Below are 56298 nucleotides of genomic sequence, written 5' to 3'. Positions count from 1 at the left end.
GTCCACGAGGGCCAACCGCTCACCGACGAACTCCAGACCCTCGGTCTCCTCGACGTACTCGGCCAGCAGACCGGTCGTGGCGGTCTTCCGTCCTTCCAGGACAAGGGAGTTCAGTTCGGTCCGCAGGTCATCGGGGGTACCGAGTTCCATCGCGCGCATACCGTTGACACGTGGCCACACTGTCGCATCGCCTCACTTGATCACCCGCGTCGGTCGCGGTCCGCTCCGGGGCGATCATTATGGCCCGGAGCCCGGAGCCCGGAGCCCGGAGCCCGGAGCGACCACCTCACGCCCGGTCCGTCAGCTCCTCCGCGTAGACCTGGGACAGCGGCTGGGGCCCGACGTACTGCTGGCAGTTGCACTCCCCGGCCTCGTAACGCAACGGTTTCTTGTTCTCGTCCCAGGCCGTCGGCACCTCGACGCGCTCGTGGCACCGCCCCTGTTTGTCGTGCTTGGCGAGGTGGTGGGTGCACCCGCACACCGGTTCCGGGGGCCTGTGCGCCGCTTCGACGGCCAGTCGTTCCTGCTTCGCCGCCTCCAGCAGTTCGAGCTTGCGTTCGTGCCGGTTGCGCAGCGCGGTGCGGACGTTGTCGGCGGCCCACGCGAAACCGCCCGTCCAGAAGAGGATGAGTACCCACCAGATCCAGTTCATCAGCCGACTCCCCCTCAATCCGGCGTGCAGCCACCCCGCTGCCTCGGTGCCGGGTCTCCGCCTGGCACCGAAGCCAGAATAGGGGGTGACGTCGAACAGCGCGCCCAGCAGGACCTCTTCCGCCCCGCCGACCGTGGCGATCCGCCCCGCGGCGCCGGACCGGGCGGGTTCCCGGCGCCTCACACGGGAAGCCGCGGCACGCTCTCGAGGAGCCGACGGGTGTACGGGTGCGCGGGGGAGCCCAGCACCTGTGCCGTGTCCCCCTGTTCGACGACCCGTCCGCGCTCCAGGACGGCAGTGCGTTCGCACAGGGACGCCACGACCGACAGGTCGTGGGAGACCATGACCACGGTCAACCCCTGTTCCCGCTGCAGTTCGGCGAGCAGATCGACCACGGCGACGCGCGTCGTGACGTCCAGCGCGCTGACGGGCTCGTCGGCCAGCAGCACCCGCGGGTGGCACACCGTCGCCCGGGCGATCGCGATGCGCTGGCGCTGGCCGCCGGAGAACTCGTGCGGATAGCGTTCGGCCGCGTCCGCCGGCAGCCCCACCCGCTCCAGCGCCTCGGCCACCTTGGGGACCGCCGTGGCCTTCGAGTCGAGGCCCAGGGAGCGCAACGGCTCGGCGACGATGCCGCCGACGCGGCTGCGGGGGTCGAGCGACGAGTACGGGTCCTGGAAGACGCACTGCACGCTGCGCCGGAAGTGCCGCATCTGCCGGCGGTCACGCACGTTCAGCCCGGCGCCGTCGAAGCCGACCGTGCCCCGGGTCGGCCGGGCCAGGCCCAGGAGCAGCCGCAGCAGAGTCGTCTTGCCCGCGCCGGACTCGCCGACGAGCGCGAGGCTGCGGCCGGCCTCGACGGTGAGGGAGACGTCCCGCACGGCGGGCGTGGCGCTTCCCCGGTGGTGCAGCGAGACGTCCTTCAGCTCCAGGACCGGCGACGGTGGCGGTGGTGGCGTCGGTGTCATCGGGTGTCCCCCAGGTTCAGGGCGGACTCCAGCCGCCGGGCACTGCCCACCAGCGCCTTGGTGTAGGGGTGGTTCGGTGAGCGGACGAGGTCGAGGAGGGTTCCCTCCTCGACGGCGCGGCCCCCGCGCATGACCAGGGCACGGTCGGTGATCCTGGCGACCACGGCGAGGTCGTGGCTGACGAAGACGACGGCCATGCCGCGTTCCCGCACGAGGGTGTCGATCAGGTCGAGCATCTCGGCCTGCACGGACACGTCGAGTGCGGTGGTCGGCTCGTCCGCGATGAGCAGCTTCGGTTCGCAGGCCAGTGCCATGGCGAGCGCGACCCGCTGGCGCTGGCCGCCGGACATCTCGTGCGGGAAGGACCGGGCGATACGGTCGGGTTCGGCCAGCCGCACCTGTTCCAGGGCGTCGACGACGGCCTTCTTCAGGGCGGCGCCCTTGAGCCCCCGCCTGCGCAGAGGTTCGGCGACCTGCCTGCCCGCCCGCATCAGCGGGTCCAGGGCGGTGAGCGGCTCCTGGAAGACGACGGCGGCGTCCCGCCCCCGCACGCGCGTGAGGTGCTCCTCACGCGCGCCGACGATCTGGGTTCCGGCGAGCTCGACGCTGCCGGTGGCGGTGATGCCCTCCGGCAGGAGGCCGAGGGCCGCCAGCGCGGTCAGCGACTTGCCGGAGCCCGACTCGCCGATGAGGCCGAGCCGCTCGCCGCGTGCGACGGACAGCGACAGATCGTTGACGAGTGTGGTTCCGTCCGCGGTGCGCAGGGTGAGGCCGCGGATGTCGAGGAGGGTCATGCGCGCCTTCGCCGGGTCGTCGGGTCGAGGGTGTCGCGCAGGCCGTCCGCGACGAGGTTCACGCCCACGACCAGCAGGACGAGCAGAACGCCGGGAGCGAGCGCGCCGGCCGGCGCGGTGGTGAAGGTGGCCTGCGCCTCCTGGAGCATGCGGCCCCACGAGGCGTTGGGCGGCGGTGCGCCCAGGCCCAGGTAGGACAGGCCCGCCTCGGCCAGCACGGCGAGCCCGAACTGGAGGGCCAGGTTGACCGCGAGGGTCGGCCAGATGTTGGGCAGGACGTGCCGGGCCACGGTACGCGGCCAGGACGTGCCGGAGACACGGGCCGCGGTGATGTAGTCCTGGTTCAGGATTCGTTTGGCCAGGATGCGGGTCAGCCGGGCCACGACCGCGCTCTGCGCGAGTCCGATCGCCAGCACGGCCGAACCGAGCGTCGCCGAACGTGCGGCGACGATGAGCATCGCCAGCAGCAGGGTCGGGAAGGCGATCAGGATGTCGAGGAACGCGGAGAGGGTGTCGTCCAGCCAGCCCTGCGCGAAGGCCGCGAGCAGCCCCAGCAGGACTCCGAGGGTCGCCGCGATCAGGACCGAACCCAGCCCGGCCTCGACGGCGATCCGCGATCCGATCATCACCTGGGTGAACAGGTCGCGTCCGAGTTTGTCGGTACCCAGCAGATGGCCGTCCCCGGGAGCGGTGAGCCGGCCGCCGGAGGTGTCGTCGGCGTCGTACGGGGTCCACACCAGCGAGACGAGCGCGAGCAGCGCGATCAGGGCCGCGAGCACGCACCCGGTGAGCAGGGTGTACGAGCGCACCGGGCGGCGCCGTTCGACGGCGGCCCCGGTCATCGGGCACCTCCTGCGAGGCTGCCGCGCAGCCTCGGGTCGATGATCCGCTGGACGAGGTCGGCGGCGAAGCCGATGAGCAGGACGGCCAGGGTGGAGACGAACAGCACGCCCTGGACGACCGGATAGTCGTGCTGGGCGATGCCGGTGACGAGCAGGGAGCCGAGGCCCGGCAGCGCGAACACCGACTCCACGACCACCGCGCCGAGCAGTGTGGACGCCAGCTCGACACCGAGGACGGAGACCACCGGCACGGAGGCGTTGCGCAGCCCGTGCCGCCACATGGCCTGTCCGAACGAGGAGCCCAACGCCCGTGCGGTGCGCAGGTAGTCACTGCCCAGGACGTCCAGGGTGGCCGAGCGGACGTACCGGATCAGCGACGCGCTCATCACCAGCGCGATGGTCACCACGGGCAGCACCAGCGACCGGATCGCCTCGCCGGGCAGCGACCAGCCGTCCGGCGGGAACCCGCCGGCCGGCAGCCAGCCCGCGTTCAGCGCGAACACGGCGATGAGGATCATACCGAGCCAGAACACCGGTACGGCGATGCCCAGTTGCGAGACACCGCTGAGCAGGCCGCCGTACCAGGTGCGCCGCTTGTAGGCGGCCACGAACCCGGCCGGCAGCGCGATCAGGACCGCGAGGACGAACGCGGCCAGTGTCAGCGGGACCGTCACGTCGAGCCGGGCGGCCACCTCGGGCCCGACCGGCAGCGTGCTGACGAACGAGGTTCCCAGATCCCCGCTCGCCAGCTGCCCGAGCCAGTGCGTGAACTGCTCGGGCAGCGGCTTGTCGGACCCGATGGACTGCCGGGCCGCCGCGATCTGCTCGGGGGTCGCGCCCACCGTGGTGAGCGCGTTGGCGGGGTCGCCGGGCAGCAGACGCAGCAGCGCGAACAGCACCACGCTCGCGAGCGCCAGCGACACCAGCAGGAAGACGGAGCGGCGCAGGAGGTACCGCGTCATCAGCTCTTCTTCTTGATGTCGTAGGCGAAGAACTGCGAGTTGAGACCGTTGAGCGGGTAGCCGGACAGCTTGGTGTTCGCCACGACGATCTGCGGGTAGAGGTAGAGCCAGTCGCTGGCCGCGTCCTCGGCGGTCTTGCGGTTGACCTTCTTCAGCAACTCGGTCTGCTCCGCCTCGGTGGCGGCCGCCTCGGCCTCCTCGACCCAGCGGGTGACCTGCTTGTCGTCGTAGCCCCAGTAGAAGTCGGGGTTGCCGTACCAGACCAGGTCGCGGTCGTTGACGTGCTCCTGGAGCGTGGCCGTGAAGTCGCGGTTCTGGTAGACCTTCGTGTACCACTCGTCCGACGTGATCGTGTTGATCTTGACGGTGATGCCGACCTTGGCCAGCTCCGACTTGATGAACGTCGCGGCGGTCGGGTGCGGGTCGTAGTTGGGGGTGTCGAGGGTGAAGCTGAAGCCGTCCGCGTGACCGGCCTCCTTCAGCAGTTTCTTGGCCCGTGCGGGGTCGTGGGTGTCGACGTCGGTGAGGTCCTCGTACCACGGGTCGGTGGGAGGCACCATCGAGCCGATGAGCTTGCCGTAGCCGCCCCAGACGGACTCCAGCAGCTTCTTGTCGTCGATCGCGGCGGAGACGGCCTGCCGCACCTTGACGTCGGTGAAGGGCTCGGCCTTGTCGTTGAAGGCGAGCAGCAGCTTGGTGGTGGAGTTGCCGTCGTTGACCTTGTAGTTCGGGTTCGACGTGAACTGGTCGAGGGCGTCGGGCGACTGCTCGCTGGTGACGATGTCGACGGCGTTCGTCAACAGCGCGTTGTTCAGCGCGGTCGCGTCCTTGTAGTAGTGGAAGACGACCTGCTTGTTGGCCGCCGCCTCACCCCAGTACCCGTCGAACCGGTCCAGGCTCAGGGCCGATCCGCGCGTCCACTTCTTCAGCCGGTACGGCCCCGTGCCGTCCTCGCTCGTCTTCAGGTCCTTCGCCTCGGAGTTGATGATCCAGACGTAGGAGAGGTTGTAGACGAAGGAGATCGACCGCTTCGACAGCGTGACCTTCACCGTCCGGGCGTCGGGGGTGGCGATGTCCTCGATCACTTCGAGGTTGCTCTTGCGGGCGGACTGCGAGTCCTCGGCGAGCACCCGCTCCAGGCTGTACTTGACGTCCTTGCTGCTGAGCTGCTTGCCGCTGTGGAACGTCACACCCTCCTGGAGGGTGAAGGTGTAGGTGAGGCCGTCCTCGCTGACCTTGTGGTCCTCGGCGAGCAGCGGCTCGACCTCGCCGTCGTCGGCGAGCTTGAACAGCCCCTCGTAGACGTTGCCGTTGAGGGCCTCGGTGACGCCCTGGCCGCCGCCCGCGGTGTTGTCCAGGTTCTGCGGCTCGTAGAGGGAGCCGATGTTGACGGTGGCGTCCTTGTCGTACGTGCCGCCCACCGCGCCGCCGCCCCCCGAACCGCCGCCGCACGCGGAGAGGGCCAGGGCGAGCGTGACCGCGGTGGCGGTGCCGTACAGGGAGGACTTCTTGATGCTCATGACAGGGTGTGCCTTCGTGCTGCGAGGAGGGGGGAGGAAAGACGGCGGAGGCGATCAGCGCTGCGCCGGGAAGCCGTCGCGGAAGACGGGAAGCTTCTCGCCGGCCTCGACGGGCAGGTGGAAGCGGTTCTGCCGCGGCGGCATCGGACAGTTGTACTGGTCGGAGAAGCCGCAGGGCGGGACGAAGGCGCGGTTGAAGTCGAGCACGACCCGGCGGTCGTCGTCCGCCGTCCGCCGCACGAACAGGAAACGCCCCGCCCCGTAGGTGGTGGCGCCGTTGGTCGGGTCGCCGAAGACCAGCAGCAGGGTGCCGTCGTCGTCGAAGGCGCTGAGCGTGTACGTGTGTCCGTCCAGCGTGAGCTCGATGTCCCCCGGGACCACCAGGTCACGGGTGCCGCCGTTGTCGCGGATGTGCTCGAAGGGGACACGCCGGGCACCCGGCACCGGTGTGTAGGAGGCCTCCAGGACCCATGCCGGGTCGTGGGGGAAGGCGTCGGTGCCCTCGAAGTGGCGGAGGGCCGGTGCCGCGGAGTCCCAGAACCGGAGCCCGTGCTCGGGCGCGCCGGTGACGCGGTCGGTGCGCTCCAGTGTGGTGACGGTCACCGTGTCCGGCTGCCCCGCCCGGGCCGCCTCGACGTCGGGACGTTCACCGGCCGGCAGCCAGCGGGTCTCGACGAGGGCGAGGTTTCCCGTCGGCGAGGTGAGCGCGCGACGGCGCTCGGCACGCCAGGTGTCCCACTCCGCCGCGGAATCGGCGGCGGGCGGGGCGGGGACGGCGGGGTGGGACACGGTCTGGCTCATTCACGTCGAGGTCGGGGGCGGTCACGCCGCGCGCATCACGCCGCGTGAATAGATGCCCAAAGCATGGACTATATGATCCATAAGTCGACCTAATGTCAAATTCCGGCCAGGGGTGCGCGGGCCGCTCGGCGGCGGTTCGTGCGCGGTGCCGGCGCCGGCGGTGCGGCGGCCGATGGCCGGAGTTGTTCGATCACGTCGTCCAGGCGCGCGGCGGCGGTCCGCTCACCGGGTGGGCCGCACCCCCGCCTGTGCCCGTTCCGGCCCCGGAGGTTCCGTGGTGGCGGGCTCCTCCGCGGTCAGGATGGCGGTCAGCAACCCGGGAAAGCGCTGCTCCAGCTCCGTTTCGCGCAGTTCGCTGTAGCGCGAGGTGCCTTCCTCGAACTGCGAGATGACGCCGCTCTCGCGCAGGACCTTGAAGTGGTACGTCGAGGTCGACTTGGACACCGACAGCCCGAACGCGCTGCAGTTCATGGGGTGGCCGGCCCGCGCGAGGGAGCGTGCGATGCCCAGCCGCAGCGGCTCGCCGAGGGCGCGCAGCACCAGGTCCACCGGGACCTCGCGCAGATCGGGGTGGGGGAGGGCCTTCTTGGCGGGCGCACGCCTTGCATGAGTGGACACATGAGGAGTCTACGCCCCGTGGTACGTTGAATCTCGTAGTACGAAAAAGTTCCGACAAGGTCCGTCGGTGGTCCGCCGGTGATCCGTCGGCGGTCCGTGGTCGTGCGGGCCCGCACGACCACGTGCCGTACGAGCCGGGCCGAGTCGAGAACTTCCGCACAGGACCCCAGGCGTAACGGAGAGATCCTTGACCGACCCCACCCCGCAGCACGGCGCGACCGACGACCTGCTGTACACGCCCATCGACCTCGGCGGAGTCCGCCTGGACAACCGCACCGCCCTGGCCCCCATGACGCGGATCAGCGCCACCGAGGACGGGATGGTCACCGACCGCAACGCGCGCTACTACGCCGGATTCGCCCGTGGCGGTTTCGCGCTGCTCATCACCGAGGGAATCTACCCCGACACGGAGCACAGCCAGGGCTATCTGTACCAGCCGGGGCTCGCGACGGAGGCCCAGGGCGAGGCATGGCGGCCGGTGGTCGAGGCCGTGCACGCGGCGGGCAGCGCCGTGTTCGCCCAGCTCATGCACGCAGGCGCACAGTCCCAGGGGAACAGCCTCCGCCAGGGGACGGTCGGCCCCTCCGCCGTGGCCCCACGCGGCGAGCAGCTCGCCTTCTACCGGGGCAGCGGCCCCTACGCCACGCCGAAGGCCCTGGATGCCCGTGAACTCGCGGACATCCGCCGGGGCTTCGCGGACGCGGCCCGCCGCGCGGCCGCAGCGGGCTTCGACGGCGTGGAGGTGCACGGCGCGAACGGCTACCTGCTCGACCAGTTCCTCACCGACTACCTCAACCGGCGCGAGGACGAATACGGCGGCAGCGTCGAGAACCGCGTGCGCCTGGCGGCCGAGGTCGTGGACGAGGTGCTCCAGGCCGTGGGCTCCGAGATCGCGGTCGGCATCCGCATCTCCCAGTCCAAGGTCAGCGACTTCCACCACCGCTGGGCCGGCGGCGCCGAGGACGCCGAGATCATCTTCACCACCCTGGCCCGTACCGGCGCGCACTTCCTGCACACCACCGAACACAAGGCGCTCGAGCCCGCTTTCTCCACCGGTACGGAGACCCTGGCCGAGCTCGCGAAGAAGTTCAGCGGGCTGCCGGTGATCGCCAACGGCGGTCTGGGAGACCCGGAGGCCGCCCGTGCCGTACTGGGTTCCGGGGCCGCCGACGTCGTCGCGCTCGGCAAGGGCGCCCTCGCGCAGCGGGACTGGCCCCACCGGGTGCGTGACGGCCTCGAGTTCGCGACCGAGATGCGCCCCGACACCCTCGGGCCGCTCGCCGACGTCAAGGACTGGGAACTGGCTCCGTGAACACGCCTGCCTGACCGGCGACGTGGTCGTCGCGGCCCGCCCGTCATGCCGGCACCCGGCTCAGGACCGCCGGTTCCCGCGGGCCGCGTCCCCGACGAGGCGGCGGAGCCACAGATGGGCGGGATCGTCGGTGAGGGTGCCGTGCCAGATCGAGCTGACCGTGTAGGTGGGCATCGGCAGGGGCGGCGGGGAGGTGGTCAGGCCCAGGGCCTCGGCGTAGACGGTGGCCGCATGGGTGGGGAGCGTGACCAGGGCGGGCAGGGCGGGGAGGTGGAGAGCGGCTCCGGCGAAGTGGGTGGTGGAGGCGATCACCCGGCGCTCCAGTCCCCGTGCCTCCAGGATGTCGTCGACGATGCCGCGCCGGCCGTCGTAGGAGATCAGCAGGTGCGGGTGGGTCAGATAGTCGTCCAGGGTGATCGGGGTCCCAAGAGGCAGCAGGCGGTGGTCGAACAGGCAGGTGTAGCCGGAGTCGAACAAGCTGTGGCTGCGGTGATCGGCCCCGTGGGCGGGGGCGGCGGACACCCCGAGGTCGATCTCGCCCCGGTCGATCATGCCGGTGACGGTGTTCCGGTTGGCCTGCCGTACGGCGAGCCGGACGCCCCGCAGTCCGGCGGTTGCGGCCAGCAGCCGGGGCATGAGCGCAGCCTCCAGATCGTCGGACATGCCCAGGGTGAAGACGCGCCGGGCCGTGCGGGGGTCGAAGCGGTCCCGGTCGGTGACCACGCCGTGGATCAGCCCGAGGGCCGGCTCGATACGGCGGGCCAGTGCGACGGCGCGCGGTGTGGGCTCGACACCGCCACCGGTGCGGGTGAACAACTCGTCGTCGAACAGCCCGCGGAGTCGGCCCAGGGCGGCGCTGGTGGCGCTCTGGCTCAGATGCAGGGCGGCGGCGGCCCGGGTGACGCTGCGCTCCCGCATCAGAGCGGAGAAGACGACCAGCAGGTTCAGGTCGGCCTTCCGGAATTCGGTCTCATAGATGTCGATCATCGCAAAGATGAGTTTGCCGGACGAGGGCGAGGGTTCCTACGGTCGACGCATGACTGCTGCCGTCCCCGCCGCGCCTGTTCAGCCCCGTCGCACCGTGACCGTCGCCGTCGTCCAGGCGGCGGCCCCGCTGTTCGACACGCCGACCGCGCTGACCCGGGCGGAGGAACTCATCCGTGAGGCCGCCGGCCGGGGCGCCCGGGTGGTCGTGCTGCCCGAGGCGTACCTCGGCGGCTACCCCAAGGGGCTGGACTTCGGCATCACGGTCGGCAGCCGCACCCCGGCGGGCCGCGACCTCTTCCGCCGCTACCACGCCGCGGCCATCGACGTCCCCGGCCCGGAGGTCGAGACGCTGGCCGCCGTCACCCGGGAACTCGACTGCCACGCTGTGGTCGGCGCCGTCGAGCGCAGCGGCGGCACCCTCTACTGCGTCGCGCTCTTCTTCGGTCCCGACGGCTACCGGGGCCTGCACCGCAAGCTGATGCCCACGGCGGGCGAACGCTACCTGTGGGGGCAGGGAGACGGCTCCACCCTCCCCGTCGTCGACACCGGCACGGCCCGCCTCGGTGCGGCCATCTGCTGGGAGAACTACATGCCGCTCCTGCGTACCGCCATGTACGCCAAGGGCGTCGACCTGTGGTGCGCGCCGACGGTGGACGACCGCGAGGCATGGCAGTCCACCATGCGGCATGTCGCCCTGGAAGGACGCTGCTTCGTCCTCAGCGCCTGCCAGTACCTGCGTCGCGACGCCCTGCCGGCCGACCTCCACCCCGTCCAGGGCGACGCACCGGACACGGTCCTGATCGGTGGCGGCTCGGTCATCGTCTCCCCGCTCGGCGACGTCCTGGCCGGGCCGCTCCGCGACGGCGAGGGCATCCTGACGGCCGAACTCGACCTCGACGACCTCGTCCGGGCGCGCTTCGACTTCGACCCCGTCGGCCACTACGCCCGCCCCGACGTCTTCACGCTCCACGTCGACGAGTCGCCCCGCCCGACCGTGACCGGAAGCTGATCGCGTCCGGCAGCCGCCGGATGAGACCCTCGGCAGCGTCCAAGAGACTCTGATCCATCGCTCCATCGCTCCATCGCTCCATCGCTCCATCGATTCGTCGGTTCGTCGATCCGTCGACCACCGACGGCCGCACCACCTTCGCGCAAGTGACCGAACGGGAGTTCTCGTGACGTACGACATCGACGCCATCCGCGCGCAGTTCCCCGCGCTGGCCGCCGGGATCGCCCACTTCGACGGCCCCGGTGGTTCACAGACCCCCCGACCCGTCATCCGGGCCATCACCGACGCCCTGTCCCTCCCGCTGTCGAACCGCGGCCACCGCGTGGCGGGGGAGCGCAACGCCGAGACCATCGTCACCGAAAGCCGCCGGGCCATGGCCGACCTGCTGGCCGCCGACCCGGCGGGGATCGTCTTCGGGCGCAGCGCCACACAGCTCGCCTACGACTTCTCCCGCGTCCTCGCCAGGACCTGGTCACCGGGGGACGAGGTGGTCGTGACCCGGCTGGACCACGACTCGAACATCCGGCCCTGGGTCCAGGCGGCAGCCCGGGCGGGTGCCACCGTCCGCTGGGCCGACTTCGACCCGGCCACCGGGGAACTGACCCCCGCCGACATCGCGGCCGTCCTGTCGGAGCGTACGCGGCTGGTAGCCGTGACCGCAGCCTCCAACCTGATCGGTACACGTCCCCGGATCGCGGAGATCTCCCGTCTGGCGCACGGCGTCGGTGCGCTGACGTACGTCGACGGCGTGCACCACGCCGCCCATTCCCTGGTCGACGTCGCGCAGTTGGGCGCGGACTTCTTCACCTGCTCGCCCTACAAGTTCCTGGGCCCGCACCACGGCGTTCTCGCCGCCCGCCCCGAACTGCTGGAGACCCTGCGTCCCGACAAGCTCCTGCCCTCCACGGACGCGGTGCCGGAACGCTTCGAACTCGGCACGCTGCCCTATGAGTTCCTCGCCGGCACGCGCGCCGCCGTCGACTTCCTCGCCGGATTCGACACGGACGCCGAGGGAACCCGGCGCGAGCGGCTGGCCGCGGGGTTCGCGGCACTGGAGGAGCACGAGGAAGCCCTGCGGGTCCGGATGGACAAGGCGCTGAGCGCCCTCGACGGCATCACGGTCCACTCCAACGCCGCCGACCGCACCCCCACCCTGCTGCTGACCTTCGACGGCCGCAGCACGACGGACGCCTACGCGTTCCTGGCGGACCGCGGCGTCCACGCGCCGTCCGGCTCCTTCTACGCCCTCGAGGCCTCCCGGTGGCTGGGCCTGGGCGACGCCGGGGGCCTTCGCGTCGGCCTCGCGCCCTACACCCACGCCGGGGACGTCGACAGGCTGGTGGAGGGCCTGGCGGACTTCCTGCGCTCCTGAAGGCCGTCAGCGCCGCATGGCGTCGGCGACGACCTCACCGATGAGGACGGCGGTGGCGGCGGGCCCCCGGTGGGGCGCGTCCGGCAGGATCGGGGTGTCCGCGACACGCAACCCCCTTACGCCGTGGACGCGTCCGAACCGGTCCACGACGGCGTGCTCGGGATCGTCGGCGGGACCCATCGCGACAGTGCCGCAGGTGTGCTGGGCGGTGCCGAGGTGCTCGCGGATCCACTGGTCGAGGGTCCGGTCGTCGTCCAGGACCTCGCGGCCGGGATCGACCAGCCCCGGGTGACGTCGGCGAAGGGCGGACTTTCGAGGAGGGCCGCGGTGACGCGCACGCCCTCCCGGAGGCGGCGGTCGTCGGCGCCGCCGAGGTAGCCGTGGTCGATGCGCAACGGAGCGGCGGGGTCGGCCGAGCGGAGGCGCAGCCGACCGGTGCGACGGGGGCCAGGGCGGACACGAGGAACGACAGGGAGCCACCGGCCACTCCTGCGCCCCCGGTCAGCCGGGACATGGGCACCAGTGACTGCAGGACCTCCAGATCGCCGGGACCGCCCCCGCCGCCCGGTGTCACGGGCCCGCCGCCCGACGAGGTGAGGTGCAGGCACCCACCGAGCCACGAGCCGGACGGCCCGTCCCAAGCCTCGCGAGGAGTCCACTCCAGAACCACCTGCGGGTGGTCGCTGAAGCCGGAGCCCACAGCGGGGGCGTCCCGGACCAGGGGGATGCCGACGTGTTCGAGGTCGGCGCGCGGCCCGATGCCGGGCAGGTGCAGAAGGTGAGGGGCGGCCAGGGCGCCGGTGCAGAGCACCACCGCGCCGGCGTCGAGGACGGAACGACGACCGTCGTGCTCGACGACGACGCCGGTGGCGCGGCCGTTCTCGATCACCACCCGGTGGACCGCGGTGCCGCCCAGGGCGGTGAGGTTGGGGCGATCGAGCACTTCGGGCGGCAGATAACTGAGCCCGGCGTTGTGACGCACCCCGTCGACCACGTTGGCGGGCACCGGCCCGAAGCCGGGTGGCGCTTGGTCGTTCTTGTCGGGGGCATCGGGGAAACCGAGGGCGTGGGCCGCGTCGCGGAACGCGGCGGCCGGGTGGTCCAGGCGACCGCGCCGGACACGCATCGGGCCGCCGTCGCCGTGCACGGGCCCGGCACCGTGGTCGAGGTCGTTCTCCAGTGCGCGCAGGAAGGGCAGCACCCTCTCGTAGGACCACGCGGGATTTCCCGCGGCGGCCCAGCCGGTCGAAGTCCTCGCGCCGGACCCGCACGAAGTAACCGCCGTTGACGGTGGACGAGCCGCCGAGGACGCGTCCGCGGGGGACCAGCCACGGCCGCTCCGGAGTGAGGCGCACCGGGTGTGCGCGGGTGGCAGGGTGGTTCGGCTGCGCGCCCGGAACCAGGCGCGCGTCCAGCAGCGCCGGGCCGAAACCGGCCGCGCCGCGCGGCAGGGGCCCGGCCTCCACCACGAGCACGCGGCGGTCGGGGTCGGATGGCGGCGGCGGGCTGTGGGGTGGGGTCCTCGGTCCCCTGCCGATCCGGTGAAAGCGTTCTCCACCGGCGGGCTCATGGCATCGGAGGACGGTGTTCGGGTGTCTTGGGCAGGGATCATGTCCCGTGACCGCGCCGTTGAGTGACGTTCCGTCGACGGGCCGACGTCCTCCCTCAATGCCGACGTCCTCCCTCAATGACGAACGCTGTGAGGGGGAAAAGGTGGACCGCTCTGTGTGCGCCGTACGGGACCAGGGGAACTTCCCGGGACCAGGAAGCCTTCGGGTCAGCGCGAGGGGGACCGAGCCGGGACGAGCCCTTCCCGGTTCTCCCGGCAGTCGGTGCGCCGGGCGGGGCCGCGGCGCACACGGGGATACCGTCGTCGGCATGGCCGGTGATCGCGCAGGGTGGCGCGCGTGTGTGCTCAGCGGCGTGGTGTTCGCCGTGTGCATGGTCGGTACCACGCTGCCGACCCCCCTGTACGGTCTCTACCGGGCGAAGTTCGGGTTCTCCGAGCTGACCGTCACCGTCGTGTACGCCGTGTACGCTTTCGGCGTCATCGGTGTCCTGCTGCTGGCGGGGAACATCTCGGACGCGGTGGGCAGGCGCCCGGTGCTGTTGTGCGGTCTCGGATTCGCCGCCCTGAGCGCCATCTGCTTCCTCAGCGCTGCCGACCTGGGATGGCTGTACGCGGGGCGGCTGCTGTCAGGACTGTCCGCCGGGCTGTTCACCGGGGCCGCCACGGCGTTCGTGATGGAACTGGCACCGCCCGGCGGCGCCTCTTGCGCCACCTTCGTCGCGACCGCCGCCAACATGGGCGGGCTGGGATGCGGACCGCTGCTCGCGGGAGTCCTGTCGCAGTATGCGGCCAGGCCGCTGTACCTGCCGTTCGCCGTGCACCTGGCCCTGGTGGCCGGCTCGGTCGTCGTCCTGCTGCGGCTTCCGGAGACCGTACGGGAGCGGCAGTCCCTGAGCGCCGTACGGCCGCGACGGCCCGGCCTGCCCCCGCAGGTGCGGGCGGTGTTCGGGCCGGCGGCGATCGCCTCGTTCGTGGGCTTCGCGCTGTTCGGGGTGTTCACGGCGATCAGCCCGGCGTTCCTCACACAGTTCCTGGACGTGCAGAACCGTGCCCTGAGCGGTCTGGTCGTCGCGCTGGCGTTCTTCGCCTCGACCGCCGGGCAACTGGCCGTCGGCCGGGTCGGTGCGACGCGCTCACTGCCATGGGGCTGTGCCGGCCTTCTCGCCGGGCTGGCGCTGCTCGCAGGCGCGCTGCACTGGAACCTGCTCGCGCCGGTGGTGCTGAGCGCGCTCGTCGGCGGTGCCGGCCAGGGGCTGGCGTTCCGCGGGGCGCTGTCCGCGCTGGCCGAGGTGTCTCCGGCGGGCGAGCGGGCGGGGGTGATCTCCATGCTGTTCGTGGTGGCCTATGCGGGCATCTCGGTGCCGGTGATCGGCGTGGGCGTACTGGACGGTCTCATCGGCTTGGAGGACGCGGGGCTGGTGTTCATCGCGTGCATGGCCCTCCTGGTCGTGACCGCGGTGGTCTACCTCCTCCGGCGGCCCGTGCCGTCGGGGGCCTGAGCGCATCACCCGTGCCCGCCCTGCCGCCGGTACCCGCCGTGGCCCGGACCGACTACCGAGACGCGGTCGCCACCATGCGGGCTGTGACACGCCCACTGCGTGTTCGCGCCGAACGGGAACGCGGGGCGCCATGGCAGGTCCTGGGGTGGCCGTTTCGTCATCCCGGAGGACCCACACCGTGGACATCCTGCTGTCGGTCCTGTTCGCGCTGGGCGCCGCGTGCAGCAACGCGCTCGCGACCGTTCTCCAGCGCAAGGCGGCCCTGAGCGTACCCCGGTCCGACAAGCTGAGGGTCGGATTGATGCTCGACCTGCTGCGGCGCCCCGTCCGGCTCGCCGGCATCGTCGCCGTGATCACCACGGCGGTCTGCCGAGCCGTAGCGCTTGTGACGGGGCCGTTGACGACCGTTCAGCCGCTGTTCGTGCCGGAGCTCCCGCTCGCTCTGGCCATCGCCACGGTGGTGCTGCGGGGGCGGCTGCCCCGCACCGGCTGGGTGGCTGCCTTCGCTGTGGTGGCAGCGAGCCGCAGGCGTCTCCTCCCACGGGGACACGGCACAGTGAGGGAGACCCCCCACACCACCGGGGCGGCCCCCGGGCCGGCCCGGGGAACTGCACGCTGTCACGGGCGCCGGAGCATGCCACAACCCTTCCCGGGTATTCGGCGGAGGCTGATTCGCTTCACTGAGGAGACGCCCATGACCATCGCCCATCCCGAGACCGCCGGACGCACGATCACCACCGACGTCCCGGCGCGCCTGGACCGCCTCCCGTGGTCGCGCTGGCACTGGAGCGTCGTCATCGGCCTGGGCACGGTCTGGATCCTCGACGGCATGGAAGTCACGATCGTCGGCAACATCGCCGGCCGCCTGTCGGAGGCCGGCAGCGGCCTGCCCATCACCTCCGGTGAGGTCACCGGTGTCGCCGCCGCCCTCTATGTGGCCGGTGCCTGCTCGGGCGCTCTGTTCTGGGGCCGTCTGACCGACATCCACGGCCGCAAGAAACTCTTCCTGATCACCCTCGCGGTCTATCTCGGCGCCACCGCCCTGACCTCGCTCGCCTTCGACACCTGGTGGTTCTTCCTCTTCCGCTTCCTCACCGGTTTCGGTATCGGCGGCGAGTACGCGGCCATCAACTCCGCGATCGACGAGCTGATCCCGGCGCACTACCGCGGACGCGTCAACCTGGTGATCAACGGCAGCTACTGGCTGGGTGCCGTCGGCGGCGCGCTGCTGTCGATCGTGGCGCTGGACACGTCGGTCTTCCCGGCGAACGTCGGCTGGCGGCTGACCTTCGCCCTGGGCGCCGTCCTCGCCCTGGTGATCCTCCTCGTACGCCGTCACGTCCCCGAAAGCCCCCGCTGGCTGCTGATCCACGGCCGTGACGCGGAGGCCGAGCGGCTCGTGCGCGGCATCGAGCAACGAGTCGAGGCCGAGACCGGCAAGCCGCTGCCCCGCGCGGGGGACGGGATGACCATCCGTCAGCGCAGGCGGACCACCTTCACCGAGATCGCCCGAACGGTCTTCGCCGAGTACCGCAAGCGGTCGGCCCTCGGCTTCTCCCTCTTCATCGGCCAGGCGTTCCTCTACAACGCCATCACCTTCGGCTACGGCGCGATCCTCACCCGGTTCTTCGACGTCCCGTCCGGCAGCACCGGCTACTACTTCGCCGTCATCGCCGTCGGCAACTTCCTGGGCCCGCTGCTGCTCGGCAAACTGTTCGACACCCTCGGCCGCCGCATCATGATCTCCGGGACGTATCTGCTCTCCGGCCTGCTGCTGTTCGGCACGGCCCGGCTGTTCGACCAGGGCTCGCTCAGCGCGACCAGCCTCACGGCCTGCTGGTGCGCGGTCCTGTTCTTCGCCTCGGCCGGCGCCTCCAGCGCCTACCTCACGGTCTCCGAGGTCTTCCCGATGGAGACCCGTGCGATGGCCATCGCCTTCTTCTACGCCATCGGCACCGCCGCCGGAGGCATCACCGGCCCCCTGATCTTCGCCGGCCTCACGAGCAGCGGCAAGGTCGGCGACGCGGTCCTCGCCTTCCAGATCGGCGCCGGCCTGATGTGCGCGGCGGGCATCGTGGCCGTCTTCCTCGCGGTGAACGCGGAACGCCGCTCCCTGGAGGACATCGCCGCCCCGCTCTCCGCCGCGGCTTCCCGCGTACCCCTCGGCGGGCGGGACGCGTAGCGTCCGGCCGTATGGAACCAACGGCTCAGTCACAGCCCGCATGCGGCGCCCGGCACCGGGCCCGTGACCTCGGCATCGTCATCGGACGCGCCGCCACCGGGCCCTTCAACGCGATCACCGATGTGCCGGGCGTCCGCGTCGGTCACACCACCGTCCGCCGACAGCCCGACGTGCACAGCGGAGTCACCGCCGTCGTCCCCGACACCGTCGGCCCCCGCACACCGCTGCCGGCGGGGGTGTTCACCGGCAACGGCTACGGCAAACTCATCGGTACGACCCAGCTCACCGAACTCGGCACGCTGGAGACCCCGGTGCTGCTCACCTCCACCCTGTCGGCCTTCCGCGTCGCCGACGCCCTCGTCGGCTGGATGCTGCGGCGGCCCGGATGCGAAGAGGTGCAGAGCCTCAATCCCGTCGTGGGGGAGTGCAACGACGGCCTCCTGTCCGACATCCGCGCCCGGCCCGTCCACGAGGAGCACGTCCGGGCCGCCCTCGACGAAGCGTCCGGCGGGCCGGTGGCCGAGGGCTGTGTCGGCGCGGGAACCGGCACGGTCGCGCTGGGTTTCAAAGCCGGCATCGGAACCTCCTCACGCACTGTGGTCCTGGAAGACCGGCACTGCACGGCGGGCGTCCTGGTGCAGGCGAACTTCGGCGGCACCCTGCGGGTGCTCGACCGCATCGTCACCCCGCGGTCCACGGGCATCGACGCCGACGGCCCGACGCCGGCCGAGGAGACCGGCTCCTGCATGATCGTGGTGGCCACCGACGCCCCCTCGACGCCCGGCAGTTCACCCGTGTCGCACGACGCGCGGTGTTCGCCCTGGCCCGTACGGGCGCGGCCTACAGCCATGGCAGTGGCGACTACGCCGTGGCGTTCGGTACGCGATCCGGCACCGGCGCCCCGGTGGCGGACGCCGAACTGGGGCCGCTGTTCGAAGCGGTCCTCGACGGGGTCGAGGAGGCGGTGCTCAACTCCCTGCTCGCCGCGACGACGACCACCGGCTTCAACGGCCGGACGGTACCGGCGCTCCCGGCGGACCGCCTGCTCGCCGCCCTCACGGCCCCTGCGCCACCGCGGACGCGCTGACGACGGACAGCGGCCGGGCGGGACGCGGCGCGGGACGGCGGCCCGGGACCTGCCGGGTACGCGCATGAAGGCGTCACGCGGGCCGGCGGTACCGTGCCCGCCGCATGTCCACGCGCCTCCCCCGCATCGGCGTGCCCTCGTCGCCGAGCAGTTCCGGTGCCGCCCCGTCATGGCAGGAGGCGGGTGTCCCGTCCGCGTGGACGACGCGCCACCACGGCACATTCTCGTCGAGCAGGCTCATGGCGCGCCCCACCTGCCGTGGGCCGACCCCGATGCTCCTGCCGATGTCCCCGTAGGAGGCGACGGAGCCGACCGGGATGGCAAGGACCGCCTCCCGGACGTCGTCGACGAAGCTCATGGCGGCCTCAGTCCGTCGGGGGGTAGACCAGGTGCCCGTCACGGACCCGCGCGTGCTCGTTCAGGACGGCCGGCCTCGACGCCGTGCCCGACAGGATGTGCACCACCTCCACGCCGGCGACGATCAGCGCGTCGGAGACCAGCCTGCGGTGGCACCGCCACGGCACCGCCTCGCTGCACATGATGGCCGGCCGTTCGTGTTCAGCCAGCTCGAGCAGTTCGCTCAGGCCTTCCGCGAATTCATCACCGGCCATGTGGTCGGCGTAATCACGGAATGCTTTCACTTGCCATGCACCGTTCTCGCTCGGTACGCCCTTGGGTGTGTGCCGTCGGCCGCCGAGCCCGGCGATCCAGCGGTACGCGATGTCGGACGGCAGAGCGTCGACGATCGCCGCCTGATTCCACTGCGGGTACTTCCTCGAGGACGGGTACGAGCGAACATCGACCAAGCAGGTGACGCCGCTGTCACGCAGCATCTTCAGCACTTCGTCGAAGTCGCGTGTCGAGTGCCCGACCGTATGGATGCGGTTCGTCATCTCGAAATCTCACCCGGATCGCACAATTCTCCGATCGTTCCGCTGACTGCAGTGCGCCTCGAAGGCGCGAACACCACTCCCTACCGCTTCGTCAGGGCTCCCCCCTTGTGCATGGCGACGTGGCCGGTTTTGTCGCTCTTGATCTCGTATTGCGGTTCGTCTTCCGAGCAATGGCGCGTATGCCCCTTGTACTCCACGTCGTGCGTGTGTTTCTTGACGATGACGCCTTCCACGTGCCCTGCTTCCGAGTTCCACCGCACATGGTCTCCGACGTCGAACTGCTCGGCCATTCCGGTTCCCTTCGCTTCGTTCCTCTCCCCGCCGTCGGCGTCGACCCCCTCATTCCGTGGGGGAAGTCGTCCGGGAACTCCTCCCGGGCGCCGCGCGTGGGGTCCTCCACCGAGGCGTCCAGCTGGACGGATCCGGGGGCGGCCCGGTTCGGGGCGGCGGGGCTGTACGGGGACTGCGGCGGCGGTGACGGTCGGCTGTCGCCGGGCGCGCCCGCACCGGCCGGAGGCAGCCGCAGGGCGAGCAGGGCGACGTCGTCGCCGCTCGGGTCGATGCGGGCCAGCAGCTCGTCGCAGAAGCCGTCCACGGTGCGCCCGGTCAGCATGGAGGCGTGGTGGCGGAGCTTGGCCATGCCGAGATCGATCGGGCGGCCCCTGCTCTCCACGAGGCCGTCGGTGTAGAGCAGCAGTGTGGAGCCCGGGGGAAGAGCCGCATACGCGTCCGGCCACTTCAGCCCCAGGTGCAGGGCGGCGCTCATGCCGATCAGCGGTCCGTGGCTGGTCAGGAAGCGAGTGTCTCCCTCATCGGTGACCAGCAGCGGAGGTGGATGCCCCGCGTTGGCCCAGTGCAGTTGCCAGGGGCCGCCCTCCGGGCCTTCGACACGGGCGAAGACGAGCGTGGCCATGGGCGCGTCGCTGGTGTTCGTCACTGCCTCGTCCAGGTTCTGCACGACCACGCTGGGCGGCTCCTGGTGGCTCCAGGCCAGGGCGCGCAGCATGTTGCGGACCTCGGCCATGTGGGAGGCCGCCTCGAGGTCGTGGCCGACCACGTCCCCGATCACCAGCGCCACGACGCCGTCGGAGAGCAGGAGGGCGTCGTACCAGTCGCCGCCGACCTCCATGGCGCGCTGCGCCGGCAGATAACGGGCGGCCATGCGCAGGTGGTCGACCTGGGGGAGCGGGGCGAGCAGTTGGCGCTGCATGGTCTCGGCGACGTTCCGCTGCTCGTGGTAGAGGCGGGCGTTGTCCAGCACCAGGGCCAGGCGCCGCCCGATGTCGGTGAGCAGCAGGATCTCGTTGTCCGTGAGGTCGGGGGAGTCCCCGGCGCGGGCCACGGTCAGCATTCCGTAGTGGCGCCGCCGGGCACGGAGTGGCACCACGAGAGCCGAGTGGCCCCCGAGCCGGTCGAACAGCGGTCGGTGGGTGGCGGCGAGCGGGGCGTCCGGGTCGCCGAGCAACTCGGCGGCGCTCAGCAGCACGGGATCGTCACCGCCCGTGGCACGTGCCCCTGCCGTACGGGACCCGGACGGCAGGGGCGGCAGGGGACCCTCCAATCGCCGCGCCCGCCGAGGATGGGTGTGACTGCGCACGGCGACCCGCTCCAGCGCCCCGGTGGCTCTGTCCCGCTCGGAGCGCAGATCCACCGCGGCCCAGTCACCGAACGCGGGAACCAGCAACCGCAGCAACTGGGCGATCCGGTTGGAAGCCGCCATGGTGGACATCAACACCGACGAGACGTCCGCCACCAGGTTCAGCCGGGTGGTCAGGGCCTCCAGAGCCGCGGTGTGCGCCGCCGCCTGTTCCTCCGCGGCGCGATGCAGGCTGAAGTCCTTGAAGACGACCACCAGCCCGGCCCGGCGGCCCGCCAGCACCAAGGGAGTGGCCGCCCAGATGATCGGCACGGTCGTGCCGTCGCCCCGCAGGAAGTACTCCTCGCTGCCCTCCTCGGCGGATTGGTCACTGCCCAGAAGGGCCATGATCGAGCACTGCTCGCGCGGCACCGGGCCGCCGTCGGGACGGCGGTGCAGCAGATCGTGCGCGTCCTGGCCGGTCATCTGGGCCGCAGGCCGGTCCAGCAGCCGCTCGGTCCACGGGTTGACGAACGTGATGTGCCCCGAGGTGTCGACGGTGAAGACGCCGGTGCCCAGGGCCTGCAGGACCGCGTGCGGGAAGCCCGGCCCCAGAGCCTCATCGGGCGTGCTCATGACCTCTCCCTCGTCGTCCGGGCAGGTGTCCGAGGTGCGTCCACGGCGATCACCATTCCCCAAGCCGTCCCACACCTGGGTACCCCGTCATCCGGAACCGTGCGCTCTGAGCGGTTCCGGATGACGGGGAGCACGCGCCGTCGCAGCTCCGCGCCGACTCCCCACCGGCATGACCCATACGGTGACGCCGTGGCCAGTCGTTCGCACCTGTGCAGAACGCGCGTGCGGCAGACACCGCCCGAAACCTCTCCCCAGGGCATGGCCGTTAGGTGAGCCATGCAGCCCGAATTCCACATCAGCCGCCGTGAAGAGGACGACTGGACCGTCGTGGAGATCCACGGCGAGCTCGACGTCCCCACGGTGCCGCGCATCGGGGACTACGGGGTCCACCGCCTTGAGGCAGGCCGCCGACGCCTCATCGTCGACCTGGCCGGGGTGACGTTCATGGACTCGGCGGACCTTGGACCACTCGTCGGAATCCGGGAACGGATCCGGGGCTCAGCGGAATCCGTGATGACGGAGCGACATGAGAGGTGACCGGCACAGACGCCCGGAACCCGTCCCCCCGCCCCTGGCTGCCCCCTGGCTGAACAGCTCTGACACCGACTGCCCGTGGTGCCGGCAACTCCTCGTGGCGGTCCCTGACCGCACCGCGCACGACACGCACACCCCGGTGCCGAGCAAAATCGATTCCTCATGCCGATGGTGCCGGACGGCGTCCTGGCTCGACCGGATTCGCGTGGTGATGGTGCCGGTGGCGGCGGTGGTCGCGGTGGTGGCCGCAGTCGTGACCGTGTGCTCGACCTGATCTGGTCCCCGGCGCGCGAACGAGCGGCGACACGGCCTCTGCGTCCCTCCCTTCCGCGGGCCGCGTCACGCAACGCGCCTGCCGCTTTGCTCGGGTGCCTCCTCCTCGTCCGGCAGCCGTACGTCGTCGACGGCGATGTTGACTTCCACGACCTCCAGACCGGTCATGCGTTCAATCGCGGTGATGACGTTGGTACGCACGTCTGCGGCGGTGTCTGCGATGGCTGCGCCGTAATGGACGACGAGGTCCAGGTCCACGGCGGCCTGGCGCTCACCGACCTCCACCTTCACGCCCTGGGTGCTGCTGCTGCTCCCGCCGGGCACGCGTTCACGCACCGCTCCGAATGCCCGGGCCATACCCGCGCCGAGGTTGTAGACCTCGGGCACCTCCCGGGCGGCCATGCTCGCGATCTTCGCCACGACGGTGTCCGCGATGGTGGTGCTGCCGCGGTTCTCCGCGGGGACGTCGGTGCCCCTGCGGCCTTGCCGGGTTGTCTTCTCCTGCTCGTCCGGTGTGGCAGCGGTGCTGTGCTGTGTGCTGACTGACATGACCGTCACCTCGATCAGTGCGGGACTCGGCGAGCTGCCTCACATCCAACGTAGAGCAATGAGGCCAATGGGGTGAAATGAAACGAATGGGGTGAAGGCCTGTGATCGATCGGCCGACAAGATCACCACTGGTCGGCCGACTCACGCGCCCACCGGGATGCGGCAGGGGGGTACCTCGCCGCGCTCACCGGGCCCGTGGCAGTCAGGGGTGCGCTGGTCAGGATGTGGACCACGCAGTCGAGCGCCCGCCGGGAGGCGCAGCCTGACCGTGCTCCTGTGGACTCCGGTGACGGATCAGCCGGCTGGGGCTCCGTCGCTGCTCGCCCCGGGGCCGGGACCCACCGGTCCGAGGACCCGGCCGGCCCGGATGTTCTCCACCGACGCATCAAGCCAGCGAACATCGGGTGATTCGTCGGACACCGCAACGGGACGCGGCACTGCCGGAGAGTCTTCCTGACGAGCCGCCACCGCGAAGAGGACCTGCGGTGCGCTCGCGGCGGTCGGCGCGCCGACCGCTCCCGCCGTCTTCTGCACCACCGTGCGACCCGTCAGATCGAACGACCTGATCGGAGCAGGTGAGTTCACCGCGTCGAAGCCTGCTTCCGGAGCGCCGTCCTTCAGTGCCGGCCAACCCGGAGGTCTTTCCTCCAAGGCCAGTGCCTCATCCTCCGGCGCGGCCAGGACGACTCTCTCGGTGCCACGCGAGAAGGCCCGAGCGGCCACGGTGAAGGCGCGCATCACGTCGACGACTGCAACACGTGGAACGCCGGTCAGTTCCGGAACGCCGACGAAGCGATTGCTCATCTGGCCCTTCTTGCTGAGGCTCGCAACGCTCATGCCAAGGCAAGGAACGATCCCACAGCCGGCACGGGTTCCTGGGACGGGATCGTGCCGTCATGCCGTGAAGTGGCGGCGACTCACAGGGGTGTTCCCGTGTCGGTGGCGCTGAAGCGGCACATACCCCTCATGGGTGAAGTCGTCGGCCGCCTCGTCCGAGCACCTGAGCCTGCTGCGTCGCGGCGGACCGGTCCTCTCCCGCAGGGAGGGCAAGCAGGTCTTCGGAGATGAACGTCAACCGACGACTCGTGATCGTCGAGCACGGCTGTGCGGTGGGGAGCACGAAGCGTGCAGCGATCCTCGGCGACCGCAGGATCACCGGGCCGCCGGTCGAGTTGGCTGCTGAAGTCGTGGCTGAGACAGGCTCGTTGTGGAACGAACGGCACCAAGCCGGGCTTGTGTCCCGCCCACGGTGCTGCGCGGTATCGCCTGTGACCGTCAGAAGCCCCTGGGCGCGCTCCTCGAGCGACTGGACATGACCGTGCACGCCCTTCCCCCGGCTCGACGGTTTCCTGTCTCTACTGCGGACCCAACCGACCCGAGGGACAGGCGAAAGGGGTGCTGCTTCGCCGCGGGACACCTGCCGCTCCTGTCGATCAGCCCGGAGGGTGACACCCGTTTCATCGGAGACGACCGCGGCGTTCGCGATCGGGCCCTTACCTCCGCTGCCGCCGTCCTGCTGCACACCGACGGGCTGATCGAACGCCGCGGGGCGAACGGTGGGTGCCTCGTCCGAGGACCCGCAGTACCGGGTTCGCAGCGAAAGTACGAAAGGGTGCGTGCGGCTCGGCAGCGCGGGTCAGCGCTGTGGACACAGAACTCGCGGCGGCGGGCGCTGCCCCCGGTCGGGTGACCGGGCTGTCGCGACCCTCTTCGGGGCATGACCTGAGCCGTCCCGAGCACTGGACGGCACGTACCGGTCGGAGGTCCGTCTACAGGCGGATGACGATCAAGGCGACGTCGTCGCATCCGCCGTGGGCTACGCCGAGACGGGTGAGCAGGGCGTCGGCCAGCCGGTCAGGGCTCAGATGGGCGTGGCGGGCGAGGGCGTCGGTGAGGCGGTGCAGCCCGGCGTCGATGTCCTCGCCGCGACGTTCGGTGAGTCCGTCGGTGTAGAGGACGAGGGTGTCGCCCGGGGTGTAGGGAACCGTGGCCTGGGCGCGCGGGTTCTGGCCGACCGGGATCCCCAACGGTGGTTCGGTGGCCTGGTCGAGCAGGACGATCGTGCCGTCCGTACGGGAGAGGACGGGCGGGGGGTGGCCGGCGCTGGTGTAGGTGATGTGCTGTTGGCGGGTGTCGATGACGGCCTTGACCGCGGTTGTCGCCAGTGCGCCCTCGAAGGTGCGGGCGTACCGGCTCAGGACGTCCATGGCTGCGCCGGGTTCGTGGATGGCACGCACGGCTGCGGACAGTGCGCTCCGGAGCATGCCCATGACGGCGGCGGCCTCCAGGCCGTGGCCGACCACGTCGCCGACCGCCACGGTGTACGTGTCGTCGGACAGATCCACCACGTCGTACCAGTCGCCGCAGACGTTGAGCGAGCGAGCGGCGGGCATGTAACGCACGGCGATCTCCCGGTGAGCGGCCAGGTCCGGGGAGTGCAACATGGCCTCTTGCAGGGTGAGGGCGATGTGACGTTCCCGGGCGTGTGCGTTGCGGAGCTCCTCGTTGAGGCGCTGGAGTTCCTGCGCCCGTGCGTACAGTTCGGACTCCAGTGCCTTGTGCTCACTCTCCGGATCCTCCGGTCTCGAGCGGAGGGGATGGGTCAGTACGAACTCGGTCATGTCCTCCACCCGGTGGAGGAGCCATTCCACCTGCCCGTCAGGTCCGAGGAGGGGTGTGTTGACGGACGACCACCACTTCTCCTGGAACACTCCGGGTTGTCCGGGCACCGGGACGTCGTACTTCCGCACCGCCATCGTGTCCGGTTCTCCCGACCGCAGGACCCGCTGCAGGGAAGCGTTCAGACTGCGCACCCCTTCGGCGTCCGGATCCGCCGGATTGTCGGGGTGAACCTCGAAGAGGTACCGACCGGTCATCTCCTCGCGGGTCCGGCCTGTGACCCGAAGATATGCCTCGTTGACGTCGGCGACCATCAGACCGGGATCCAATACCAGGTAGGGGCTGGGCGTTGCGGCGAACAGCGCCCGGTAATCGATCCGTGGTGCGGTCACACGGGCTCTCCTGTCACGTTCACCGGTCTCCACCCCTCAGCTTCAACTATGCCTCGAGCTTGAAGCGGCGACCTGTCGCCTCGTGGAGGGGGCGTCGCCGATGGTTCTGCCCCGGTGACGCCCGGGAGGCGAGCCGTCCGGAGCGGCAGGGCGGCACAGTCGTGTTTGACGTGCGGCTTTCGTGGCACTTGGTACGGGCATCCCCCGGTGGAGCGGGGCGTCGTCGGACGAGGTGGACGGGGGCTGCAGCATGGGCCTCCCCTGCCGAAGCGGTCGGTGGTGGGAACGGAAGGATCGGCGATGGCGACCGTCGGCATCGAAGAGGAGTACCTGCTGGTCGACCCGATCACCGGTCGGCTGGCTCCGCACGCGGAAAGGGTCAGGGCCGCCGCAGGGCTGCAGCCCTTCGTCGCCGGGGAAGAGATCCAGTTGGAAATCTCGCAGGCGCAGATCGAGGTGGCGACGCCCGTATGCGCCACGCTGGAGGAGGTCGGTGGCCACCTCCTGCGGCTGCGGCATGCCGTGGCCGGTGCGGCGGAGAAGAGCGGCTCCCGGGTCATGGCCAGCGGCACGCCGCCCTTCCGCGAGGACACACCGGTGCCGATCACCGACCAGACCCGTTACAAAGCGATGCAGCGGCAGGCTCCGCAGCTGGTGGCGGAGCAGATGGTCAACGGCATGCATGTGCACGTGGGCGTCCCCAGCCGAGGGGCGGGGACGGAGGTCTTGAACCGGATCCGGGTGTGGTTGCCGTCCCTGACCGCCATGGCGGCGAACTCACCACTGTGGGAGGGGCAGGACACCGGCTTCGCCAGCTGGCGCACCGTCGTCTTCGACCGATGGCCGGTCAGCGGCATCCCGCCGCGCTTCGCCGACGCGGCGGACTACGACGCACGAGTGCGTCGACTGCTGTCGACCGGGGTGATCAACGACACCGGTCAGTTGTACTGGCAGATCCGGCTGTCCGAGAGCTATCCCACAGTCGAGGTCCGTTGCCTGGACGTGCAGCTGCGCACGGAGGACGCGGTCATGCTCGCCGGTCTGACACGGGCGCTGGCCGACACCGCGCTGCGCGAAGTGGAGTCGGGCCGTCCGCCGGCGGAGCCCGCTCCGGAGATGATGCAGGCGGCGATGTGGCAAGCAGCACGTCATGGGCTGAACGGAGACCTGATCGACCCGACCGGCCGGCGGCGGCGCGCGGGCGACGTGGTGTACGGGCTGCTGGACCACGTGGGTCCCGCGCTGGACGCGGCCGGTGACACTCGCGAGGTGACCTCACTCGTCCACCGTCTGCTGCAACAGGGCACAGGCGCGGACAGGCAGCGCCAGGCCTTCGCCGAAGGCGGTCTCGACGCCGTCGTCGAGATGATCGTCGAAGCCGGCGGCACGCCTTGACGGGTACTTCCGGTACGCGTGTCCGGTGCCGCCCTGCCCCTCGGGTCGCTCGTCGCGGCGGTGGTGTCGGAGTGACGTACCGCTGTCGTTGGCGCACTCGGCCGTGGTGGCGCCTGGCATCCGCCGACGCGACGTGATCCGCTGGATGCACCATTCCCTTCGCCGGGACCGGCAACCGGTGCGTGGCGGACTGCGTGAGGCACCTGCGTGTTGCTGCACCTGCGTGCTGCTCCACGAAGCCGTGCTCCGGGTACTGGCGCACGCGAGAGAGCCGGAGGACGAGTCCAGACCCCCGCCCGACCGGTGTCGGCATCGACAGAGGAGAACCATGAGCGACCGTCGCCGCGGAACACCGGACACCGTCGTGGTCGGTGCCGGTCTCGCCGGTCTCGCCTGCGCATCGGACCTGTGCCGTGTCGGACGCCGCGTGGTCCTGCTGGAGGCTTCCGACGGGCCGGGCGGCCGAATGCGAACAGACCGGCGGGACGGCTTCCTCCTGGATCGCGGCTTCCAGGTGTTCAACACCTCCTATCCTCAGGTGAAGCGGCGCCTGGACCTTCGGAGTCTTCGGCTGCGGCCGTTCACCCCCGGATTCGTGGCACACACCCCGACCGGGCCGGTTCGCCTCGCCGATCCGACCCGGAGGCCGAGCACGGCGGGGACCCTGCTGCCCGGGCGGGCCCTCACGGCTCGCGACCTGGCCGCGTCGGCGGCGCTCACCGCGCGGGACGCTCTGCTGCCCGTGGCCCTGCTCAAAAGACGTCCGGACCGCACCACCTCGGCCGCCCTGTCCCGCGCGGGGCTGTCGGACGCGGCGGTGAACCACATTCTGCGGCCGTTCCTGTCCGGCGTGTTCCTGGAGGACGGTTTGGAGACCTCCGCCCGCTTCTTCCACCTGGTCTGGCGGAGCATGGTCCGGGGCACCCTTTGCCTGCCCGCAGACGGCATCGGCGCGGTACCCGCGCAACTGGCCGACGGTCTGCCCGACAACGTCCTACGGCTGGAGACGCCGGTTGCCGAGGTCACCGCTTCGGGAGTGCTGCTGGCGGACGGCAGCGAGGTGCCGGCCGCGACCGTCGTGGTCGCGACCGACGCCGTCACGGCGGCCCGGCTGCTGCCGGGCCTGCCCGTACCGGGCGGACGTACGGTCACCACGTACTACCACGCGGTCGACAGCACGCCGATGCCGGAACCGACGCTGATGGTGGACAGCACCGGAACAGTCCTGAACACCTGTGTACTGACCGAAGTCGCAGCCACCTACGCACCGCCCGGGACCGCGCTGGTCTCCAGCTCCGTGCTGGGCACGGACGAGCCCGGCAGGAGCGACGTCGTGCTGCGGCGCCTGGCCGATCTGTACGGCACCGACACGAGCGGCTGGCAGCAGATCACCGCGTACACCGTCGAGGGGGCGCTGCCCGCGATGCCCCCGCCCTGGCCGCTCAGCCTCACGACCCGCTTCGGACCGGGGAGGTACGTGTGCGGTGACCACCGCGCGACCGGCTCGGTCCAGGGGGCCCTGGCGTCGGGTACGCGAGCCGCCCGCGAGGTACTGGCCGACTCGGCGCCCGGTTGATGCCGCACCGGCCGACAGCGACCGCGTCCGTGGGCAGTCGGAGCCCTGAAGAGATGCCGACCGGAAGAGACTCGTCGACCTGGTGCTCGGGGTGAACATGGACGTCAGCGGTGCGCGTGTTCTGGTGGTCGGGGCCACCGGTGTTCTCGGTGGTGCGATCACCGCCGAACTGGCCGGCCGAGGCGCACGTCCGGCCCTCGCCGGACGCGACCCGGCCCGGCTGGTCCGCGTCGCCCAGGCGTACCCCGGTGCTCCGACCATTCTGTTCGACGCCTACGACGCCGATTCCTGCGCCCGCGCCGTGCTGGATGCCTCGGCTGCCCTCGGCAACCTGGACGCCGTGGTGACGGCGTTCGGCTCGGTGGCCTTCGGCCGGGCGTACGAGGTCGGTGACGAGGTCGCGGAGTACCTGATGGCGGTCAACTTCCTTGCACCCGTCGCGTTCTGCCGGGCCGCGCTCGGCGTCATGCGACCCGGTTCGGTGCTCGCCGCCGTCACCGGAGCCGTTGTGGAGCGCCCACAGGCGGGAATGGCCGACTACAGCGCCTCCAAGGCCGCGCTGAGTGCCTGGCTCGACGCCGTACGCCGCGAGGCACGGGGCGCAGGCATCAAGGTGCTGGACATCCGGCCGGGGCACCTGGACACCGGTTTCGCCGACCGACCCGTGGCAGGTGATGCGCCGCCGCTGCCTGCGGGAGGGGACCCGCGCCAGGTCGCCGTAGCCGTCGCGGAAGCGCTGGGGACAGAGGCCGAGCTCCTGCGCACGACGTCGGACGGCACCGCCGTCGTCGAACGGCGGGCCCGGTGAGTCGGCACCCCGTACTTCCTGCCGGCACATCCGATGTGCTCATCGTCGGCGGCGGCGCGGCCGGCCTCAGTCTCGCGTACCGGCTGACCGGGGCCGGCACCACCACCGTGACCGTCGTCGAACCGCCGGACGGACCGACGCGCCCGCCCGAGCGGACCTGGTGCTACTGGGACCGGGGCACCGGCGACTTCGACGAAGTGATCACCGCTTCCTGGTCTCGGCTGCGCGTCCGCGGTGCCGACGGCAGCGAGGTCACCGTCGACCCGGCCCCACTGCGCTATCGCATGCTGCGGTCCGCACCGTTCGAGCGTTGGGTGCACTCCCGACTGGCTCGCTCTCCCGGTGTGCACCTGCTGCGCGCGACGGCGGACACGGTGCACGAGGCGTCCGACGGGGCGGAAGTCCGGTGCACGGCACCCGACGGACGGACACTGACGCTGCGCGCCCGCCATGTGTTCGACTCCCGCCCGTTGCGCACTCTGCCACCGGCCCGGACGCACCTGCTGCAGCACTTCCGCGGTTGGTTCGTACGCACCGACGACAACCGGTTCGATCCCGAGGTCGCCGACCTGATGGATTTCCGGTTGCCGCAACCGCGCCACGGCCTCGCCTTCGGCTACGTCCTCCCGCTGGCGCCGGACCAGGCGCTCGTCGAGTACACCGAGTTCTCCCGGGCGCCGCTGTCCACCGCGGAGTACGAGGCGGCGCTCGGCCACTACGGCCGCGAGATCCTGAAGCTCGGCGCGTTCACGGTGGACGCGGCGGAGCAGGGAGCGATCCCCATGACCGACGCGCGCTTCCCCCGGCGCGTCGGATCCGCCGTCTTCCGTATCGGGGCGGCGGGCGGCGCCACCCGCCCCGCCACGGGCTACACCTTCGCCGCGGTGCAGCGGCAGAGCAGGGCCATCGCCGAGGCCCTGCGTGACGGGCGCACGGCAGCAGTGCCCGCACCTCATGGACGCCGTGCGCTGGCCATGGACGCGGTCCTGCTGCGGGCCCTGGACACCGGACGGATCGACGGCCCCGACTTCTTCACCACCCTGTTCCGCCGTACGTCCCCGGAACGACTGCTGCGCTTCCTCGACGGTGCCACCTCACCCCTGGAGGAGTGGGGCATCGGACTGCGGACCCCGGTCGGCCCGATGCTCCGAACCGCCGTCGAACTGCCCTTCCTGCCGCGCCGCGCCCGCCCCGCCCCACGATCCGAAGAGAGCCACCGATGACCCTGCTGCGCGACCACGACCTGGCACGCGCCTTCGACCACGCGTCGCACACCTACGACCGCCTCACGACCCTCAACCCCGGCTACCGCACCGATCTGCTCCGCTCGGCCCGGCGGCTCCGGCTGCCGGACGGCGGAGCGGGACTGCACGTCCTCGACCTCGGTTGCGGCACCGGTACGTCCACCCGGGCCCTGCTGCGGGCCGCGCCCCGGGCCCGGATCACGGCCGTCGACGCCTCTTCGGGCATGCTGCGGCGCGCACGGGCCAAGCCCTGGCCCGCTCGCGTGCGCTTCCTGCACCTGACCGCCGAAGAAATGGCGAAGGCCGGGGAAGGCCCGCTCGACGCGGTGTTCGCCGCCTACCTGTTCCGCAACGTCACCGACCCGGACCGGGTCCTCACCGCGGTCCGGACTCTGCTGCGACCGGGCGGGCGCCTCGCCGTCCATGAGTACAGCCTCAGCGGCTCACCGGCGCACCGCGCCCTGTGGACGGCCGTGTGCCGGGGCGTGATCGTCCCGGTGGGCACGCTCACCCGCGACCGCGCCCTGTACCGCCACCTGTGGCACAGCGTCCTCGCCTTCGACACCGCGCCCGCCTTCGCCGACCGTCTGGCACGGGCCGGCTTCACAGGCGTGCGCGCCGCGCCCGTCGCCGGCTGGCAGACCGGCATCGTGCACACCTTCCTCGCGCGCAACGGTTCCCCCACCCCAGGGGAGCAGACCCGGTGAGCGCCCGCTCGCACGGTGGCGCCCGGCGGGGCCGTGACCGCAAGGCCGAGGTGCTGATGCCCGCACCCGGCCGGGGCCGGTTCGAGCGGGAGGACGCGCCGTCGGTCGCCGTGGTCGGGGGCGGAATCGCCGGTCTCGCCGCAGCTGTTCTGCTGACCGAGCGCGGCGCCCGTGTCACTCTCTACGAACGGGAGGAAGCACTCGGCGGCCGACTCGCCGGACACCGGACCCGCCTGGCCGACGGCTCCGCGGTGACCATGAGCCGCGGCTTCCACGCCTTCTTCCGCCAGTACTACAACCTGCGCGGTCTGCTCCGGCGGACCGACCCCGATCTCGCACGGCTCACCCCACTGCCCGACTACCCCCTGCGGCACAGCGGCGGCCTGAGCGACAGTTTCGCCCGGGTTCCGAGAACCCCGCCGTTCAGCGCACTAGGATTCGTCGCCCTGAGCCCCGCCTTCGGCTGGCGGGACCTCGCCGCCATGGACGCACGGGCGGCGCTGCCCCTCCTCGACGTCCGGGTGCCCGACGTCTACGAACGCTTCGACGGCACCAGTGCGACGACGTTCCTGGAGGGCGTCCGCTTCCCCGAGGCGGCGCACCACCTCGCGTTCGAGGTGTTCTCGCGCAGTTTCTTCGCCGATCCGCGCGAACTGTCCGCCGCGGAACTGCTGCTGATGTTCCACATCTACTTCCTCGGCTCGGCGGAGGGACTGCTCTTCGACGTGCCGAACGCCCCCTTCCCGCAGGCACTCTGGGAGCCGCTGGGCGACTATCTCCAGCGCCTCGGGGCCACCCTTCGCACCGGCACACCCGTGCACGGCGTCCAACCCCACGAGACCGGGGGAGTGAAGGTGCAGACCGACACCGCCGTGCACCCCCACGAAGCAGTGGTGCTCGCCCTCGACCCCGGCGCTCTGCGCCGGCTCGTCGCGGCGTCACCCGGCCTGGGGACCGCCCCCTGGCGCGACGACGTCGCCGCCCTGCGTACGGCACCGCCGTTCCTCGTCTCCCGGCTCTGGCTCGACCGGCCGGTCCGCGCCGACCGCCCCGGCTTCCTCGGCACCAGCGGATACGGCGGTCTGGACAACATCAGCGTCCTGGAACGCTACGAGGACGAGGCGGCGCGCTGGGCCGCCCGGAACCGGGGCTCGGTGGTGGAGCTGCACGCCTACGCCCTCGCTGCCGACGCCGAACCGGAGAATGTGCGCAGCACGCTCGTCGATCGTCTCCACGAGGTGTACCCGGAGACCCGCGAGGCGCGCATCGTCGACGCCCGGCACGAGTGGCGCTCGGACTGCCCGCTCTTCCCCGTCGGCTCCCACCACCGGCGCCCCACCGTGCGGACCCCCCACCCACGGGTGACGCTGGCCGGCGACGCGATCCGCTGCGACCTTCCGGTCGCGCTCATGGAGCGCGCCGCCACCACCGGCTTCCTGGCGGCAGGCGCGCTGCTCGCCGGCTGGGGTGTCCGCGGCCAGGTGCTGTGGACGGTTCCCCGGGCGGGCCGTTCCCCCGCGCTGCGGGCCCTCGGCGCACTCGCGGGGCGTCGCGCGCACCCGTGACCGGACGGGCTCACCCCGGGAACCGTCCGGTACTGCGCAGCGCCCAGCGACGCTCGGCGTACGCCAGGTCGTCGCGCCACAGGCGCCCGGCCGTACGCCGCATCAGCGGGCGCAGCACCGGGGCGGCCGCCCGGGCCAGCTCGAAGCCGCGCCGCCCGGAGGTGGCGACGACCGCCTCGACCACGGCGGTCCGCGGCTGTCGGTCGGCCTCGCCGGTGAGCGGCGTGGCATGGGTCTCCACCACGGACGTCGCCCCCTCGCCGTCGGTGACGCGCATGACGACCGTGCGCGGACCGGGCGCGGTGAACTCGGCCCGCACGGGCACCACCAGGCGCCCCGCCACCCGGAAGGAGACGTCGACGACGAAGGCGTCGTCCTCGTCACCCTGCGGCTCCCGCACCACCGTCAAGTCGACGAACGAGTACGGATGGAACCACGATCCGTGCCATGGGTCGAGCCGGTTGGCGACGACGTCCTGCGCTTCACACCGCCCGACCGTCGTGAAGACCGCGTCCACCGCGCTGTCCACGGCGGGACGCACCGGCACCACAGGACGGTCCGAAGGCGTCTCACCGCCCACCGTGTCCAGACGTACCCAGACCAACACCCCGTCATCGTGCGCGGGGTAGGGGTTCCAGCCGGCGAACGCACCACCGTCCAGAACCAGTCCGTGCCAGTGGCACACCAGTGTGCCGCAGACCACCCGGCTGTCCCGCAGAGGCGCCCCGAGGTGCGGGCAGGCGCCCGGGCCCGCGTGCAGTGCTCCCGCCTCCGAGCGCCACAGCACGACCTCGACGCCACCCACCGTCCGGCCGCACGGGCGCCCACCGACGCGCACGTCCCGTGAGGCGCCGACCACGAACCAGTTGCCGGAGGGCCGTGCGGACGCACGCTTGAGCGCTTCGGCGATCACGACCGGCCGCGCCTGCCGCCACGTCGGAGCCTGCGCCGCCCAGCCCGGACCCCGGCGCCGCCGCAACGGCGATGTCCAGCGCTTGCCCGCTCGGTCACCCACTGTCCTGCCCCTTCCACTCGTGTGACGTGCCGCCCGCCACCCGGGGCGGACGCGGCACGCGGTCGCGCCACCGGGCGCCCGCCACCTGGACGGCACCGGCTGCGGCGGTGGCCGCGCGCCGAGCACGGGACACCACCGCACGGTGATGCAGCACGCTGTAATCGTGGTCCGCGATCGCGTCGAGAATGCCGCCGTACAACGTGAAGGCGGTGCGGATGCAGGGGCGCACCCGCGGGTCGAGCATGGCGATGCCCGGTTCCGCCGACCGGTACACGTCCCGGGTCATCGCCTCGGCGGCGACGAGCGCCGCTCGGATCCTCGGGTCGCGCCGCCCCGTGCGCCGGCTCCACTCCAGCAGCGGCCTGTCCACACCGTGAGCGGCGAGCAGGTCCGCCGGCAGGTAGACGCGGCCCCGGTCCAGGTCCTCGCCCACGTCCCGCAGAAAGTTGGTGAGCTGGAACGCCACCCCGAGGGCCGCCGCGTGCGGCGCCGCCTCCTCGCGGGGTACGACCGTGCCCAGCACCGGGAGCATCTGCAGCCCGATCACCGCGGCCGAGCCGTGCATGTAGGCCCGCAGATCGGCGTAGCTCGGATAGTCGGTGACGGTCAGGTCGGCACGCATCGAGGCCAGGAAGTCGGAGAACAGCGCGGGCTCGATGCGGAACCGGTCGACGGTGTCGGCCAGGGCCCGCACCACGGGCTCGCCCCCGCCACCGGTGCGCAGCCCGTGCGCGAGGTCGCTCTCCAGGCGCTTCAGCAACCGGTCGCGCTCGTCGTGGGTACGGCTCCGGTCCAGGTCGTCCACGATGTCGTCCGCCCAGCGGGCGAACCCGTACAGCGCGTGTACGGCCGAGCGGCGTTCCAGCGGCAACAGCCGAGTGGCCAGGAAATAGGTTCTGCCGTGGCGGGCGTTGAGCTGCCGGCACTGGTCGTAGGCCGCGCGGAGCGTGGGATCGGTGATCCCGGCGGCGTCCAGTTCACGACGGGTCATCGGGGCCTGCCGCGGACGGCACGGACGGGACAGCGGCCACAGCCGAGACCGGCCGGCACCGGGAGGCGCGGCGGCTGATGTCCGCGGCGCCACCGGTGACGCGAGCGGCGGCGAGCTTGCCGCTGAGGAGCACCGTCGGGACGCCGACGCCGGGAGTGGTCCCGCAACCGGCGAGCACGACGTTGTCCAGCCCGCGTACAAGGTTGCGCGGACGGAAGGGGCCGGTCTGGGCGAACGTGTGGGAGACCGAGAAAGGGCTGCCCGCCGCATGACCTCGTGCCGTCCAGTCCAGAGGGGTCACCAGCGTCTCCTCGTCGACGCTGTCCGCGAAACCCTCCAGGCCCCGGCGCTCCAGCTCGGCGACCAGGCTGTCGCGGTAGCGCGGGCCCAGGTCCCGCCAGGCGGCGGCGGAAGGCCCGACGGTGGTGTTCGGGCAGGGGGCCAGGACGTAGTGGAGGTGCCGGCCCGGTGGCGCCAGGGTGGCATCGTGTGCGGTCGGGCGGCTGATCAACAAGGACGGGTCGCTCATCAGCCTCCCCGAGCGGGTGATCTCGTCGAACGTGCGCTCCCATGCCGTGCCGAAGGAGAGCGTGTGATGGGCGAGAGCGGGCCAGGTGCGGTCGGTCCCGGCGTGCAGGACCACCGCGGACGGTGAGTGGCGCAGCCGTACCGGGCGCCGGGGTGCGCGCCCCAGGAGCCGGTGAGCGGTGGACAGTTCGCAGGTCAGCACCACCGCGTCACAGGCGATTCGCTCACCCGACGTCAGGCGTACCGCCGTGACCCGGCCCGCCGACCGCTCCAGGGTGCTCGCCTCGGCCGACCAACGGAGGTCGGCACCGGCGCCGGCCGCCGCCTCGGCCATGGCGCGGGGCAGCGCGTACATACCCCCCTTGGGGAACCAGACGCCGGCCACGGTGTCCATGTAGGCGATCACCGCGTAGGCCGCGAGGGCCCGGGCGGGGGCGACTCCGGCGTACAGGGCCTGGAAGGAGAAGACACGGCGCAGGCGGGAATCGGAGAGGAAGCGACCGATCCTGGCGTCCAGCCGCCCGAAACCGCCGAGTGCCGCCAGACGCGCCAGGTCCGGATGCAGGAGCTGGAAGGGCGAGTCGAAGTTGGTGTCGATGAAGCGGCGCATCTGCGCCCGGTACAGCCGTTCCAGCCAGGCCCGCAGCCTGCGGTAGCCCGCCGCCTCCGCCGGTCCGGCGAAGCGCCGCACCTCCGCCTCCATCGCCTCACCGTCGGTGTGCACGTCGAGAGAGGTCCCGTCCGCGAAGCACGCCCGGTAGGCGGGGTGCAGGGCCACGAGCTCGACGCGCTGGTGGAGGCTGTCGCCGACGGCTGCGAAGGCCTCGTCGACCAGCTGGGGCATGGTCAGTACCGTGGGGCCGGTGTCCAACCGGTATGCGCCGAGTCGCATCCGGCCGGCCCGGCCACCGGGGACGGCATCCCGTTCGACGACGGTGACCCGCCTGCCTGCGCCCAGCAGGTGGAGGGCGCAGGCGAGGCCGGAGAGGCCTGCGCCCACCACGACGACATGGTCGGTCCGTCCGGTTACCGTCCTCACATGCTCTCCTTCCTGAGGTCCGGGCCGATGCCCGATGCCCGTTCGACCAGCGAGGCGAACTCCCCGCGTACTGCGGGTGCCGCACCGGTCCTCGCGAAGTGCCGCAGGCCTGCGGCCGCCAGGTCCTCGATCTTCGACTCCACCACGGCCCGGGCTCCGGTCCGCTCCAGTGCCGTCCGCATCCGCTCCACGGTGTCGTCGGACCGGGCTGCGGCGCCGGGGGCGAGCACGGCCGCGGCCTCCTCGTCCCCGTCGGCGTCGGCAAGCCTGAGGGCCGTGGCGAGGAGATAGGTGAGCTTGCGTGAACGCAGATCGTCACCGGTCGGTTTGCCGGTCAGCTCGGGATCGCCGAAAGCGCCGAGGAGGTCGTCGCGGAGCTGGAAGGCCAGCCCCGCGCATCGGCCGGCGGAGCGCAGCGATTCGACGGTCCACTCGTCGGCGGCGGCCAGCGAGGCGCCCAGCGCCAGGGGCCGCTCGACCGTGTACAGGGCGCTCTTGAGCGTGGCGATGGTCAACGCGTCGTCGACGTCGGACGCGCCGATCGCCTGCGCGTGGATGTCGCGGTACTGACCGGCGACCATCTCACTGCGCATCGCCTGCCACTCGCGGTACAGCCGCGGGCCGTACGGTGAGCCGAGTGCCGTCTCCGTCAGCAGATCGTCGGCCCATGCCAGCGCCAGGTCACCGGCGAGCACCGCGGCGGACGTCGCGAAGGACTCCGGTGAGCCGGTCATCCGTGCCGTGCGGTGCATACGGACCAGGTCCACGTGCATCGCCGGCCCGCCCCGGCGCAGCGGCGATCCGTCCATCACATCGTCGTGAATGAGAGCGCACGCCTGCAACAGTTCGAGCGCGGCTCCCGTCCGCAGGAGCGCCGTGGCGTTGCCCGTGCCGCCCGCGGCCCGCCAGCCGCACCACGCGAACGCCGTGCGCAGCCGCTTACCGCCACGTCGGACGAACGCGGTGACAGGACCGGCCACGTCACGGGCGAACACCGCGTCCACGTCACCGGCCCGGCGCAGTCGCGCGTCGAGGACAGCTCCGAGGACCGTCTCGACGGCCCTGGTGGCCTCCGCGGCGGTGAGCGGGTCGTCGGCGCGCCCTGCCGGCTCGGCCGCCGTCGGTCGTGGTCCAGACATGTTCCACCCCTTTCTCACTCTCGGTCACCTGCACACCAGTGCTTGCGCCGAGTGCCCCGGTGTGGATGCGTGTGATCCATGCCCGGCGCGAGGCCCACCCGTGGAACCGCTCACTCCACCGGCCCATCGGCGTGTGGCTCATGGCCGTGTGTCCCCGGGTGCCCGTCCCCGGCGCCCGATCTCGTCGGGGACCATCACCCAGCCGTAGCCGTCCGTGAAGCAGCGGTGCAACCGGTCCACCGACCTGAGCCCGCTGTTGCCGGTGCTCGCTGTGGAGTCGTCGGGCCGGTGTGCGGGCCGGACCGCTCCGGGCTGGCGTGAGAAGCCACGGTGGCAGCAAGCGGCGCACTCCGAGGAAGGTGACGTGGATGCCGGACTGCCAGGGGGCCGTCCTGACAGCCGCTGCGGAGCAGATGCCGACGGACGGGCTTCGCTCCTCGCTCCGAGGTGCGGTGATCGGTCGCGGGCACCGTGGCCACGACGAGGCCCGGACCGTGTGGGACGGGCTGATCGACCGCCGCCCCGCGCTCATCGCCCGGTGCTCCGGTACGGCGGACGTGGTCGAGGCGGTGCGGGCCGCCCGCAGGCACCGTCCCCTCGTCAGCATCCGCGATGGCGGTCACCGGGTAGCGGGCAGCGGGGTGTGTGACGACGGGCTGGTGATCGACCTGTCGCGCATGAAGGGCGTGCGCGTCGACCCCGCCGCCCGCACCGCGCGGGCCCGGGCGGGCGCGACCTCGACCGCGAGACCCAGTTGCACGCTCTGGCCACACCGGGCGGGGAGATCTCGGCCACCGGGATCGCCGGTCTCACGCTCGGCGGCGGCTTCGGTTTTGTGATGCGGCTGTTCGGCCTGAGCTGCGACAGCGTCCGCTCGCTCGAGATCGTCACGGCGGACGGCGCGGTGCGTACAGTGAGCCGGGAGGAAGAACCCGAGCTGTTCTGGGCGGCGCGCGACGGGGCCGGCGGGACCCGGCGCTCGACGAGACCGCGATCGAGTGGGCACGCTCGGCGTGGGACGCGATGAAGCCGTTCTCGAGCGGCGGGACATATGTCAATTTCGCCGGGCTGGGCGAGGACGCGAGCCGGTTGCGGGGCGCGGTCTTCGGCCCACACGAGGAGCGGCTCGCCCGCGCCCGCGCCGCGTACGACCCTGAGGGCCTTTTCGGACCGGCCGCGGCAAGGCCGTGAACATGTGAGCGGCACGGTCCTTCGATATGGAAGGCGTGCCCCTTATCGTGGATCTTTGCGTAGACCGCCCGCGAACGAGATGGAGTTGGGGCCGTGGCGTTCGCGGAGTCGGCCGGTGGCGGTGAGTCCGCGCCCTCTCCCGAGTCGCCCCCGGGGTCCGGGCGACGGTCCTGGGCACCGCTGCTGGCAGTGTGCGCCGGGTATTTCATGGTGATCCTGGATGTGACGGTCATCAACGTGGCCGTGCCGGTGATCGGCCGGGAACTGTCCGCCTCGCTCACCGGCATCCAGTGGATCACCGATGGGTACACCCTGGTCTTCGCCGGGTTCCTGCTGACCGGTGGCGCGCTGGGCGACCGGCTGGGCAACCGTCGGATCTTCTGCTCGGGCGTAGCGGTGTTCACCGTGTCCTCGGCCGCGTGCGCGGCCGCGCCGAGCGTCCCCTTCCTGGTTGTGGCCCGGCTGGTGGAGGGGCTCGGCGCGGCGCTGATCGTGCCCGGCTCCCTGGCCCTGCTCCAGCAGGCCTACCCGGCGCCGACCGCACGCTCGCGGGCCTTCGGGCTGTGGGGTTCGATGGCGGGCATCGCGGCCTCTGCCGGGCCACTGCTGGGCGGGCTCCTCGTCTCCGCGGGGGGCTGGCGCTGGGTGTTCCTCATCAACCTGCCCGTCGGTGCGGCCTGCCTGATGCTGACGCTGCGGCATGTGGCGCGCTCGCCCCGACGTGCCGCTCGGTCCCTGGACTGGCCGGCGCAGTGCGCGGTCGTGGCGGCGGTGGCGCTGCTGATCGCAGCGCTCAACGAGGCCGGACGGCGGGGCTGGTCCGACCCGGCTGTTCTCGCCGGGGTGGGCCTGGCCGTGCTGGCCGCCGCGGCATTCGTGGTGCGCGAGCGGCTGGCCCGGTCTCCTGCTCTTCCTCTGAGCCTGCTGCGGTCTCGTACGATGAGCGGCGGAGCCGGCATCGGCCTTCTGTTCAACTTCGGTTTCTACGGCATGGTGTTCACCGCCAGCCTGGAGTTCCAGCACCAGCGCGGCTTCAGCGCCTTGGAAACCGGGTTGGCGCTTTTCCCGGCGGTGGCGATGACCATGTTCGCCTCCGTCCTGTCCGGGCGGCTGACCCGCCGCACCGGCGATCGTCCGCTGGTGATCTCCGGCATGCTCCTGGCAGCCTTGGGACTGGCCGGCTGGGCCTCGGCGGGAGCCGACCCCGCCTACCCGCTGCTGGTGGTCCCGATGATGGCTGCGGGGTTCGGTACCTCCTTCGCGCTCACCGGCTCGACCGCCACCGTGATGGGTGCCGCACCTCAGGCGTACTCGGGGGCCGCCTCCGCCCTGTTCAACACCACCCGCCAGATCGGCAGCGCCACCGGCGTGGCGCTCGGCGGCAGCCTGCTCGCCACAGCCACCGACTACGACACCGGGCTGCGCACCAGCATGGCCGTCGGTGCGCTCGCCTATCTGACCGCCGTAGGCCTCGCGTGGCTGTGCGTGCCGGCGAAGTCCCAAAGGACATAGGGAGTCTTGAGTCGCTGCAGCCTCCGCCGGCGACACGTGCTGCCAGGACACCGTCGAGGGGGCGCGACCAAACCCCGCTGAAACCTCACGGCTGACGAAGGGGAGACGCCCGCGTTGAATTCACCCATCGCGCGGTTCTGTCGCTCGACTTCCTCCGCGATGGTCGGGACGGTGTCGAGCCGCTCAGAGACGGTGGGGCGCTCGCAGAGCGTTTCCAGGACCTCGACCTGAGGGCACGACCGCACCGGTTCCGCCGGCGTGGGCGGTGGTTGTCCGACGTGGAAACCGAGCACTGTGCCGCCGGGGCGGGCTCCACGGTGCTCATCCAGAGGTTCAGGACCTTCACTCCGAGCTTCTGTGCCGCTGCGGCGAAGGCCTCAGCGCGTTGCGGGGTGCATCGGAACGAGTGATGCGCGCTATCACCCGCTCGAACTCCTCGAGCGGTGGGCAGCCGTCAACACGGATGGACGTGACAACGGCAAGGGATGTGGAGCCCGCCCGCGAGCTGACGAGGCCAGTGAATGCCGAGCGCCTGAAGGTCTTGATGTGCACTTCTCGCTCTCTCGTGGTCGGCGTCTCGGCTGCTGCCTGTTCGGCACGGTCCCTTCAAGGGGTGTTCTTGTGGTCCAGGCCGTTCTGCCCGTGGTCCGGCCGGAAGGCGAATCGGGTCGCGAGGCGGTAGGTGACGGTGACGTCGTCGTACTGTCGGCCGGGGACGACTCTGTCGGGGAGGTTGATCCGGTCGCTGTGGGACGTTGACTCGCGTTCGCCCGCGCCGGGGAAGCTGACGGCTGTTCGTGGTTCTTCCGTGAAGCAGAGGTGTTCGGATCGGACCGTCGCCCGGAATGAGATGTCCGGTTCCGGGTCCTGGCCTCCGACGGTGGTGAGCCGACCGGCGTCTTGTGGCTCGGGGGTATCAGCCGTTCAGGGTGGCTCGTCCCGCTTCTGGGCGGTGCGGCGGGTGGGCCGAGGTGGTTCCTTCCCGTCCTCGCCGCGGGCCCGGTGCGGGCGGGTTCCGCTCTCGCTCCCGGCGATCCGGCCCCGGTCTTTGTCGGCGGGCCTGTGTGACGTGCTCGGTTTGGCCGGCCTCGTCCGGCGTGCGGTGTCGCCTGCCGTCTCGGTGACGTCCTCGACGGCCTTCTGCGCGGTGCCGCCCGCGGCCTCGGCCACGTCCCCGGCGGTGTCGCCGACATCGCCGACGGCCTGGCGTGCCCCGGAACCGACGTCCTCCACCGCTCGCCCGGCGCCGCCACCGATGTCCTGCGCGGCCCTCCCGGCGCCGCGTCCCACGTCGTCGACCGCACTGCCGGCGCCGCGCCCCACGTCCTGTACGGCGGATCCGGCGCCCTGGCCGACGTCCTCGACGGCCCTTCCCGCACCCGTGCCCAGCTCACCGACGGCTTGGCGGGCGCCGCCACCGACGTCCTGTACGGCGGAACCGACTCCGCGTGCCAACTCCTGGACGATCTCCGGGTTGCGATCGAGCGTGGTCAGCACCCGGTTGACAATTGTCACGACGTTGTCGAGGCGCACCTTGAGCTGGGCTTGCGCCTCCACGCCCGAGATACCCAGGTGCACCCGGCCGAGCGCGACGTCGGCACCCACGCTCAACTTCAACAGGTCCAGAACCTCGGCCTGCAGTGAGACATGCGCCCGCAGATCCTCCACGTCCAAGTCGATCTGGTCGACCTTCAGCGTAGGAACGTCGAGGAAGACGTCAGGAACCGCATCGGCCGCCGCGCGCCTGTCGGCCGACTCACCGCCAAGAGCGTCGGTGTCTTCGTGGACTGTGGCCGCCTCGTCCTCGTACGGCTCCGGCTCGGCGGACCTGTCGACGTCCTCGGCGCCGGGTTCGTCGTCCAGGTCGCGCTCCTCGACGGGGCCCTCGTCGTGCTCGGCGTTGTCGTGCATGGGTCCGCCTCCGTGAGCTCGCCGGGCATTTCACACCTTTTGGGACATTATGGAGCACAGGTGTATGGCGCGGTGCTGTCGGCCCCGGCGGAGCCGGAGGACGGCCGGGGAACGTACGGAAGGTGCCGGGAGGTCGCCCGCGCGCGAACGGGACCGAACGGGTGACAGGAGTCGTGGCCGGTTCCCGCTGTTGTTCCGGGAAGTCGAGGAGTTCATGCTCGAGTGCGATGCGATCGTGTCCTACGAGAGCGTCCGGCGGTGGTGCCTGAAGTTCGGCCAGATCTGTGCGAATGAGCTGCGCCGCTGCCGGGTGACACGGGGCACCTGGACGACGTTTTCATCCCGCTCGACGGACAGCGGCAGCACCTGTGGCGGGCGGCGGGCCGGCACGGAACGTGCTGGACATCCTCGTCCAGCCCAAGCGCGACACCCGCGCCGCCGTGCGGTTCTTCCGCCGGCTCCTGAAGGACCTGGAGTACGTGCCGCATGTGGTGGTCACCGACAAGCCACGTCACCTTGGACAGCCTGCCGGCCCACAAGAAACGCCGCTGGCACCTGCACTTCACCCCGACCAGCTCGTCATGGCTCAACCTCCTCGAACGCTGGTCCTCCGTACTCAGCCGCAAAGCCTTGACCAACCCCAGCTTCACCTCCGTCGCGAACTCGAAACCCGGATCGACTGCTGGGCCTCCCACGGGAACGACAACCCCGAACCCTTCGTCCGGGCCAAACCCGCCGACGAGATCCTCGACGAAGTCGCCCGCGGGCGAGCCACCCTCGACCGGATCGCCAAATCCGCGACACACCGATGGCTCCGGCTTGCGCAGCGCGGACAACTGCACCTTCCTCGGCAGCAGCCGGGCCTCCTGACGGCCGCGAGCGGTGCGTACCCACGGGGTGCGGGAGCCTGCCGGCTTCGTCCCGCCGCGGACCAGGCCGCAGCCCTTGAGGACGTCGAACGTGCCGCGGGGGCGTCGCTCGTGCTTGTCGCCGTGGCGCGGCATCCGCCACAGCTGACCGGCGGTCGCCCGCTGGAAGATCCCCAGCGCCTGATGCGCCCGCAGACGCCGACGGCAGGACCTGGCAGCTGCTGCCGCGCCCCGGCTAGCGATTGACGGACCGCATCCCTGCCTCGTCGTATCGTTCACCCGCCGCTTCGGGCAGCTCCGCGTGGATGCGGGCCAAGTCGTCCTCGGTCAGCACGATGTCGACCGCAGCGGCGTTCTGTTCCAGGTAGGTGCGGCGCTTGGTGCCCGGGATCGGCACCAGGTGCTCGCCCTGGGCCAGCACCCAGGTGATGGCCAGCTGGGCCGGGGTCACGCCCTTCTCGGCGGCGATCTCCTTCACCTTTGCCGCCAGCCGCAGGTTCGCCTCCAGGTTGGTGTCCTTGAAGCGCGGGTTCTCGCGGCGCCAGTCGTTCGCGTCCAGCTCGTCCGGCGAGGTGAACCGCCCGGCCAGGAAACCGCGGCCGAGCGGCGAGTACGGCACGAAGCCGATGCCCAGCTCCCGGCAGGTGGGCAGCACCTCGGCCTCCACGTCCCGTGACCACAACGAGTACTCGCTCTGCACCGCGGTGACCGGGTGCACGGCGTGGGCGCGCCGGATGGTCTCCGCGCTCGCCTCGCTCAGGCCGATGTACCGCACCTTGCCCTCGGCGACCAGCTCGCCCAGCGCGCCGACCGTCTCCTCGATGGGTACGTTCGGGTCGACCCGGTGCTGGTAGTACAGGTCGATGTGGTCGGTCCCCAGACGCTGCAGGGAGCCGTGGACCGAGCTCCGGACGTGCTCGGCCGAGCCGTCCTGAGGGCCGACCGTGCTCATGTCTCCGGGTACGGCGTTGTCCATCCGGTAGTTGAACTTCGTCGCGATCACGTACGCGTCGCGGTGCCCCCCGATCGCCTCGCCGACGAGTGACTCGTTGGTGAGCGGCCCGTACATCTGCGCGGTGTCGAGAAAGTTCACCCCGAGGTCGAGGGCGCGCCGGATGGTCGCGATCGCCTCCTCCTGATCGGTGGACCCGTAGAAGGCGGACATACCCATGCACCCCAGGCCGATGGCCGATACCTGAAGGTCCCGCAGACTGCGCTTCTGCATGCCGTGTCCCAGCCTTTCCCTGCACACTCGTTCATCGGTCGGACGGCACGAAGCCCCTCATCCATTTAGCGACGGATTACACCACCCGGCATCCCGTGAGAGGCACCGGGCGACATGGGCTTCGTGCGCCGTGGTGTCTGCGACGCTACGACCTGGAGCGCACTTCAGCGCAAGTCAACCGTTCAGGCGGGCCGGCAGCACGCGAGGCGGACGGTCCGGTTCACCGCGAACGCCCGCTGGAAGATCACAGAGGCGGGCCGGCCGAGCCTGCCGAAGATCGGCGAGGTCCGGGTCAGACGGGCCCGCACCCTGCCGTGCACGCCGTCCGGTGTCACCGTGATCAAGGACCCGGCCGCCGGTACTTCACCTCCTTCGTCATCGACACCGACCGGAACAGGACCGGGTCCGGCTCGGCGAGCCGGACCCCGACAGCACCGTGGGCATCGACCTCGGCCTGACCCTCCCGCCAAGCTCTCGGCTTCGCTTGAGCAGGGAGGCCTCCGTCCAGCTCTCCACCCGGCCGCTCCGTGAGAACCGAACGGTCGCGGTGGAGTACAAGGCCGCCCGGTACGGGCGGACCTTCGTGCAGGTCGGCCGGTTCGAGCCCACCAGTCAGGTGTGTTCGGCCTGCGGCCACCGCGACGGGCCCAGACCCCTCAGTGTGCGGGAACGGACCTGCAGCGCCTGCCACACGGTCCACGGTCGGGACCACAACGCCGCGAAGAACGTAAAGACCGCCGGACCGGCGTGACAGCCTGTCGAGCGCGGGTCGGACCGAACCCCGGTCCGACCCGTGCGACCCCGAGGAGCAAGTCAACAACTGCCCTTGGCCGAGCGTCTTGCCGAGCTTGATGACGAGTACGACATCGTCGAGTACGGGGGAGGACGTCGGCCCAGCCCGATGCCGAGGTCATGGAAGCAGGGAGCTGAACCGTTCGGTTCTTGCTCGCTGCGGTTCGGCCGCCCTCTACGGTCCTGTGAGTGTGGGAGAGTCCTCATCCGGGCTGCGCCTGGCTGACCGAACACGGGATCGGAGTCCCCGCTCGACGGCTGACCCTGATGCCGCCTCAGTGGCTGTGGTGAGCCCGGTGGACTCAGTGGAGGCAGAGGCAGAACGGATGGCCGGCCGGGTCCGCGTAGACCCGCCAGTTGGCCTCCGGGCGGAGCTGGTCCGTCCGCTCCAGCACGGTCGCGCCGAGGGCGAGCGCCCGTTTCTCCTCCCCGTCGAGGTCGTCCACGTCGAAGTCCAGGTGGAGCTGCTGCGGGTGCTGCTGGCCGGGCCATTCGGGTGGCCGGTAGCCGTCCACCCGCTGGCAGGCCAGCGGTGTCCCCTCGAACCCGTGCACCTCGACCCAGTCGGGATCCTCCGGGTCCGCGACCACCCGGCCGCCGAGCAGCTCCGCGTAGAACTCCGCGAGCCGTACCGGATCGGCGCAGTCCAGCGCGATCGCCTGCAGCTTTCGAATCACTTCCGGCACCCCTCGTTCCTCGGCCGCTTCCGTGGCTCCCCGTACGGGAGAGGGCGTACCCGCCGCTGCGGCGGGCATACGCAGCGGACGTCGGCCCGTCGCCGGGCGAGTGGTGCTCGGTCATGGCGGCCCGTCCTGAGAGGCGCGTTTTCGCCTGTCAACGGCGGTCCGCGTGTCTCATCCCACCTCCTCGTAGCGAACCTGCCGTTCTTCCCCTCACACTTCGCTGACACGGGCGCTGTCACGTTGTTGAGTGAGGAGGTGCCTGGGGTGCGTCGGGGCGTGGCGGAGCCGGGTTCCGGCCGCGTGTTCAGGCCGTGGTGGGCTGGCCGGCAACGCCGGTGACCTGGTCCCAGATGGCGAAGCGAACGGTCATCTCGGCTCGGTAGTCGTGTGCGGTCATCAGGTGACGCCGGAGTCTGAAGTGGGGGGAGATGCCGCTGAAGGCGGACAGGAACCGCTGCGCCCCGCCGGTGCTGCGGAAGCCCTTCATGGCCCGTTCGCGCTGCCGGGTGGGCTGGTGGCTGTTCTCCGCCCGGTTGTTGAGGTACTTCGACTGCCGGTGCTCGACCGAGGGCATCAGCTCCCGGTGGGCGGCGCCGTAGGAGCGGAGCCTGTCGGTGACCAGCACCCGGGGCACCCGGCACTGTTTCCTTATCAGCTTGGCCAGGAACCGCTTCGCAGCCTTCGCGTCGCGCCGGGACTGCACGAGGATGTCCAGCACGGTGCCGTCCTGGTCGACGGCCCGCCACAGGTAGTACCGCACCCCGTTGATTTTCACGAAGACCTCGTCGAGGTGCCACTTTTCACCGGCCCGCGGCCCGCGGCGGCGCAGCCCGGCGGCGTACTCGGGCCCGAACCTGGCGCACCACTGCCGGACCGTCTCGTAGGAGACGGTCACGCCTCGCTGGAGCAGCAGCTCCCCGTCCTCCCGGAAGGAGAGCGGGAAGCGGTGGTACAGCCACACCGCGTGCGCGATGATCTCCGCCGGGTAGCGGAAGCCCTTGTACGACGGGGCCACGGCCTCCATGCTGTCCCTCCCCGGACCCGGCAAGCCAACCCGAAGATCATCGTATCGGCAGGCCCGCAGCCAACCTGACAATGCCACGTGGCCACCGTCCGGCACACCGAGCCGGCCGAGTTCTCGGTCTCGGTGACCGGCGACAAGATCAGCGACGAGCTGGGCAACCGCATGACCGGCCTCGAGGTCACCTTCGCGGTCACCTTCCCGGACGGTGAGGGTGCGGACCGGGCCCGCGCGGTTCTTCCTCGCGCGGTGCGGACGTCTCATGACCGGCTCTGCACGGTCAGCCGCACGATCGAGATCGGTACACCCGTCAGGACGACCATCAGGGACGCCTGAGCGGGCTTCGTCGACACCGTGCGCCGGATCCCGCCCTACGAGGGCCCGTCCGAGGGGCCCGGGACCGCGGCCGAGGCGCGAAGGTTGCGCCGGCGCAGCAGCAGGGCGGGCGCCGCCACTGCCACGGCGACGGCCGCCGCGGCCAGAGCCCAGGGAACGCCGGACATCGCGTCCGCGCCCACGGCATGGTCCACCGACCAGGAACCCGGGCCGGTCATCGCCAGGAGCAGTGCCAGAGCCCCGTACCGGAATATCCCGCCTGCCGACGCCGTTGCACCCCCACGCCGGCATGCCCGAGTCAAAAGGATCGGGCGGTGGCGGAAGGAGCACCTCATGGCACGCAGCACAGCGCGGCCCGTCGTCAGGCTGAAGTCGGCAGCCGGTACGGGAGTCACCTACGTGACCCGTAAAAACCGTCTGAACGACCCCGACCAGCTCGTCCTGCGCAAGTACGATCCGGTCGCCGGAGAGCACGTCCTCTTCCGCGAAGAACGATGAAACCCGCCTCCCTCGCCCTCGTGCAGCCCCGCGGAAGGAGACCGTGATGAAGGTACGCAAGTCCTTGCGCTCGCTGAAGTCCAGGTCCGGCGCCCAGGTGGTGCGCCGACGGGGCGTGACCTTCGTGATCAACAAGAAGGATCCGCGGTTCAAGGCCCGCCAAGGCTGACCAGCCACCGCACCACCCGGGCGGCCCGGTACCGCGAGCGCGGTACCGGGCCGTCGCGGCGTGGTACCGCGCCCGGTCGACGCGCGCCTGGCCAGGATGGAGCCCCACGCCCAGTCGGGGCGAGCGGACGTCCAGGAGGCGGAGATGGCGGTGGACCGGGTCGGCATGGTCGTACACGGCGGACGTCCCGAGGCCGCGGAGGCGGCCCGCACGGTCCGTGCATGGTGCGCCGAACATGCCGTCGCCTGCAAGGACATCGACGTGTGGAACGACGGCGAACGGCGCAGCGCCCGGCAGGAAATGGCGGGGGCCGGCGACCCCGGCCTCGTCGTCACCCTCGGCGGGGACGGCACCTTTCTGCGCGGGGCCCGGCTCGCGGCCGCCATCGACGCGCTGGTCCTCGGTGTCGACCTCGGCCGCGTGGGTTTCCTGACCGAGGTGCCCATGACCATGGTGCGTACGGCGCTGGACGCCGTGCACGACGACCGGCTCGACGTGGAGCAGCGCATGCTGCTGACCATGCGTGCCTCGTGCCGCCTGGAGGTGCCCTCGGACATCGAGGCGCTCATGAGCTACGGCCGAGGCCCGCTCCTGCCCCCGACCAGCGTGCGCTCCGACTGCGAGACGGGCGGCGAGTGGGGCATCCCGCTGGACGTGACCGCCCTCAACGACGTCGTACTGGAGAAGCTCGCCAGGGACCGGCAGATCTCGGTCGGGGTCTACATCGCGGGCCGGCTGCTGGCCTCGTACTCCGCCGACGCGCTGCTGGTGGCCACGCCGACGGGATCGACCGCCTACAGCTTTGCCGCCGGCGGCCCCGTGGTCTCGCCGGGCACCGAGGCACTGGTCTTCACACCGGTGGCACCGCACATGACGTTCAACCGGTCGGTCGTCGCCGCCCCGGACGAGCCCGTCGGGCTGCGGGTGCTCGAGCGCTCGGGCCGCGCCGCCGTCAGCATCGACGGCCAGCTCCGCGGCGTGATCGGCCCCGGTGACTGGATCGGCGTCTACGCCGCACCGCGCAGGCTGCGTGCCGTACGGCTCGGCCCGATGGACTTCTACGGCCGCCTCCGTGACCGTATGAACCTCACCGACGCGCCTGCCGCGGTCGCCGACGGCACGCCCGCACCGCTCTGGCCGGTCCGCAGCGCGCCGCCGGGAGACCTGGCGCACCTCGCCATGCCGGACGACCCGACGGCATCCGGGTGACGGGGCCCGTCACTCCCTACCCCACCTGGGAACCTCCCGCGCCCCCGGGGACGCGGCACTCGGCGCGGACTGTCGGCGGAGCAGGCCCATCAGCGTCAGGGAGCCCGGCCCGAAGAAGACCAGGAGAAGGAAACCCCAGCAGAACAATGCCGGGGCCAGGCCGCCGTTCTGCAGAGGAAAGGCACCGTCCTTCTGATGCTCGGTGAAGTAGGCGAAAGCCATGGCCCCCGAGCTGAGGAACGCCGCGCTGCGGGTCGCGACTCCGAGGAGAATGAGGGCACCGCAGACGAGCTCGATCACACCGGCGTACCAGAACGGCCAGTCACCCGTGGGGCTGGCCTGCCTGTCCAGTACACCGAAGAGCGTGGCGGCGCCCTCGTTGGTGAACAGCAGGCCGAGGACGATACGGAACAACCCCAGGACGAGAGGCCGGCGAGCCGGTCGCTCAGCTCGGATCCACAGGCATCAAGCCGGTGGATCCGAGCTCAGCCGACCGCCCCGTGCGCGCGCTCTACCATGCGGCTCAACCACCTCCTGGAACAAGCCGGTCCCGCACTTGCCGGACGGGCCGGCGCCGATTGGCATGAGGCTGGGTCTCAGTCGGGAAGGATCGCGCCGGGCACCGGCAAGAACCGCCCCGAGGCGCCGTTGGTGGCGGGGGCGAGGTTCGGGGCGGTGCGGGTGGATGGGCTATTGCGCGTCGTGCGGGCGGGCGTGCGGGGGGTGGTGGTGCTCAGTCAGGACGTTCAGCAGGCGGGTGAGTTCGTCCTGCTGGGCGGGGGTGAGGGGGGCGAGGAGTTCGCGCTGGGCGTCGGCGATGAGCGTGTCGAGGCGCTCCAGGCGGCGGCGGCCGGTGGTGGTGAGGGTGATGACATTGCGGCGGCGGTCGGTGGGGTCGGGTTCGCGGCGAATGCATTCGGCGTCGGCGAGCTCGTTGAGGACGGCGACCATGTCGCTGCGGTAGATGCCGGTGCGGCGGCTGAGTTCGGCCTGGCTGGCGGCGCCGGCCTCGGTGAGCGCGACCAGCACGGCGAAGTGCCACTTGCGAGCGCCTTCGGCGGCCAGGCGTTCGCTGACGAGCCGATCGGCGGCGACCGCGGCCCCGGCGAGCAGGCGGCTGGGGATGGCGCGCAGCCGGGCCGGTGTGGGGTCGGGGGTCGGGCTCATCGGGATCCTCCACCTCTTGTGTTAGTGCCACTAACAGCCTACCTTCGTTAGTGACACGAACGTTTGAGCTGTGAACGAATTCCCCTGGAGTGAAGGCCGTGATCAAGCCGTTCCGCATCGACATTCCCCAGGCCGACCTCGACGACCTGACCGACCGCCTCTCCCGCACCCGTTGGCCCAACGAGGTCGCCGACGCCGGGTGGGACTACGGCTTCCCGCTGGCGCGGCTCAAGGAGCTTGCCGAGTACTGGCGCACCGGCTACGACTGGCGTGCGCATGAGGCCGGGCTCAACGAGCTTCCGCACTTCACCACCGAGATCGACGGCCAGAACATCCACTTCGTCCACGTCCGGTCTGCGAAGCCGGACGCGCTCGCGCTGGTCCTCACCCACGGCTGGCCCGGTTCGTTCCTGGAGTTCCTCGACGTGATCGAGCCGCTGTCGCGCGACTTCCACCTGGTGATTCCATCCATCCCGGGTTACGGCTTCTCGGGGCCGACTCACGAGCGCGGCTGGGACGCCGCCCGGGTCGCGCGGGCCTGGGCCGAGCTGATGCGCCGTCTCGGGTACGAGCGCTACGGCGCGCAGGGCGGCGACTTCGGCGCGGGCATCTCGATCGCGCTCGGCGCGGTGGCACCCGAGCACGTAGTCGGGGTGCACGTCAACTACCTGCCGACCCGGCCGGTCCCGGATGCCGGCATCGAACTGTCCGAAACGGATGAAGCCCGGCTGGACAAGGTCCGGCAGCTGATGGCGAATCGTCCGCCCTACCAGGCTCTGCAGGCCCTCACCCCGCAGACCATCGGCTACGCGCTGACCGACTCGCCGGTCGGCCAGTTGGTCTGGATCGCCGAGCGCTTCGCACAGTGGACCGACCCCGTCACGCCGGTCGGCGACGAGCGGATGCTCACCGGCATCTCGCTGTACTGGCTGACCGCCACGGCGGCCTCCTCGGCGCGGTTCCACCACGATGCCCCGCGGGGGGTCCAGCAGCCGTGCCCGGTGCCGCTCGGCGTCGCGGTGTTCGCGCACGACATCACGCAGTCGGTGCGACCGCTGGCCGAGCGGCTGTACGACATCAGGCACTGGTCGGAGTTCGAGCGCGGCGGCCACTTCGCCGCGATGGAGGTGCCGGAGCTGCTGGCCGAGGACGTCCGGGACTTCTTCCTCACCCACGTCAAGGACGACGACCGGGTGGCCGCCCGCTGAGAGGTACTGCTGGCCGCGGACTGCCGGGCACCCCGGAGCTTCGCGGACAACAGGCCGTTCGCCCTCACCGGGGCCAGCCGCATCGTCGCGCCCTTGTCGATGTGGGTGAGCCGCTGACCGTACACGGTGCGCACCACGTCCGCACCGGCGCGTGCCGCAGTTATCGCGACCCCGGCAGTGTCAAGGGTGCTGTTACGTTGGCTGACCGGGTGGGATGATCTTCGGGTTGGTCATGGTGGAGGGGGACCGTCCGTGGACAGCGCGTCGCCGTCGTACCAGGGGCCCCGGTACTCGGCCGAGGTGATCTCCCACTGCGTATGGCTGTACTTCCGCTTCCCGCTCAGCTTCCGCGAGGTCGAGGAGCTGATGCTCCAGCGCGGCGTGCTCGTCTCCCACGAGACGGTCCGCCGCTGGTGTGCCACGTTCGGGCAGGCCTACGCCAACGGACTGCGCCGCCGCCGGCCGCGGCCCGGGGACAAACGGCATCTGGACGAGGGGTTCGTGAAGATCAACGGGGAGCTGACGTACCTGTGGCGGGCCGTCGACGCCGGCGGCACCGTCCTGGACATCCTCGTGCAGAGCCGCCGGGACAAGACCGCAGCCCAGCGCTTCTTCCGCCGCCTGCTGAAGAGGACCCGCACGGTGCCGCGGGTGATCGTTACGGACAGGCTCCGCTCCTACGGAGCGGCCCACCGCGAGGTCATGCCTTCGGTCGAGCACCGTTCGCACCAGGGCCTGAACAACCGGGCCGAGAACAGCCACCAGCCCACCCGGCAGCGCGAACGGGCCATGAAGGGCTTCCGCAGCGTGGGCGCCGCGCAGCGGTTCCTGTCCGCGTTCAGCGGCATCTCACCCCACTTCCGGCCTTACCGCCACCTGATGACCGCCGCCCACTACCGCGCCGAGATGACCCTCCGCTTCACTAGCTGGGACCAGATCACCGGCAGCACCGGCCTGCCCACCGCGGCCTGAACACACAGGCCCGGACCGCAAGCCCACCATGCCCCCGGCACACCGTCAGGCACTCACACGCCCAACAACGTGACAACGCCCGGCGCACTGCCCGCCCCCGGCCGGGGCGCGGCCGTGCCTCTTCGCCGTCCTCACGCAGGCGACCCGGCGCGTCCGAATCCCGGGCGCCACCGCGCACCCGACCGCGCAGCGGCTCGTGCGGCCCGGGCGTCACCTCGTCATGGACCTGCCGGACGCCGACGGCCGGGCCCGATTCCCGGTCCGCGACCGGGACGCGCAGTGCACGCAGGCCTACGACGCCGTGCTCGCCGATGCCGGGCTGGAGGGTGTCACCAGCGGCATCCGGATGCCCCAAAGGAACTCCTCATGCAGCGCCGGCTACCGGCCTGCCGCAGAGCTGCTGGATTGCACCTTGAGCTGGAACCAAAGCCGCCTCCTGCACGCGCTCCGCGGGTTCGAATCGTTCTGCAACGGGCATCGGCCGCCCCCGGCCATGGGCCAGGCCGCCCCGCTTCGCCCGTTGCCTGAACCGGCCACCGCACCGGGACGGACCGCGCACCTGGAGGTCCACCGACAAGACCGGCTCGGCGGCACCCCGCATGAGGACCAGCAGGCCGCCTGAACAGCGGGTGATTAAACGGCACCCGCAGAACCGGCAGATGCCGCATTGCCGCCCTAGCCTGCAGCGATGACCTCCCGAGTCCTACAGGTAAGGGGAGGGGCGATGTGGTGGAGGGTGACGTCGCTCTGTCGGCGCTGGCAGCGGGGCGGTAGCAGGTCTGCCAGGGTCCGTAGAGGGTGGGCGGACCTGCTCGGCCCGCACACAGACGCGGGCCGAGCGGTTTCTTCTTCCTTCGAGTCGGTGCCGGCTACCGCTTGCCGGTACGCTCCTGGCTGCCGTCGGCCCGGCATGCGCCCCGGCGGCTCGACTTCTGGCTTCATGGACCGGAAGTCACCCCGCTCACGGAGCGGATGTCCGGTGCTCCGGCAACCGCGCCCTAGCGCCGCCAGACCTCCGCGACGGCGAGGTAGGCCGTCGAGTTGGGCCGTCCGGCGCTGCCACCGACTCGAGGCTGTCCGGCGATGGTGCGGCCGCCGGTGCGCATCGTGCCGTGCCCGCACGGGCCGAGCACGAGGCTGAGGCTGTGCTCGACCCCGCCGCCGAGAGGGAACTCGTCGGTGGCGAACACACGCCGGTCGAGGACGTCGCTCATGGCGATGGACACGTCGGCGGCGCGGGCACGCAGGCCGGATGCCATGTCCAGGTCCACCTTCACCGGCACCCTGTGCACGATCGGCTCGGGCCAGACGAGTCCGTCGGCCTCGGGGAAGTGGCGCACGAACTCGCGCTCCAGCCATCGGGCCAGGCGCACATTGGCGCCGTAGAGCTGGACGGTCTCCTCGTGCCACAGCACCAGGACGTTCCCGGCACCATGAGGGGACCAGTCGACCTGCCAGGTCGCGGCGTAGGCGGTGAGCCGGTCACCGTCGTAGAGCACCAGCCCGGGGTTCGCGCCGATGATGACCGGCACCCTTTCGGCCGGGGCTTGTGCCATGCGGGCTGTGGCCGCGACGGACTGCGGGGCGAGTGCGGCACCGCCGGTGACGGCGAGTGCGCCGACAGCGGTACCCATTCGGAGGAGTCGGCGACGATCCACGGACATGACAGGCTCCTTCGCTTCGTGCTCTGGTGGGGTGACGGCACCGACACAACGCGATCCGCGGGGCGATGCCCATGGATTCGAGCGGGTTCGAATCGCGAGCGGTGACCGCATGCCACACTTGGCATCTGCCGGGACGAGGGGGCGGGCAGCGGTGACGGTGAGGATTCCGATGTCTGCGGATACGCTCGGGCGCTCACGGTTCGCGCTCTGCCCCGCGACGGAGGCGGTCGGCAGTATTCGGCAACGCGGTAGGCAGCGCATACCGCCGCATCTGGGGCGGCGCCGTGACCTGGCCGCGGCCCGTGTGACGGCCGGCGCGCTGGAGTTGCTGCACGGGTTGATCCCGCACGACCGTCGTTACATTCCCGACTTCCTCACCCCGCCGCCGAGCAGCTCTGTGCCGTCCATCCACCACGTCGCGGACACGGTGCGCCGAACCCCGCCGGACGAGGTCGACTACCACCTCGACATTGCCTTCCGCGGACGCGCGGTCCGCGCCGAGGTCGCCGCGACCTTCGGTAGCACCGCGGCACATGAACGGTGGCGTCGCCCCATGCCGCCCGCGGTCGCCGACGCGCTGGCGGACGGCCCCGCCGCGTTGGCCGCTCGAGCGGCCGACGCCCTCGTCGACTACTTCACGGCCGTGCTCGAGCCGGAGTGGGATACCACACGCGCTCTGCTCCAGGACGACATCAGCCACCGCGCCGAGAAGATGGCCGACCTCGGGGCCGGAGCCATGATCGACAACCTCAGTGAGGGAGTGCGCTGGCGTGACGGTGAGGTCCGTATCGCCCGCCCGTACGACGTCGTCGTCGACTGGGCCTCCGACGGATTCGTGCTGGTCCCTTCCACCGCCCAGGACGAGCAGGTCCTGTTCAGCGCCGAGCGCCCGCGGACACCCGTCATCACCTACCCCGCGCGGGGGGTGTTCCGTCTGTGGAACCCGTCGACGGAGCGGGGCGACGAGGCGATCCGCCACCTCATCGGCGACACCCGGGCGCTACTGCTCGCCAGCCTCGACGAACCCCGCTCGACATCCCAGCTGAGCCGGGACACCGCCCTGGCACCCGCCACGGTCTCCTACCACCTGAGCATCCTGCGCCGTGCCCGCCTGGTCAGAAGCCGCCGGCGGAGTCGGGTCGTGCTCTACCAACGCTGTCCCCTCGGCACCCGGCTGCTGGGCCGGTGACCGTCCATCCGGGAGCGCCCTTCGAGTGCCCGCCCGAACTCGACCCACCGAGTCTTGAGCGTTGCTCTTCCCGAGCCGTCCGATGCACAAGTGTCTGAGACACGTACCGAGGCGAGCACCGCCTGTTGTTTGCCACGATCCTCGGCTGACCAGGCGCTCAGTTGAGGATCGTGGCGGCTTCGACCTCGATCAGGCGGTCGCGGTCGTCCCGTACCGGTCATCGGGGCCGTAGCTGTTTCCTGATCGGACGTGCAGACAGACGCAAATGGGTGTGGCGATGATTTCGGCGCGGGAGGCAGGTCGTTATGGGGAAGAGAGGAAGGAGATCCGCCATGCCAATGCAGGAACCCGCAAAGCAACTCACGACGGAGCTCGACACCCGCTATAGCTCCGCGCTCAATCCCCGCCAGGATGCCGCGGACGTCACCGCTACCGAGTGGGCCGAGGCACAGCGACAACTGGAGATCGCCAAGATCTTCTGAATAGGCGTTGTCATCCCTGAAGGAGCGGGGCCGGTCAAGGGTGTTGCCCCAAGGCCCCAGACGGCGGCGAGTACAAAGCTGTTGTCCGGGACACCAACCTGGACGATCATGGCCTGCGGCTGACGCAACCTTCTTCTGCGAGGAGTCCACGGTGACGAGCACGACGACGGACGACCCGGCCGGCGACCTCGACCCCGGCCGTCTCGAGGATGCCGTTCTCGGCGTGGCCGAGGGCCAGGGATTCTCCGGCACGGTGCGCGTCACCCGGCGCGGGGAGACGGTGTTCGCCCGCGCCTTCGGGATGGCGTCGCGGCGCTGGTCGATACCCAACACGTGCGCCACCCGGTTCCGCGTGGCCTCGGTGTCGAAGATGTTCACGGCGGTGGCCGTACTGCAGCTCGTCGAACAGGGGCGGGTCCATCCGGACGACTCGCTCGCGGACCACGTGAAGGAGCACATGCCCCGGCTCGACCCGCGGGTCACCGTCCGGCACGCCCTGACCATGACGTCCGGCATCGGCGACTGGTTCGAGGAGGGCAGCGCCGA

The 56298-nt window shown here is 71.2% G+C and carries 50 protein-coding genes and 8 pseudogenes (1 of these 58 only partly in view); 27 read left to right on the top strand and 31 right to left on the bottom strand.

Annotated features, from left to right (window positions below; translation table 11 throughout):
* The 9 genes from AB0I73_RS11955 to AB0I73_RS11915 all read right to left on the bottom strand — a co-directional run.
* Nucleotides 1-150, bottom strand: partial view of an ASCH domain-containing protein gene (locus AB0I73_RS11955; protein WP_363036299.1) — the 5' portion only. 258 nt of this gene lie to the left of the window's left edge; the window shows 150 of its 408 coding nt (coding positions 1-150); its start codon is at nt 148-150; its stop codon lies off the left edge, out of view.
* 136 nt (nt 151-286) lie between these two features.
* Nucleotides 287-652: a hypothetical protein gene (locus AB0I73_RS11950; protein ID WP_363036408.1), complete on the bottom strand. Its 366-nt coding sequence runs from the start codon at nt 650-652 to the stop codon at nt 287-289.
* A gap of 179 nt (nt 653-831) precedes the next feature.
* The gene (locus tag AB0I73_RS11945; RefSeq protein ID WP_363036298.1) at nt 832-1620 is read right to left on the bottom strand and encodes an ABC transporter ATP-binding protein; all 789 of its coding nucleotides are present in this window, start codon (nt 1618-1620) and stop codon (nt 832-834) included.
* Complete coding sequence (locus AB0I73_RS11940) at nt 1617-2414, bottom strand: ABC transporter ATP-binding protein (protein WP_363036296.1); 798 nt, start codon at nt 2412-2414, stop codon at nt 1617-1619. Before AB0I73_RS11940 ends, AB0I73_RS11945 begins: the two co-directional genes overlap by 4 nt.
* Complete coding sequence (locus AB0I73_RS11935; RefSeq protein ID WP_363036294.1) at nt 2411-3256, bottom strand: ABC transporter permease; 846 nt, start codon at nt 3254-3256, stop codon at nt 2411-2413. Before AB0I73_RS11935 ends, AB0I73_RS11940 begins: the two co-directional genes overlap by 4 nt.
* The gene (locus AB0I73_RS11930) at nt 3253-4218 is read right to left on the bottom strand and encodes an ABC transporter permease (RefSeq protein ID WP_363036292.1); all 966 of its coding nucleotides are present in this window, start codon (nt 4216-4218) and stop codon (nt 3253-3255) included. Before AB0I73_RS11930 ends, AB0I73_RS11935 begins: the two co-directional genes overlap by 4 nt.
* Nucleotides 4218-5738, bottom strand: a complete 1521-nt coding sequence (locus AB0I73_RS11925) for an ABC transporter substrate-binding protein (RefSeq protein ID WP_363036290.1) — start codon at nt 5736-5738, stop codon at nt 4218-4220. Before AB0I73_RS11925 ends, AB0I73_RS11930 begins: the two co-directional genes overlap by 1 nt.
* A gap of 54 nt (nt 5739-5792) precedes the next feature.
* Nucleotides 5793-6539, bottom strand: coding sequence for a DUF1684 domain-containing protein (locus tag AB0I73_RS11920; protein WP_363036288.1), 747 nt, complete (start codon nt 6537-6539; stop codon nt 5793-5795).
* 222 nt (nt 6540-6761) lie between these two features.
* Complete coding sequence (locus AB0I73_RS11915; RefSeq protein ID WP_363036286.1) at nt 6762-7157, bottom strand: helix-turn-helix transcriptional regulator; 396 nt, start codon at nt 7155-7157, stop codon at nt 6762-6764.
* A gap of 187 nt (nt 7158-7344) precedes the next feature.
* On the opposite strand from AB0I73_RS11915, the gene AB0I73_RS11910 reads away from it, so the two are divergent.
* Nucleotides 7345-8469, top strand: coding sequence for an NADH:flavin oxidoreductase (locus AB0I73_RS11910; protein WP_363036284.1), 1125 nt, complete (start codon nt 7345-7347; stop codon nt 8467-8469).
* 60 nt (nt 8470-8529) lie between these two features.
* Here the strand turns inward: AB0I73_RS11910 and AB0I73_RS11905 are convergent, their stop codons facing one another.
* Nucleotides 8530-9456, bottom strand: coding sequence for a LysR family transcriptional regulator (locus AB0I73_RS11905; protein WP_363036282.1), 927 nt, complete (start codon nt 9454-9456; stop codon nt 8530-8532).
* A gap of 49 nt (nt 9457-9505) precedes the next feature.
* Between AB0I73_RS11905 and AB0I73_RS11900 the strand changes: the two genes are divergently transcribed.
* Nucleotides 9506-10465, top strand: a complete 960-nt coding sequence (locus AB0I73_RS11900) for a nitrilase-related carbon-nitrogen hydrolase (RefSeq protein ID WP_363036280.1) — start codon at nt 9506-9508, stop codon at nt 10463-10465.
* Nucleotides 10466-10631: 166 nt separating this feature from the next.
* Nucleotides 10632-11837: a cysteine desulfurase-like protein gene (locus AB0I73_RS11895; protein WP_363036278.1), complete on the top strand. Its 1206-nt coding sequence runs from the start codon at nt 10632-10634 to the stop codon at nt 11835-11837.
* Nucleotides 11838-11843: 6 nt separating this feature from the next.
* Here the strand turns inward: AB0I73_RS11895 and AB0I73_RS11890 are convergent, their stop codons facing one another.
* The gene (locus tag AB0I73_RS11890) at nt 11844-12317 is read right to left on the bottom strand and encodes a GMC oxidoreductase (protein ID WP_363036276.1); all 474 of its coding nucleotides are present in this window, start codon (nt 12315-12317) and stop codon (nt 11844-11846) included.
* Nucleotides 12318-12570: 253 nt separating this feature from the next.
* A pseudogene (locus tag AB0I73_RS11885) lies at nt 12571-13407 on the bottom strand (GMC family oxidoreductase N-terminal domain-containing protein); the annotation flags it as partial.
* Nucleotides 13408-13715: 308 nt separating this feature from the next.
* On the opposite strand from AB0I73_RS11885, the gene AB0I73_RS11880 reads away from it, so the two are divergent.
* The 3 genes and pseudogenes from AB0I73_RS11880 to AB0I73_RS11870 all read left to right on the top strand — a co-directional run bounded on the left by AB0I73_RS11880 (nt 13716) and on the right by AB0I73_RS11870 (nt 18175).
* Nucleotides 13716-14906: an MFS transporter gene (locus tag AB0I73_RS11880; RefSeq protein WP_363036274.1), complete on the top strand. Its 1191-nt coding sequence runs from the start codon at nt 13716-13718 to the stop codon at nt 14904-14906.
* A gap of 694 nt (nt 14907-15600) precedes the next feature.
* Nucleotides 15601-17088 carry an MFS transporter gene (locus tag AB0I73_RS11875; RefSeq protein ID WP_363036406.1) on the top strand — a complete coding sequence of 496 codons (1488 nt, stop codon included), beginning with the start codon at nt 15601-15603 and terminating at the stop codon, nt 17086-17088.
* Between the two features lie 11 nt (nt 17089-17099).
* Nucleotides 17100-18175: pseudogene (locus AB0I73_RS11870) on the top strand (P1 family peptidase).
* 73 nt (nt 18176-18248) lie between these two features.
* Here AB0I73_RS11870 and AB0I73_RS11865 read toward each other — a convergent pair.
* The 4 genes and pseudogenes from AB0I73_RS11865 to AB0I73_RS11850 form a co-directional block, all read right to left on the bottom strand.
* Nucleotides 18249-18533, bottom strand: a complete 285-nt coding sequence (locus tag AB0I73_RS11865) for an MGMT family protein (RefSeq protein WP_363036272.1) — start codon at nt 18531-18533, stop codon at nt 18249-18251.
* A 7-nt stretch (nt 18534-18540) separates the two neighbouring features.
* The gene (locus AB0I73_RS11860; RefSeq protein WP_363036270.1) at nt 18541-19068 is read right to left on the bottom strand and encodes a DUF488 domain-containing protein; all 528 of its coding nucleotides are present in this window, start codon (nt 19066-19068) and stop codon (nt 18541-18543) included.
* Between the two features lie 80 nt (nt 19069-19148).
* Nucleotides 19149-19358: a DUF2945 domain-containing protein gene (locus AB0I73_RS11855; protein WP_363036268.1), complete on the bottom strand. Its 210-nt coding sequence runs from the start codon at nt 19356-19358 to the stop codon at nt 19149-19151.
* A 92-nt stretch (nt 19359-19450) separates the two neighbouring features.
* Nucleotides 19451-21280 (bottom strand): annotated as a pseudogene (locus tag AB0I73_RS11850) (SpoIIE family protein phosphatase); the annotation flags it as partial.
* A gap of 276 nt (nt 21281-21556) precedes the next feature.
* Between AB0I73_RS11850 and AB0I73_RS11845 the strand changes: the two are divergent.
* Nucleotides 21557-21817: an STAS domain-containing protein gene (locus tag AB0I73_RS11845; RefSeq protein WP_363036266.1), complete on the top strand. Its 261-nt coding sequence runs from the start codon at nt 21557-21559 to the stop codon at nt 21815-21817.
* Nucleotides 21818-22153: 336 nt separating this feature from the next.
* Here AB0I73_RS11845 and AB0I73_RS11840 read toward each other — a convergent pair whose 3' ends face one another.
* The 3 genes and pseudogenes from AB0I73_RS11840 to AB0I73_RS11830 all read right to left on the bottom strand — a co-directional run bounded on the left by AB0I73_RS11840 (nt 22154) and on the right by AB0I73_RS11830 (nt 25647).
* Nucleotides 22154-22636: an Asp23/Gls24 family envelope stress response protein gene (locus AB0I73_RS11840; protein WP_363036264.1), complete on the bottom strand. Its 483-nt coding sequence runs from the start codon at nt 22634-22636 to the stop codon at nt 22154-22156.
* A gap of 474 nt (nt 22637-23110) precedes the next feature.
* Nucleotides 23111-23440, bottom strand: a pseudogene (locus tag AB0I73_RS11835) (2-phosphosulfolactate phosphatase); the annotation flags it as partial.
* 965 nt (nt 23441-24405) lie between these two features.
* Nucleotides 24406-25647 carry a SpoIIE family protein phosphatase gene (locus tag AB0I73_RS11830; RefSeq protein ID WP_363036262.1) on the bottom strand — a complete coding sequence of 414 codons (1242 nt, stop codon included), beginning with the start codon at nt 25645-25647 and terminating at the stop codon, nt 24406-24408.
* A 300-nt stretch (nt 25648-25947) separates the two neighbouring features.
* On the opposite strand from AB0I73_RS11830, the gene AB0I73_RS11825 reads away from it, so the two are divergent.
* The 6 genes from AB0I73_RS11825 (at nt 25948) to AB0I73_RS11800 (ending at nt 32942) form a co-directional block, all read left to right on the top strand.
* Nucleotides 25948-27042, top strand: coding sequence for a glutamate--cysteine ligase (locus AB0I73_RS11825; RefSeq protein ID WP_363036260.1), 1095 nt, complete (start codon nt 25948-25950; stop codon nt 27040-27042).
* Nucleotides 27043-27370: 328 nt separating this feature from the next.
* Nucleotides 27371-28618, top strand: coding sequence for an NAD(P)/FAD-dependent oxidoreductase (locus AB0I73_RS11820; RefSeq protein WP_363036258.1), 1248 nt, complete (start codon nt 27371-27373; stop codon nt 28616-28618).
* 82 nt (nt 28619-28700) lie between these two features.
* Complete coding sequence (locus AB0I73_RS11815; protein ID WP_363036256.1) at nt 28701-29426, top strand: SDR family oxidoreductase; 726 nt, start codon at nt 28701-28703, stop codon at nt 29424-29426.
* A 35-nt stretch (nt 29427-29461) separates the two neighbouring features.
* Nucleotides 29462-30649, top strand: a complete 1188-nt coding sequence (locus AB0I73_RS11810; RefSeq protein ID WP_363036254.1) for a lycopene cyclase family protein — start codon at nt 29462-29464, stop codon at nt 30647-30649.
* Complete coding sequence (locus tag AB0I73_RS11805; protein WP_363036252.1) at nt 30646-31377, top strand: methyltransferase domain-containing protein; 732 nt, start codon at nt 30646-30648, stop codon at nt 31375-31377. Before AB0I73_RS11810 ends, AB0I73_RS11805 begins: the two co-directional genes overlap by 4 nt.
* A gap of 56 nt (nt 31378-31433) precedes the next feature.
* The gene (locus AB0I73_RS11800; RefSeq protein ID WP_363036404.1) at nt 31434-32942 is read left to right on the top strand and encodes an FAD-dependent oxidoreductase; all 1509 of its coding nucleotides are present in this window, start codon (nt 31434-31436) and stop codon (nt 32940-32942) included.
* Nucleotides 32943-32952: 10 nt separating this feature from the next.
* Here the strand turns inward: AB0I73_RS11800 and AB0I73_RS11795 are convergent, their stop codons facing one another.
* Genes AB0I73_RS11795 through AB0I73_RS11780 form a run of 4 tightly spaced genes read right to left on the bottom strand, consistent with a single transcriptional unit; the run spans nt 32953 to nt 37654 of the window.
* Entirely contained in the window at nt 32953-33957 is a 1005-nt protein-coding gene (locus tag AB0I73_RS11795) for a DUF5914 domain-containing protein (protein ID WP_363036250.1), read from the bottom strand.
* Nucleotides 33950-34948 (bottom strand): phytoene/squalene synthase family protein, encoded by a 999-nt coding sequence (locus AB0I73_RS11790; protein WP_363036248.1) that lies wholly within the window; start codon nt 34946-34948, stop codon nt 33950-33952. Before AB0I73_RS11790 ends, AB0I73_RS11795 begins: the two co-directional genes overlap by 8 nt.
* The gene (crtI, locus tag AB0I73_RS11785; protein ID WP_363036246.1) at nt 34935-36515 is read right to left on the bottom strand and encodes a phytoene desaturase family protein; all 1581 of its coding nucleotides are present in this window, start codon (nt 36513-36515) and stop codon (nt 34935-34937) included. The genes AB0I73_RS11790 and crtI overlap by 14 nt, the downstream gene beginning before the upstream one ends.
* A complete protein-coding gene (locus tag AB0I73_RS11780) occupies nt 36512-37654 on the bottom strand; it encodes a polyprenyl synthetase family protein (RefSeq protein WP_363036244.1) in 1143 nt (380 codons plus the stop codon). The genes crtI and AB0I73_RS11780 overlap by 4 nt, the downstream gene beginning before the upstream one ends.
* 368 nt (nt 37655-38022) lie before the next feature.
* Between AB0I73_RS11780 and AB0I73_RS11775 the strand changes: the two are divergent.
* Both AB0I73_RS11775 and AB0I73_RS11770 read left to right on the top strand, forming a co-directional pair.
* Nucleotides 38023-38681: pseudogene (locus AB0I73_RS11775) on the top strand (FAD-binding protein).
* A 257-nt stretch (nt 38682-38938) separates the two neighbouring features.
* On the top strand, nt 38939-40357 hold the full coding sequence (locus AB0I73_RS11770) for an MFS transporter (RefSeq protein ID WP_363036242.1): 1419 nt from the start codon (nt 38939-38941) through the stop codon (nt 40355-40357).
* A gap of 924 nt (nt 40358-41281) precedes the next feature.
* Here AB0I73_RS11770 and AB0I73_RS11765 read toward each other — a convergent pair.
* A complete protein-coding gene (locus tag AB0I73_RS11765) occupies nt 41282-42268 on the bottom strand; it encodes a hypothetical protein (RefSeq protein ID WP_363036240.1) in 987 nt (328 codons plus the stop codon).
* A gap of 395 nt (nt 42269-42663) precedes the next feature.
* On the opposite strand from AB0I73_RS11765, the gene AB0I73_RS11760 reads away from it, so the two are divergent.
* A complete protein-coding gene (locus tag AB0I73_RS11760) occupies nt 42664-43383 on the top strand; it encodes a hypothetical protein (RefSeq protein WP_363036238.1) in 720 nt (239 codons plus the stop codon).
* Here AB0I73_RS11760 and AB0I73_RS11755 read toward each other — a convergent pair.
* Nucleotides 43373-44362: an aldo/keto reductase gene (locus AB0I73_RS11755; protein ID WP_363036236.1), complete on the bottom strand. Its 990-nt coding sequence runs from the start codon at nt 44360-44362 to the stop codon at nt 43373-43375. The two genes, AB0I73_RS11760 and AB0I73_RS11755, sit on opposite strands and share 11 nt — an antisense overlap.
* A 192-nt stretch (nt 44363-44554) precedes the next feature.
* On the opposite strand from AB0I73_RS11755, the pseudogene AB0I73_RS11750 reads away from it, so the two are divergent.
* Nucleotides 44555-45214 (top strand): annotated as a pseudogene (locus tag AB0I73_RS11750) (zinc ribbon domain-containing protein); the annotation flags it as partial.
* 242 nt (nt 45215-45456) lie between these two features.
* On the opposite strand, the gene AB0I73_RS11745 reads toward AB0I73_RS11750, so the two are convergent.
* The gene (locus tag AB0I73_RS11745) at nt 45457-45831 is read right to left on the bottom strand and encodes a VOC family protein (protein ID WP_363036234.1); all 375 of its coding nucleotides are present in this window, start codon (nt 45829-45831) and stop codon (nt 45457-45459) included.
* A 310-nt stretch (nt 45832-46141) separates the two neighbouring features.
* Entirely contained in the window at nt 46142-46861 is a 720-nt protein-coding gene (locus AB0I73_RS11740; RefSeq protein WP_363036232.1) for an IS6 family transposase, read from the bottom strand.
* 78 nt (nt 46862-46939) lie between these two features.
* Between AB0I73_RS11740 and AB0I73_RS11735 the strand changes: the two are divergent.
* Nucleotides 46940-47194, top strand: a pseudogene (locus tag AB0I73_RS11735) (OsmC family peroxiredoxin); the annotation flags it as partial.
* 35 nt (nt 47195-47229) lie between these two features.
* On the opposite strand, the gene AB0I73_RS11730 reads toward AB0I73_RS11735, so the two are convergent.
* Nucleotides 47230-47412: a hypothetical protein gene (locus AB0I73_RS11730; RefSeq protein WP_363036230.1), complete on the bottom strand. Its 183-nt coding sequence runs from the start codon at nt 47410-47412 to the stop codon at nt 47230-47232.
* Nucleotides 47413-47527: 115 nt separating this feature from the next.
* Between AB0I73_RS11730 and rpmG the strand changes: the two genes are divergently transcribed.
* From rpmG to AB0I73_RS11715, 3 genes are all read left to right on the top strand, one after another.
* Nucleotides 47528-47692, top strand: a complete 165-nt coding sequence (rpmG, locus tag AB0I73_RS11725) for a 50S ribosomal protein L33 (RefSeq protein ID WP_109383499.1) — start codon at nt 47528-47530, stop codon at nt 47690-47692.
* A 46-nt stretch (nt 47693-47738) separates the two neighbouring features.
* Complete coding sequence (gene ykgO / locus AB0I73_RS11720) at nt 47739-47861, top strand: type B 50S ribosomal protein L36 (protein WP_363036228.1); 123 nt, start codon at nt 47739-47741, stop codon at nt 47859-47861.
* 144 nt (nt 47862-48005) lie between these two features.
* Entirely contained in the window at nt 48006-49070 is a 1065-nt protein-coding gene (locus tag AB0I73_RS11715) for an NAD(+)/NADH kinase (RefSeq protein WP_363036402.1), read from the top strand.
* A gap of 9 nt (nt 49071-49079) precedes the next feature.
* Here the strand turns inward: AB0I73_RS11715 and AB0I73_RS11710 are convergent, their stop codons facing one another.
* Together AB0I73_RS11710 and AB0I73_RS11705 are read right to left on the bottom strand one after the other, a co-directional pair.
* A complete protein-coding gene (locus tag AB0I73_RS11710) occupies nt 49080-49484 on the bottom strand; it encodes a DoxX family protein (protein WP_258308839.1) in 405 nt (134 codons plus the stop codon).
* A gap of 276 nt (nt 49485-49760) precedes the next feature.
* Nucleotides 49761-50237: a MarR family transcriptional regulator gene (locus AB0I73_RS11705; RefSeq protein ID WP_363036225.1), complete on the bottom strand. Its 477-nt coding sequence runs from the start codon at nt 50235-50237 to the stop codon at nt 49761-49763.
* A gap of 98 nt (nt 50238-50335) precedes the next feature.
* On the opposite strand from AB0I73_RS11705, the gene AB0I73_RS11700 reads away from it, so the two are divergent.
* The 3 genes from AB0I73_RS11700 to AB0I73_RS11690 all read left to right on the top strand — a co-directional run bounded on the left by AB0I73_RS11700 (nt 50336) and on the right by AB0I73_RS11690 (nt 53039).
* A complete protein-coding gene (locus tag AB0I73_RS11700) occupies nt 50336-51445 on the top strand; it encodes an epoxide hydrolase family protein (protein ID WP_363036223.1) in 1110 nt (369 codons plus the stop codon).
* Nucleotides 51446-51697: 252 nt separating this feature from the next.
* The gene (locus AB0I73_RS11695; RefSeq protein WP_363036221.1) at nt 51698-52417 is read left to right on the top strand and encodes an IS6 family transposase; all 720 of its coding nucleotides are present in this window, start codon (nt 51698-51700) and stop codon (nt 52415-52417) included.
* A gap of 220 nt (nt 52418-52637) precedes the next feature.
* Nucleotides 52638-53039, top strand: coding sequence for an integrase (locus AB0I73_RS11690; RefSeq protein WP_363036219.1), 402 nt, complete (start codon nt 52638-52640; stop codon nt 53037-53039).
* A gap of 376 nt (nt 53040-53415) precedes the next feature.
* On the opposite strand, the gene AB0I73_RS11685 is transcribed toward AB0I73_RS11690, so the two are convergent.
* Nucleotides 53416-54081, bottom strand: a complete 666-nt coding sequence (locus tag AB0I73_RS11685; protein ID WP_363036217.1) for a hypothetical protein — start codon at nt 54079-54081, stop codon at nt 53416-53418.
* A gap of 169 nt (nt 54082-54250) precedes the next feature.
* On the opposite strand from AB0I73_RS11685, the gene AB0I73_RS11680 reads away from it, so the two are divergent.
* From AB0I73_RS11680 to AB0I73_RS11670, 3 genes and pseudogenes are all read left to right on the top strand, one after another.
* Nucleotides 54251-55270 carry a DUF5937 family protein gene (locus tag AB0I73_RS11680; RefSeq protein WP_363036215.1) on the top strand — a complete coding sequence of 340 codons (1020 nt, stop codon included), beginning with the start codon at nt 54251-54253 and terminating at the stop codon, nt 55268-55270.
* Nucleotides 55271-55602: 332 nt separating this feature from the next.
* Nucleotides 55603-55749, top strand: a pseudogene (locus tag AB0I73_RS11675) (pyridoxamine 5'-phosphate oxidase family protein); the annotation flags it as partial.
* Between the two features lie 154 nt (nt 55750-55903).
* Nucleotides 55904-56298: serine hydrolase domain-containing protein (locus AB0I73_RS11670; RefSeq protein ID WP_363036213.1), on the top strand; the 395-nt coding region annotated here is incomplete at its 3' end.

Source organism: Streptomyces sp. NPDC050388 (assembly GCF_040655635.1).
In the GTDB taxonomy this organism is placed as follows: domain Bacteria; phylum Actinomycetota; class Actinomycetes; order Streptomycetales; family Streptomycetaceae; genus Streptomyces.
The sequence above is the reverse complement of the archived record's forward strand: the minus strand, read 5'-3'. Positions and strand labels throughout refer to the sequence as shown.

Bases quoted from the DNA above. Each gene is read 5' to 3' on its own strand.
- AB0I73_RS11755 (WP_363036236.1), bottom strand. From the start codon at position 44,362: ATGCAGAAGCGCAGTCTGCGGGACCTTCAGGTATCGGCCATCGGCCTG.
- AB0I73_RS11860 (WP_363036270.1), bottom strand. From the start codon at position 19,068: ATGACGAACCGCATCCATACGGTCGGGCACTCGACACGCGACTTCGAC.
- AB0I73_RS11680 (WP_363036215.1), top strand. From the start codon at position 54,251: ATGTCTGCGGATACGCTCGGGCGCTCACGGTTCGCGCTCTGCCCCGCG.
- AB0I73_RS11880 (WP_363036274.1), top strand. From the start codon at position 13,716: ATGGCCGGTGATCGCGCAGGGTGGCGCGCGTGTGTGCTCAGCGGCGTG.
- AB0I73_RS11800 (WP_363036404.1), top strand. From the start codon at position 31,434: ATGCCCGCACCCGGCCGGGGCCGGTTCGAGCGGGAGGACGCGCCGTCG.
- AB0I73_RS11940 (WP_363036296.1), bottom strand. From the start codon at position 2,414: ATGACCCTCCTCGACATCCGCGGCCTCACCCTGCGCACCGCGGACGGA.
- AB0I73_RS11790 (WP_363036248.1), bottom strand. From the start codon at position 34,948: ATGACCCGTCGTGAACTGGACGCCGCCGGGATCACCGATCCCACGCTC.
- AB0I73_RS11935 (WP_363036294.1), bottom strand. From the start codon at position 3,256: ATGACCGGGGCCGCCGTCGAACGGCGCCGCCCGGTGCGCTCGTACACC.
- AB0I73_RS11945 (WP_363036298.1), bottom strand. From the start codon at position 1,620: ATGACACCGACGCCACCACCGCCACCGTCGCCGGTCCTGGAGCTGAAG.
- AB0I73_RS11805 (WP_363036252.1), top strand. From the start codon at position 30,646: ATGACCCTGCTGCGCGACCACGACCTGGCACGCGCCTTCGACCACGCG.
- AB0I73_RS11765 (WP_363036240.1), bottom strand. From the start codon at position 42,268: ATGCACGACAACGCCGAGCACGACGAGGGCCCCGTCGAGGAGCGCGAC.
- AB0I73_RS11780 (WP_363036244.1), bottom strand. From the start codon at position 37,654: ATGTCTGGACCACGACCGACGGCGGCCGAGCCGGCAGGGCGCGCCGAC.
- AB0I73_RS11840 (WP_363036264.1), bottom strand. From the start codon at position 22,636: ATGTCAGTCAGCACACAGCACAGCACCGCTGCCACACCGGACGAGCAG.
- AB0I73_RS11705 (WP_363036225.1), bottom strand. From the start codon at position 50,237: ATGAGCCCGACCCCCGACCCCACACCGGCCCGGCTGCGCGCCATCCCC.
- AB0I73_RS11875 (WP_363036406.1), top strand. From the start codon at position 15,601: ATGACCATCGCCCATCCCGAGACCGCCGGACGCACGATCACCACCGAC.
- AB0I73_RS11930 (WP_363036292.1), bottom strand. From the start codon at position 4,218: ATGACGCGGTACCTCCTGCGCCGCTCCGTCTTCCTGCTGGTGTCGCTG.
- AB0I73_RS11730 (WP_363036230.1), bottom strand. From the start codon at position 47,412: ATGACCGGCCCGGGTTCCTGGTCGGTGGACCATGCCGTGGGCGCGGAC.
- rpmG (WP_109383499.1), top strand. From the start codon at position 47,528: ATGGCACGCAGCACAGCGCGGCCCGTCGTCAGGCTGAAGTCGGCAGCC.
- AB0I73_RS11905 (WP_363036282.1), bottom strand. From the start codon at position 9,456: ATGATCGACATCTATGAGACCGAATTCCGGAAGGCCGACCTGAACCTG.
- AB0I73_RS11685 (WP_363036217.1), bottom strand. From the start codon at position 54,081: ATGTCCGTGGATCGTCGCCGACTCCTCCGAATGGGTACCGCTGTCGGC.
- AB0I73_RS11950 (WP_363036408.1), bottom strand. From the start codon at position 652: ATGAACTGGATCTGGTGGGTACTCATCCTCTTCTGGACGGGCGGTTTC.
- AB0I73_RS11900 (WP_363036280.1), top strand. From the start codon at position 9,506: ATGACTGCTGCCGTCCCCGCCGCGCCTGTTCAGCCCCGTCGCACCGTG.
- ykgO (WP_363036228.1), top strand. From the start codon at position 47,739: ATGAAGGTACGCAAGTCCTTGCGCTCGCTGAAGTCCAGGTCCGGCGCC.
- AB0I73_RS11865 (WP_363036272.1), bottom strand. From the start codon at position 18,533: ATGAGCTTCGTCGACGACGTCCGGGAGGCGGTCCTTGCCATCCCGGTC.
- AB0I73_RS11920 (WP_363036288.1), bottom strand. From the start codon at position 6,539: ATGAGCCAGACCGTGTCCCACCCCGCCGTCCCCGCCCCGCCCGCCGCC.
- AB0I73_RS11925 (WP_363036290.1), bottom strand. From the start codon at position 5,738: ATGAGCATCAAGAAGTCCTCCCTGTACGGCACCGCCACCGCGGTCACG.
- AB0I73_RS11845 (WP_363036266.1), top strand. From the start codon at position 21,557: ATGCAGCCCGAATTCCACATCAGCCGCCGTGAAGAGGACGACTGGACC.
- AB0I73_RS11740 (WP_363036232.1), bottom strand. From the start codon at position 46,861: ATGGAGGCCGTGGCCCCGTCGTACAAGGGCTTCCGCTACCCGGCGGAG.
- AB0I73_RS11715 (WP_363036402.1), top strand. From the start codon at position 48,006: ATGGCGGTGGACCGGGTCGGCATGGTCGTACACGGCGGACGTCCCGAG.
- AB0I73_RS11825 (WP_363036260.1), top strand. From the start codon at position 25,948: ATGGCGACCGTCGGCATCGAAGAGGAGTACCTGCTGGTCGACCCGATC.
- AB0I73_RS11855 (WP_363036268.1), bottom strand. From the start codon at position 19,358: ATGGCCGAGCAGTTCGACGTCGGAGACCATGTGCGGTGGAACTCGGAA.
- AB0I73_RS11690 (WP_363036219.1), top strand. From the start codon at position 52,638: ATGGACCTGCCGGACGCCGACGGCCGGGCCCGATTCCCGGTCCGCGAC.
- AB0I73_RS11820 (WP_363036258.1), top strand. From the start codon at position 27,371: ATGAGCGACCGTCGCCGCGGAACACCGGACACCGTCGTGGTCGGTGCC.